The following is a 55,253-nucleotide window of genomic DNA, read 5'->3' as shown; positions in this document are numbered from 1 at the left end:
CAAAGGTGTACAGCGACAGCAGCAAGGCCAACAGCAAGGCGGTGATCGGGTGGCCGATCATGTCCATCCAGTTGCGTACCACGTTGCCTTCGGCAAACGCGATGTCGGCGAAGGTTTTCAGCAGCATCAGGAACACCGGCAACAGCACGGTGACCAGGGTGATGCCGAAGCTTGGCAGGTCTTTGTTCTCAGGCTCGCGGGCCAGTTGATCGACCAGTTCCTGGGACGGGTTGCCCGGGATGTACTTGGCGATGAACGTACCGAAGATCGGGCCGGCGATAATGGCCGTTGGCAGTGCGACGATCAGGCCGTAGAGGATGGTCTTGCCGATGTCCGCGCCAAACACACCGATGGCCAGTAGCGGGCCCGGGTGCGGTGGCACCAGGCCGTGTACCGCCGACAGACCGGCCAGCAACGGGATGCCGATCTTGATCAGCGACACGCCGGTACGGCGCGCGACGATGAACACCAGCGGGATCAACAGCACAAAGCCGATCTCGAAGAACAGCGGGATGCCCACCAGAAATGCGGCGAACATCATGGCCCACTGGACCTTCTCTTTGCCGAAGGCGCGGATGAGGGTCTGGGCGATCTGATCGGCACCACCGGATTCGGCCATCATCTTGCCGAGCATCGTACCCAGCGCGAGGATGATGCCGACAAAGCCGAGCACCCCGCCAAAGCCGTCCTGGAACGCCTTGATGATCTTGTCCACGGGCATGCCCGAGGTCAGGCCGAGGAAACCGGCCGCGATGATCAGGGCAATGAACGGGTGCACCTTGAACTTGGTGATCAGAACGATCAACCCGATGATGGTAACCACTGCATCGAGCAGCAGGTAGGACTCGTGGGACATGCCAAACATGGGGGGTCTCTCCTGTTTGTTGTTGTTATTAAAGCGGGTGTTGAATTTCCTGCCGGGGACAGCGCTATCTTTTCCGGCAAAAAATCAGTTGGATGGTTCAAAACCGTGTTGCAGCCACCAGGCATTGGTCTGCTCGGCCAGCTCCTCGACGCTGTCTTCGCTGGCGTTGAGGGCCAGGGTCAGCGGCTCGCCCTTGGGCGATTCAAGGGTGGCGAACTGGCTGTCTATGAGGCTGGCGGGCATGAAATGACCTGGGCGATGGGACACGCGGTCAGCCGCCACTTCACGGGTCAACTCCAGGAACACAAAACCCAGGCCTGGCGCGGCTTCGCGCAGATGGTCGCGATATTTCTTTTTAAGGGCGGAGCAGGTGAGCACGGGATGCTCGCCCGCCTTGAGCGAACGGCGCAGCTCATCGCACAGGATGTCGAGCCAGCCGGCGCGGTCGTCGTCGTTGAGGGGGTGGCCGGCGCTCATCTTTTCGATGTTGGCGGCGGGGTGAAAGCTGTCGCCTTCAATCGCGGTGGCGCCGTTCAGGCGGCACAGGGCCTCGCTGACACTGGTCTTGCCACAGCCGGCGACACCCATGATGACCAGGGCGGTAACAGGTTGACTCATGAAACACCTCAGGACGCAGATAGCGCTACCTTTGCACGCTGTAAGGCTAGTGCAAAAACAGGCTTTCCCGCGCCGTCTTGTCATTTTTATGGAGTGACGCGTGCATCCTCTCCAATCATTTGAACCGGATCAGGCAACCCTGCGTTCAAGCATTTGCAGCTACTTGGAGACAGCGCTACCTTAGTGCCTCGATTTTTGTTTGGCAAGCCGCCTGATGACCTCCAAGAACGATAAAAAAATGCGCACCACGGGTCGCCCGACCCTTAATGAAGTCGCCCGCCTGGCCGGCGTCAGCCCGATTACCGCCTCCCGCGCCCTGCGCGGCATCAGCACCGTCGCCACCGAACTGGTGGAGAAGGTGCAACAGGCCGCCGCCGAACTGAACTACGTGGTCAACCCCGCCGCCCGCGCCCTGGCCTCGGCCCAGAGCCATTCGGTGGTGGTGTTGGTGCCGTCGTTGTCCAACCTGCTGTTTATCGAAACCCTCGAAGCCATCCACCAGGTGCTGCGTCCCAAGGGCTTCGAAGTGCTGATCGGCAACTCTCATTACTCCCGCGATGAAGAAGAAAACCTGTTGCGCAACTACATGGCCTACCAGCCACGGGGTTTGTTGCTGACGGGGTTTGATCGCACCGAAAGCGCCCGACGAATGGTCGAGGCCAGCAATGTGCCTTGCGTGTACATGATGGACCTGGACCCGAACGCCGGCGTGAACTGCGTGGGTTTCTCGCAACTGGCGGCGGGTGAGACGGCGGCGGCGCACCTGCTGTCCCGTGGGCGCAAGCGCCTGGCGTACATCGGCGCGCAACTGGACCAGCGCACGCTGCTGCGCGGTGAAGGTTTCCGCCGCGCGCTGCAGCAGGCGGGCTTGTATGACCCGGCGCTGGAACTGCTGACACCGCGCCCGTCTTCCGTGGGCCTGGGAGGTGAATTGTTCCTGCAGTTGCTGGCGGCCCATCCGGACGTGGACGCGATCTTCTTCGGCAACGACGACCTGGCCCAGGGCGCACTGCTGGAGGCCATGCGTCATGGCATCAAGGTGCCGGAGCGTGTGGCTGTGCTGGGCTTCAACGACTTGCCGGCGTCGTCGTTCATGGTGCCGCGCCTGAGCAGCATCAGCACGCCGCGTGAGGCGATTGGGCGGAGGGCGGCGGAGCATTTGCTGACGATCATGGCGGGTAACAAGATCGCCAAGCCAGTGGTGGATATGGGCTTTGAATTGCAGATACGAGAAAGCACTTGACCCATGTGGGAGGGGGCTTGCCCCCGATTGCAGTGTGTCAGGCCGGTTAGCTGCAACTGCCCCACCGATATCGGGGGCAAGCCCCCTCCCACATTGCTATCACCCCTGCTAGATTGGTCCTTCTCCAAATGCCAGGGAAGCACCATGGGACACTCACTGAAAATCTTGGGCCGCGCGTCCTCCATCAACGTGCGCAAAGTGCTTTGGACCTGCCAGGAACTGGGCATCGACTACCAGCGTGAAGACTGGGGCACCGGCTACTCCCCCACCCAATCCGCCGAATTCCTCGCCCTGAACCCCAACGCCCAGGTGCCGGTGCTGATCGACGATCACGGCGTGCTGTGGGAATCCAACACCATCTGCCGCTACCTCGTCGGCCTTTACCAACGCCACGACCTGCTCCCCGCCGAACCCGCACCACGGGCCCGCGTGGAGCAATGGATGGACTGGCAAGCTACCGAACTCAACCCGTCGTGGGGTTATGCGTTCCATGCGCTGGTACGCCAGAACCCCGACTACCAGGACCCACAGCGCATCCATGCCGGCGTGCAAGCCTGGAATGACAAGATGGGCCTGCTCGAACAGCAGTTGATCAAGACCGGCGCCTACGTGGCGGGTGATGAGTTCACCCTGGCCGACATCCTCATCGGCCTCTCGGTGCATCGCTGGCGCAACGCCCCTCTGGCGCATCCGCCCTACCCTGCGGTGCAGGCGTATTACCAGCGCCTCAGCCAGCGCCCCGGTTTCAAAACCTTTGCCCTCGACGGCCATAACTGAGCACGCTGCGAGAGAAAGCATCCCCAGGATGACGCGTTTCAAACAGTCGAGATTCCAATCACTTATTGAGTTTCCCCATGCCCGCACTCTCCAGTACCGACGGCATCGACCCGATCCGTGCCGCCCACATCAGCGCACGCATCGATCGCTTGCCCGCCGTTGCGACCGTCTGGCGCCTTGTCGCGCTGCTGTCGATAGGCGGTTTTTTCGAGCTGTATGACCTGTTCCAGACCGCCTACATCAGCCCCGGCCTGATCAGCGACGGGATTTTCCACACCGGCAGCGAGGGCGTATTCGGCTTCTCGGACCAGGCAGCCTTCGCCTCGGCGACCTTTCTCGGTCTGTTCCTCGGTGCCAGCCTGCTCAGCCCCATCGCCGACCGTTTCGGGCGCCGGGCGATCTTCACTTTTGCGTTGATCTGGTACACCGTCGCTACCGTGTTGATGGGGATTCAAACGTCAGCGCTGGGCATCATCGGCATGCGTTTCCTGGTGGGTATCGGCCTGGGCATCGAACTGGTGACCATCGACGCCTACCTCTCGGAACTGGTGCCCAAGCGCATGCGCAGTTCGGCGTTTGCCTTTGCGTTTTTCATCCAGTTCCTGTCGGTACCGGCGGTGGCATTGATGTCATGGTGGCTGGTGCCCCAGGCGCCATTCGGCGTGTCGGGCTGGCGCTGGGTAGTGCTGAGCAGTGCGGTGTTTGCGCTGTTTATCTGGCAACTGCGCAAGCGCCTGCCGGAATCACCGCGCTGGCTCGCGCAAAAGGGCCGTTTTGAAGAGGCCGGGGCAATCATCGACATCCTGGAAGCACGCTGCCAGAAAGACCATGGCAAGCCGCTGGATGAGCCGGAACCGGAAGCCGTCAGCGTGCAAGGCAGTGGCCGCTTTGCCGATATCTGGCAACCGCCGTACCGCCGTCGCGCGCTGATGCTGATCGTGTTCCATGTGTTCCAGGCCATCGGCTTCTTTGGCTTCGGCAATTGGTTGCCGGCGTTGCTGTCGGGCCAGGGCGTCAGCGTGACCCACAGTTTGCTCTACGCCTTCATCATCACCCTCGCCTACCCGCTGGGGCCGTTGCTGTTCGTGAAGGTGGCGAACCGTTTTGAAAACAAATGGCAGATCGTCGGCTCGGCGATGGGCGCGATGATCTTCGGCAGCCTGTTTGCCCTGCAAACCACGGCGGTGGGTCTGGTGGTCTGCGGGGTGATGATCACCTTCTGCAACGCCTGGCTGAGCTTCAGCTACCACTCCTATCAGAGCGAGTTGTTCCCGACCAACATCCGCGCACGGGCGGTGGGCTTCTGCTATTCGTTCAGCCGCTTGTCCACGGTGTTCAGCAGCTTGTTGATCGGTTTTATCCTCGAACATCTGGGCACGCCTGGAGTGTTGGCGTTCATTGCCAGCAGCATGCTGATCGTGATGATCACCATCAGTTGGTTCGGACCGCGTACGCGGAACCTGGCGCTGGAAAACATCGCCCACTGAGCAAGGTAGCATTCGGCGGGGGGTCAATGTCGATGGCACGTCCCCCCCTTCGTTCGTAGGGCAGTTTTATATTGATCCCGCCTGACTGTAGCAAACCCCGACACTATCGAAACAACTGCCATGCCTCACCCAACCTTGGAACACGAGTAGCTATTAGAGCTCTTATATGAAACCCATATAAACCTAATTCAAAAATTGCCACACCTCTCCAGTATAAAAGTCAAACACCGAACTATGCATCGCTTACCGCAACGAATCTACTGTCAACCTTTACAGTAGACAAAATAACGCGCCCATTTACACTCACTCCATCTCTAAAAAGAGAGCCCCGCTCAAACTCACACAGAAAGGAACTCGCCATGACCGCAAATACGAAGCCAATCTCCGCAAGTTTCATATCCAATGAAACGCCAAAGGCCACTGGGCACTTCCAGGTCTCCAAGTCGCCTCAAGGCAGTTTCACAACAGACACGGTCTTTCTGTCACAGACAGAACAATACAATATCGTGGAATGCTTTATTAAATGGCCCAATGGAGAAGAAGTCATTATTAGTTTGATTGTCGAAAAAGTTCCAGGAGAGTCGAACGGAACATTCCTCGGGGCTGGCATACGCCCTTGGTCCACTTATAACGCTAAGGACGCCAACGGAAATGGTACTTTCTACTGGTCCGATCAAGGCTCCTACAGCATCGTTTATATCCCGAACACCAAACATGTCACTGGATCCGTAACATCCATCTCAATACGTGACGGAGAAGAAGTCGAAGTTAAATATGTTTTTAATGTTTCTGTCTAAAGTTAGACCTTAAAACGTTTTGCCTTCGATATCCATTTGAATAGGGATCAAACGCAGCCCGAAGCTGCCAGTATGCCGAACCGGCTTTGGAAAATATCGCCCATTGACGGCAATGGCTGGCCGCCGGCAGGACAACCCTTGCCGCGTCGGCCACGCCATCCCCAATAAAACCGGGCACTTCACACCCGGCACGCTATTTGCTCCACCTGTGGCACCGCACATTTCCACAGGTGACCGATCATGCTGGTTAACAACAACACCCAAGCCGTGTCGACCGTTCAACAGATCAAACGGCCCGACATGGACCCCGCCAACGCCGCCGCCAGCGCGCTGTACAGCGGTGCCCTGCAGGCCGCGCAGCAAAGCGTGACCGTGCCGGCCGCGCAGAAGGAACTGGACAAGGCCGCCGACCGCATCGACGAAGCCTTCGCCAAGACCCGTGTGCAGTTGCAGACCAGCGCGGCGACCTCGGATGTGCCGGCTACCAGCGCCACCTCCGGCGCACGTGCCGAGTTCACAGACTACATGAGCAAATCTCCGGCCGAGCGTATCCGCGAGCAATTGCTCAAGGAGCAGGGTTTGACCGAGGCGGATGTGCAGAACATGTCCCAGGAAAAGCAGGACGCTATTTCCAAGCAGGTGGCTGAACGCCTGAAGCAGCAGCAAGAACAGCAAGTAGCGGCGAAAACCGCTGAGCCGCAGGCGCAGACAGTCAAAGAAACCCTGGCCGCGATCTGACGCCGCACAACCCTGTAGGAGCCCCCACTCCTACAGGTTATTGCAGTTGCAACGTCGAGTTGAACTGCCCGATCGCATCCACCACATGCCGTGACCCTTCCTGGATTTCCAGGATCACCTGCCCCGCTTCATTCGCCAGTTCCACCCCCAGCCCCGTGCGGCTCAAGCTCGACTGCATGCTCGACACCGCACTCAGCGACAGGTCGTGGTTCTTGCGCACCACATCGACAATCTCCACCGTCGCCTGGCTGGTACGTGCCGCGAGGCTGCGCACTTCATCGGCCACCACCGCAAAGCCACGCCCATGCTCGCCCGCCCGTGCCGCTTCAATCGCGGCGTTGAGCGCCAACATATTGGTTTGCTCGGCAATGCTGCGGATGGTTTGCACGATGCTGCCGATGATGTCCGATTGCTTGCTCACCGCATCAATGCTTTGCGCCGCCTGGTTCAGATCGTGGGAAATTTCTTCAATGATCTGCACCGTCTGCTGCACCACCTCCGAGCCCTTGCGCGCACAGGCGTCGTTTTGCACCGAGGTGGCGTGGGCCGAATCGGCTGCGGTTCTCAGGGTCGCGACCTGGTCGGTGATGTCGCTGGCGAACTTGACTACTTTGTACAGGCGCCCACTGGTGTCGAAGATCGGGTTGTAGGACGCCTCCAGGAACAATGTCTTGCCGTATTTGTTTTTGCGTTCAAAGCGGTGCGAGTGGTATTCGCCGCGATTGAGCGATGCCCAGAACGCCTTGTAGGCCGGCGACTCCACTTCGCTGCGATGGCAGAACATGCTGTGGTGCTGACCGACGATTTCATCCAGGGAATACTGCACGGTTTTCAGGAAGTTTTCGTTGGCGTTGAGGATCTGGCCCTGGGGAGTGAACTCGATCACCGCCATGGAACGGCTAATGGCATCGATCAGGCTCTGGTTTTCATGTTCATGGTGAACCCGTGCGGAAATATCCGACGCGACCTTGATCACGCTCTGCACGTGATTGTCCTTGTCCAGCACCGGCATATAGCTGGCTTCGAGCCAAACTTCCTGGCCGTGCTTGTTCACACGCATGAAGGTGCCGCTGAGCGCCTCGCCCCGTGCCAGGTCGCGCCATAGCTTGGCGTAGGCATCGGTGTGGGTGTAAGCCTCGTCGCAGAAGATACGGTGGTGTTTGCCGCGAATCTCCTCGGCGCTGTAGCCCATGGTTTGGCAGAAGTTGTCGTTGGCATCGAGGATCACGCCAGTAGGGTCGAACTCGATCATGGCCATGGAACGGCTGATGGCGGCGAGTTTGGCGTTGGATTCGGTCAGGGCGCAGGAGAAACGTTCGATTTGTTGCAGGTCGGATTTGTGATGGCGGTTGAACATATTCGGATCACCCTTTCAAATACCAGCGCCTGGCAAGGCGCATTCCATTCACGGATTGAATAGTGCTGGCAGATCTTTATGGGAACAACCATCCGAATCGCTTTATATGCCAAGCGTCATCAACGGTTCTGGATGAGCATAGACAGGGCTTGCCGCTATGCAAGGTCACTAGTCAACCAGCATTTCCAACAGTGCGCTGACGGCGGCTGACGGTGGACGACTCGGCGTACCGACCAAGGCAAATTCACGGTGCAGCGGCACCTTCAGCGCCATCACCCGCAGGCCCTTGCGCTGGATAGGCAGGGCCATTTCCGGCACCAGCGTGACGCCAACCCCCTCGCGCACCAGGCTGAAGGCACTGTTCCATTCGCGCACTTCCACGCGAATATCCCGCAGGGTCAGCCCCGCTGCGGCCCCCAGGCTGCGTGCATTGGCGGTACAACCACCGGTAGCCAGTACGAAAGGCTGCTCAAGTAACTCCTCAAGCGACACACATGCATCAGCCGGGCGTTGCGCCAGCGCATGGTCCACCGGCAACACCGCCATCCATAAGTCACGGCCCAACACGGTCGCATTGCGCTCGGGCGTGGGGTTGAGCACCACGCCCAGGTCGACGAGGCCGCTATCGAGCAAGGTGAGCACTTCGTTGTCGGTGACATCCAGAGTGGTAACCTCGATACCGGGATAGAGCTGCGCAAAACGCTGCAATGCGGGGGTCAGAAACGTCGCCAGCACCATCGGGAAACTGGCGATGCGGATCGTCCCACGCAACATGGGCCTGGCTTCGTCCACAGTGCTGCGAATCGCCTGCAAGGCGCCGAGCATCACCCGCGCCTGTTCGATCACACTCAAGCCCAGGGCCGTGGGCAAGGTCTTGCGCGGTTCACGGGTGAACAGTTGCGCGCCCAACGTCGCCTCCATGCCGGCCATGGCCTGGCTTGCAGCGGACTGGGTCATGCCCACCCGCTCGGCGGCGGCGGTGATGCTACCGTGATCGGCCACGGCCACCAGCAGGCGCCAGTGCATCAGGTTCATCATGGCAGTAGCTGTCCTTATGGCGGGGGTCTGAAGGTTTAATTTTACGCACGGTGCCACGCCCGCGAGACTGGCGCAAATTCAACGGAGCTGCCCCAGATGAAACTGTATTTCTTCCCTCACGCCTGTTCCCTCGCACCGCATATCGTGCTGCGCGAATTGGCTTTGCCGTTCGACCTGGTACGGGTCGATAACCAGGCCAAGACCACCGCCGAGGGCGAAGACTTCCTGCAGATCAACCCCAAGGGCTACGTCGCCGCGCTGAAACTGGACAACGGCCAGGTGCTGACCGAAGCCAGCGCGATCCTGCAATACCTCGCCGACCTGAAACCCGCCGCCGGCCTGGCTCCGGTCAATGGCAGCTGGGAGCGGGTGCGTTTGCAGGAATGGCTGAATTTTATCGCCACCGAGATTCATGGCGGCTTGGCGGTGTTCTTCAACGACGCGATCCAGGGCGACGTGCGCGCGCTGTTCGAGGCCACGCTGTTCAAACGTTTCGCGGTGCTGGTGCAAACGCTGGAGCGCCAGGATTACCTGTTGGGGTCGCACTACTCGGTGGCGGATGCCTACCTGTTCGTGGTGCTGCGCTGGGCAGCATTCCACGCGATTGACCTGGGCCAGTGGCCGGCGCTGGCGGCGTTTCAGCAACGCGTGGGTGAGCGACCTGCGGTGATTGCCGCACTGGCCGCTGAAAACCCATGAGTTGAGATGAAGCTGCTCAGCCCCAGCACATCCAGCGAGCCCGAGCGATCCTGATCCGGGTGCGCCACCTCGGCATGGATCTGCCGGGCGCCCTGCCCCAATCGCAGCGCAGTACGTTGAAGTGGCCGTTGAGAAAATCGATATAGATCGGTTGCTTGGTCTGCTCACTGATTAAGGGCTTTTGGTTGTGGCGAGCGGACTCACCACACATTCATGGCGCCTTGAAGACAGCTTGCTGTACGTCGACCTTTTTCGGGATCAGGCCATTGGCGAAGAACAGGTCCGCCGTGCGTTGCTGGGTAGCCACGTCCGAGGCTTGCAGCGGCCGGATCGGCGCGGGCGAGCGGTGTTCGAAGTAGCTTTTCACCACCGCCGGTTGCAGGCCCAGGGTCTTGGCCATCAGTGCGATGCTTTCTTCGGGCTTGTCGAGGGACAGGCGCTGCGCCTTGCCCAGGGTCTGGATGATCGTGCCGATGGACTGCGGGTACTGCTTGGCAAACGGGCTGCTGACCACAAAGAAACTGCCGGCCGGGTTGAGGCCCTGACCGTCACCCAGCACACGGGCGGAGCCGTCGACCACGGCGGCGGAGTAGTACGGGTCCCACACCACCCAGGCATCGACTTTGCCTTGCTCGAACGCAGCACGACCATCGGACGGCGACAGGTACACCACGTTCACGTCCTTCCATTGCAGGCCGGCGCGCAGCAGGCTTTTGAGGAACAGGTTGTGCGCGCTGGAGCCCTTGAGCAGCGCCACGCGCTTGCCCTTCAGTTCAGCCACGCTCTGCACCGGACTGGCCTTGGGCACCAGCACCGCTTCGGTCTTGCCCTCGTTGGGCTCGACGGCAAAGTATTGCAAGTCGATGCCGGCGGCCTGGGCAAAGATCGGCGGGATGTCGCCGATATTGCCGATGTCCAGGCTGCCGCCATTCAGCGCTTCGATCAGCGGCGGGCCGCCGAGGAACTCGATCCACTGCACCTGCGTGCCGGGCAGCGCCGCTTCGAAGAGTTTGTGCTCACGGGCCAGCACCATGCTCACCGAGCTTTTCTGGTAGCCGATACGCAAGGTAGAGGGCTCGGCCGCCAGCACCTGACCGGCGATCAATGACAATACCGCCGCAGCGAAGATTTTAAGCATCAGAGCGCCCCCTTGACCTTGGCCGCGACATCCGCCGGCACCCATTGCTGCCAGACATCTGGATGGTCCTTGAGGAAGGCTTCAGCCACCTGGCGTGGCGGTGTGCGTTTCTCGCTCATGTCACCGAGGATGCCGTTGAGCAAATCAATCGGCAGGTCGACCTTTTCAAACACGCTCACCAGTTGCGGGTACTGCGCCTTGAACGGCGCCGACACACCAATCGCCAGGCGTGCCGGCATCGAGCGGGTGCCCATGGGGTTGGGGTTTTTCGCGTCGGACAGGGTCTTCCAGGCGTCGGCGTTGAACGGCGGCTCTTCCAGCCTGACCAGCTTGAAGCGGCCCAGCAGCGGCGTCGGCGACCAGTAGTAAAACAACACCGGCTTGCCGCGACGGATCGACGACGCCACTTCGGCATCCAGCGCCGCACCGGAGCCGGTGCGGAAGTTGACGAAGCTGTCGGTGAGCTTGTAGGCCTTGAGTTTCTGGCTGTTGACGATCTCCGAGGTCCAGCCGGTGGGGCTGTTGAGGAAGCGCCCACGGCTCGGGTCTTCGGGGTCGCGGAACACGTCCTTGTAGCGCGGCAGGTCGGCCACCGACTTCAGGTCCGGCGCCAGGGGCTTGATACCCCGCGCGGCATCGCCCTTGATCACGAACTCCGGCACCCACCAGCCTTCGGTGGCGGCCTTGACCGTGTCGCCCAGGCCGAACACCTTGCCCTCGTTTTCCGCCTTGACCCACGCCGGACTGCGCCCGGCCCATTCTTCGCCGATCACCTGGATATCGTCCTTGGCCAGGGCGGCTTCCAGGCTCACGGTGCTACCGGGCAGGGTGTCGGTGGGCAGGCCGTAGCCCTTCTCGACGATCAGGCGCAGCACCTCGGTGATCAGGCTGCCGCTTTCCCAGGTGATGTCACCGAAGTGGATGGGTTTGACCGCTTCCGCGGCATGGACGGTTGGGGACAGCAGGCTCAGGGCCAGCAGGCCGCCGCCCAGGAGTTTCTTCAGATGCTTCATCGGCAACCTCATAGTTGTGCGGTGATGTTCGTTAAAAGTCATAACTGGGCCGCGTGTAATTCGCCGCTCAGGTCGTCGTTCATTCCAGGCACAGCCGCAGGCGACGGTTGAAGGCGCGGGTCATGTAGTCGCTGACCGAACGCTGGGAAATCCCCAGCTCGGCGGCGATTTCCGGGTAGGTCAGGCCATTGAGTTGCGAAAGCAAAAAGGTCGCCTTGACCTTGGCGGGCAAGCCGTCGAGCAACTGGTCGATGGCGTGCAAGGCCTCAAGCATTTGCGCCAGCTCTTCCGGGGATGGCGCGGTGGACGTCGCCTCGTTATCGAGAGCGTCGAGGTAGGCACGCTCCAGGTCACGGCGACGCCACAGCTGGTACATCAGGCGCTGGGCGATGGTGGTGAGCAAGGCGCGGGGCTGGCGGATCGGCACCACGCCCGGCGCACTCAGGAGCTGGACGAAGGTGTCGGCGGCAATGTCTTCGGCGTGGGCGCGGGAATCGGGGTGGCGGTGCAAACGGCTGCACAGCCAGTCGTAATGACTGCGGAACAATCCGCCCACGTAATCGCTGTGAGAAGTGTCGGCGCCGGACATAGTGGCTCCATCTGAGAAGGTTGCACGTTATGTCCGGTGTTCCGGTGGAGCGATCCTAGCAAGGCTGCTTATTCTTTAATAATATTTAAAAGGTATTTTTATATAACCTTATTGAAGTATCGGATAACCCGCGTTGACGGCCTGATCCTGATAACTCAAGAGCACCGCATAGTCGTCTTCGCTGGCGGGGAGCACTTCGTGCAAGCCCAGTGTCTCGGCCACCTCGGGCAAGTCCTGCAACGCCTGGTTCATCACCCTGCGGATCTGGACCACCTGTTCATCACTCAAGCCCAACGGGCCGATATAGGGCAAGGTCGGGCTCGGCGCGCTGCGGGTGACGATGCGCAGGCCCGCCACCTCCTGTGGCGCGAAACGGGCGAGGTAGTCGTAGGTCACGCTGTCGATGGCGGCGAGGTCGGCACGGTCTTCGCGCAGCCAGCGCAGGCTCTCGCGGTGGGCGCCGCTGATACCGACACTGGCGAAGAAACGCCCATCGCGTTGCAGGGGGGCAAGGCGTTCGCGCAACAGGTTCATACCGCTGTTGGAGTCGTGGCCGTTGATCACGCCACGGCTGTTGTAGAAGTCCGTCAGGCGGTGGCGTGGGTTGTCGTGGCGTGTCAACAGCAGGCTGCAATGTTCGCCGCGACTGCTGTGGGGCTGCTCATAGCACGGGCGGCCGATCACCCGGACCCTGCCTCGCAACTGGGTCATCAGTGGATAACCGCAGGTTTGGGTCACCAGCAATTCGGGGGCCAGCCACAGGCCGGGCAAGTCCAGATGATCGGCGTTGAGACGACGCCGGCCCAGGCGTTCCAGGATGCGCGACAACCACTGTTGGTTGGCCTGCCGGATCGGCTCGGGCGCGACATACATCAGCAGTTCGGCGTAGTGCTCACTCATGCTCGTCTCTCACGCAAAGGGGTGCCGGGGGCTGTCGATGGCCTTGAGCCCGTGGCGGCCGATCAACTGGCCGTAGCCTTGCACCAGGAAGCCACCACTGCGCGCGATCCATTGTTCACGCCGGGCGCGATAGACCGTGGGCAGCAAGTACCAGGGCAGTTTCGGCAAATCGTGGTGCACCAGGTGCAGGTTGTTATTGAGGAACAGCCAGGTCCACGGCCAGGACGCTTCGTTGAGAACGCTGCGTTGCTCGGGCCGGGGGTGCGGGCGGTGTTCATAGTAGGAACGGATCGAGGCCAGGGACAAGGCCGGCACGCTGACCAGCAGCAGGTAATGCCCCACCGACAGCGCGCTGTAGTGGGCGATGAAACCCAGCATCAGCACGGTGACAGCACCGTGGGCCAGCCACATCGGCCACACCTGGGGCAGGCGCTGGCATTCGTGGCGGATCAGGCGGCCAATCGCCAAAGGGGCAGAAAGCAGGAAGCGGCCGAGCACGGACTTGGTCACCCCATGCACGCCGCGTTCGAACAGCGAGCTGTGCTCCCATTGCTGCTGGGTGAGGTAGCGGCTTTCCGGGTCGACGCCCGGCAGGGTCAGGTCGGCGTCGTTGTGGTGCAGCAGGTGGCTGTCGCGGTACAGCGTGTAGGGGTACCACACGGCAAAGGGCGCATAGCCGAGGAGTTTATTGAGCAGCAGCGAACGGGTGGGATGGCCGTGGAGCAGTTCGTGTTGGACCGACAGCCACAGCGTCACGATCGGGATCAGCAGCAGCGTGCTCAACCACAGGCCCAGCCAATGGCTGCCGAGGATCACGGCTAACCAACCGGCGTAGATGCCGATCAACAGCAGCCAGGTCGGCCATTCGGTTCTGGCGGTAAAGCGTTGGGCCAGGGTTTCGATTTCCCGGCGTTGGGCAGGATCAAGGTAGTGGGCCATCGGCAGCTCAGAGCAGGTGTTTCCTGCTCTGTGCAATGGCGCGGGAAAATCTTGCAGATCGTTTGGTTCTAAGCTTGTAACTCAGTGACCGAACAGGCCTGTCTCGGTTTTCTTGGCTTTCTTGTCGGCGCGTTTTTCATCCGCGGTCTTTGCCGGTTTTTTCTTCGCGGCTTTCTTTGAATCCATACCTTTGGCCATGATGCGTACTCCACTTTAAGGGGTTGCAGTGATGGGTATACCACCTATTGCCGCGCACAAGGCGTTTATAATCCCCGGCCCTTGATAACGCTGCCTGAAGACCATGCCTCCATTGCACATCGAACCGCTGGCCGAGCCGCTGTGGCCGCTGCTGAACAAGTTTTACCGCAACCACAATTCGTCGATGAAGGCACTCAAGGGCGGGCGTTTGTGGGTGGCGCGCGATGGCGAGATTGTTGCCGGCCTGTGCCTCACGCCCGTGGTCGGCGGGCAGTGGCTGACCGGGGTGTTCGTTGACCCGGCCTATCGCGGCCAAGGGCTGGCGGCGCGACTGATCACGGCGGCGGCGGCCGATGTGGACGGTACGCTGTGGTTGCTGTGCCATCCGGAATTGGAAGAGATGTACCGGCGCATGGGCTTCACCCAGGACACGCTGTTGCCGCAGTCGCTCAATGAACGGCTGGTGCGCTACAAGCGCAACAAACCGATGATCGCGATGGGCTTAGATCGTTTGGTGAGGTCGACCTCGGATAATGTGTGATCCGCGCGTACAGGGCCCATGCTAGCCTCGGCGGCACAGTGGCCCTTTACAGGATGATCATGAAAACGACGCTCGCAGCTCTCTCCCTCACTGCCCTGCTCGCCCCAGCCTTGAGCCAGGCCACCGACGCCGCGATCAGCGCCCGACAGTACCAAAGCGTACTGGCCGGCAGTTGGCGCGACCCGGCCAACAGTGCCCGCGACGGCTATCGCCACCCGCAGCAGACCCTGGAATTCTTTGGCCTGGGCGCCAAGCAAACCGTACTAGAGATCACCCCCGGTAGCGGTTGGTACAGCGAAGTGCTGGCACCGCTGCTCAAGGATCACGGGCAGTACATCGCCGCCGTGCAGGCCGCGAGCAGCAGCGCCTATGCGCGCACGTCGGAAGAGAACCTGAAGAAGAAATTCGCGGCTGACCCCACGCGCTACGGCAAGACCTCGGTGTTGGAGTTCGATCCCACGGCGCCGGTATTCGGCAAACCTGCATCGGCGGATGCGGTGCTGACGTTTCGCAATGTGCATAACTGGGTAGCGGCAGGCACCGCGTCGGCCACGTTCAGTGCGTTCTACCAGGTACTGAAACCGGGCGGCGTGCTGGGTGTGGAAGATCACCGGGCCAAGGACGGGGCGGATCTGCAGGCGATCAAGGACAGCGGCTACCTGACCACCGCCCAGGTAGTGAAGCTGGCAACCGATGCCGGGTTCAAGCTGGCGGGGCAGAGCGAAGTGAATGCCAACCCGAAGGACACCAAGGATTACCCGGGTGGTGTGTGGACGTTGCCGCCGACGTTGAAGTTGGGGGAGCAGGATAAGTCGAAGTATGTGGCGATTGGTGAGTCGGATCGGATGACGTTGCGGTTCGTAAAGCCGGCCAAATAATGCTCAACCTGTAGGGGCCGGCTTGCTGTGGTGAGTGGGGTTCGTCCGCCAACCCGAGGGGCTGCTTCGCAGCCCAGCGCAGGGCAAGCCTGCTCACCACAACAAACCTGCTCACCACAATCAGCGCGTTTGAAAGTCAGTCGTCGGCAGTGGGGTCCATGTCCGGGAACATCACCTCGATAAACCCGAACTTGCTGAAGTCGGTGATCCGCGACGGGTACAACCGGCCAATCAGGTGGTCGCACTCATGCTGCACCACCCGCGCATGAAAACCGTCGGCAAACCTTACAATCGGCTCGCCCTTGGGATCAAACCCTTCGTAGCGAATCTGTTGATAACGGTTTACCGCGCCCCGTAGGCCGGGTACGGACAGGCAGCCTTCATAGCCCTCTTCCAGCACCGGGCTGAGGGGGGTGATCAGCGGGTTGATCAGGATCGTCTGCGGCACCGGCGGTGCGTCCGGGTAGCGTTCGCTGGCCTCGAAACCGAAGATCACCAATTGCAGGTCGACGCCGATCTGCGGTGCGGCCAGGCCGACGCCGCCCACATGTTCCATGGTCTGGAACATGTCATCGATCAATTGCCACAACTCGGGGCTGTCGAACAATTCCGGCGGAACCGGAGGCGCGATACGCAGCAAGCGCTCGTCGCCCATTTTCAGGATTTCACGGATCATCGATCAGACTTCGTCAGGGGTGGGCTTGGAGTGGTCCCGGCCGAGGCCTGAGACGTGCTGTTTTTCATCAGTATGGCCGGGTTCGTCGAACTCTTTTTCACCGGGGTCCTTGCCCTCGGCGGACATGTGCTCGATCACTGCATTCATCTCCGCACCTAGCAACAGCACGGCGGCGGAAATGTAGAAGTACAGGAGCAACACGATGATCGCACCGATACTGCCATACATGGCGTTGTAGTCGGCAAAGGTTTTGACGTAGTAGCCAAAGCCCAGGGACGCGACGATCCACACCACCACCGCCAGCACGGAGCCTGGGGTGATGAAGCGGAATTTCTGCTCGACGTCCGGCATCACGTAGTACATGAGGGCCACGGCGAACATCAGCAAAATCACGATCAACGGCCAGCGCAGGATGGTCCACAGGGTGACCACGAACTCCTGCATGCCGATCTGCCCGGCCAGCCATTCCATCACTTGCGGGCCCAGCACCATCAGCGCAGCAGCGGCCAGCAACATGCCGGCGATGCCGACGGTGTAGAAAATCGACAGCGGGAAGCGCTTCCAGATCGGCCGGCCTTCCACCACGTCGTAGGCGGCGTTCATCGCGCTCATCATCAGGCGCACACCGGCCGAGGCGGTCCACAGCGCAATCACGATACCCACCGACAGCAGGCCACCCTTGGATTGCTGCAACTGGTCGATCACCGGGTTCACCTGCTCCAGGGCCTGGGGCGGCAACACCAGTTCCGACTGCAGGCGCAGCCAGGTGAAGAAGTCCGGCAGGTGCAGGAAACCGATCAGGGCAATCAGGAACAACAGGAAGGGAAACAGCGAGAACAGCATCTGGTAGGCCAGTGCAGAAGCATAGGTAGGCATTTCGTCATCGACGAATTCCTTGACGGTACGCAACAGCACTTTGTGCAGCTTGAGACCATCGAGAACCGGAAAAATCATAGCGTCTCCTTTCGCCGCAAAAAGTTGAGTTTGTGGGCGACTCAGGGGCCGTTTTCTACATCAAGGTAGCCTATTTGGCGACCTTGAAACAATTTCGAAACTTTAATCACGCCGTGTGACATAAAAACGGCCATCCGTGGATGGCCGTTTGGACTGCTTGAAAGCGCGTTTACTTGGTCGCTTTTTTCACTGCGTCCTTGGTGTCGCCTACCGCTTTCTGCACTTCGCCTTTCTTTTCCTGAATGACGCCTTCAGCGCGCAGTTTGTCGTTGCCGGTGACTTTACCGACACCTTGCTTGATATTGCCGACCGCCTCGTTTGCCACGCCTTTAATCTTGTCAGATGTGCTGCTCATGGTATTTCTCCGAAAGAACAATCAAGGTTTTTGGGTCATTACCTAAAGATTGACCCGAGGCCGTTGCGCAGAGTTTCAAATATTTTTACCCAGGCATTTCATCGCCGACCGCAGGTTTGGCTTTATGTTTTGCGGCCAACCCACGAGAATGCCCGGCACATTCAGGCTATAACGCTGAATAACAGATCCCGTAGGAAGGTTATGAAACTCAATAAAGCACAGGCCATCGCCCGCAGAAACACCGAACTGGGCGGAGCCGTACTCGGCGTCAACAACTGCCACTTCACCGACCTGGACCGCAGGCGCAACATCTGGTGGTTCGACCTGCCGGTGGGCCGGATTGCCGTGGGCCAGTACGAGTGGATCCACCTGTTGATGCACAACGCCGAGACCGACCAGTTGTTGCACCTGAAGGTGCCAACGCTGTTCTTGCGTGAAAAGCTCGAAGGCCTGGTGGTACGCAATGCGGGCAAGCGCAAACCGGAGATCACTCTGGAGCTGAGCGCGGACAAGGATTCGTTCTTGAAGGATGTGCGTCCGGCAGGGACTGGCGTGAGCTTCGCGCAGTTCGCCCTGTAAAAAACGCTGTTCAAAATGTGGGAGGGGGCTTGCCCCCGATAGCGGTGTATCAGTCAGCACATCGGTAGCTGACACACTGCCATCGGGGGCAAGCCCCTCCCACATTGGTAGAGCGTTACTTTTTAAGACCGAGCTTCTTCAACTCTTCATCGCGCAGCTCACGGCGCAGGATCTTGCCTACGTTGGTGGTCGGCAACGCATCGCGGAATTCCACGGCCTTGGGCACTTTGTACGCAGTGACGTTGGCGCGCATATGCTCCATCACCTGCTCCTTGGTCAGGGTGGCACCCGGCTTGACCACGATGAACAGCTTGATGTGCTCCCCGGACTTTTCGTCCGGCACGCCGATGGCCGCGCACTGCAGCACGCCCGGCAGGCCTGCCAGTACGTCTTCCAGCTCATTGGGGTACACGTTGAAGCCCGAGACCAGGATCATGTCCTTCTTGCGATCGACGATGCGCATGTAGCCGTCAGGCTGGATGATCGCGATATCACCGGTCTTGAGCCAGCCTTCGCTGTCGAGCATCTCGTCGGTGGCGTCCTGGCGCTGCCAGTAGCCCTTCATCACCTGCGGGCCTTTGACGCACAGCTCGCCGGTTTCACCCAGTGCGAGTTCAGTGCCGTCATCGGCGATGACTTTACACACGGTGGACGGCACCGGGATGCCGATGGTGCCGATCTGGATATGCTGGATCGGGTTCACGGTGGCCACCGGGCTGGTCTCGGTCATGCCGTAGCCTTCGCAAATGCCACAACCGGTCACCGCCTTCCAGCGCTCGGCCGCTGCCAATTGCAGGGCCATGCCGCCGGACAGGGTGACTTTCAGCGCAGAGAAATCCAGCTTGCGGAACGCTTCGTTGTTGCACAGCGCCACAAACAGCGTGTTCAAGCCGACAAAGCCGCTGAACTTCCACTTCGACAGTTCCTTGACCATCGCCGGCAGGTCGCGCGGGTTGCTGATCAGGATGTTGTGGTTGCCGATCAGCATCATCGCCATGCAATGAAAGGTGAACGCATAGATGTGGTAAAGCGGCAGCGGCGTGATCAGGATCTCGCAGCCTTCATTGAGGTTGGAGCCCATCAGCGCCTTGCATTGCAACATGTTGGCGACCAGGTTGCGGTGGGTGAGCATCGCGCCCTTGGCCACGCCGGTGGTGCCGCCGGTGTATTGCAGCACGGCCACATCGCCGCTGGCCGGGCTGGCATCGCTGACCGGTTGGCCGTGCCCCTTGGCCAGCACGTCGTTGAACTTGATCGCCTTGGGCAGGTGATACGCCGGGACCATTTTCTTCACGTACTTGATGACGCTGTTGATCAGCAGGCGCTTGAGCGGCGGCAACAGGTCGGCGACTTCGGTGACGATCACATGCTTGACGGCGGTCTTGGGCACGACCTTTTCCGCCAGGTGCGCCATGTTGGCCAGGCACACCAGGGCCTTGGCGCCGGAGTCGTTGAATTGGTGTTCCATTTCCCGCGCGGTGTACAGCGGGTTGGTGTTGACCACGATCAGGCCGGCGCGGATCGCACCGAACACGGCGACCGGGTATTGCAGGACGTTGGGCAGTTGCACGGCGATTCGATCACCGGGCTTCAGGTCGGTGTGCTGTTGCAGGTACGCGGCGAAGGCGCCGGACAGTTCGTACAATTCACCGTAGGTGATTGTCTTGCCCAGGTTGCTGAAAGCCGGTTTGTTGGCGAAGCGCTGGCAGGACTGCTTCAGTACCGCCTGAATATTCGGATACTCGTCTGGATTGATTTCTGCGGCAATCCCGGCGGGGTACTTATCCTTCCAAAAGTCTTCGTTCATGGAAGCCCACTCCTCAGCGACGTCAGCGACGCGAATTCATCATCGCATTTGATGCGATTATTATTGGTGTATGTTTTTTTAGGTGAATCTGGCGCTTTCAAGCAGGCCGAGACGTCACAAAGCGCGCCGAGAGTAGCAGCTTTGCCAAAGGCCGCCTAGAGCCAAAAGAGGGGGCCACGGTCATAAACACGACTGTCCTACAATATTTGGTCACACTTTAAACCAAGCTGAAATAGCTCGATAAATGGCTCTGGAACGGGGCTTTCAGAACAGCACAGTACAAATATGGGAGGGGGCTTGCCCCCGATGGCAGTGGTTCAGTCTACACATCTGGTGACTGACCCACCGCCATCGGGGGCAAGCCCCCTCCCGCATTTTTCAGCACATTTCAGATCAAGCGATATCGCGCAGCTCCCTGCGCAAGATCTTGCCCACCGGCGTCATCGGCAACGAGTCGCGCAACACGATGTGCTTAGGCACCTTGTACCCCGTGAAGTTGGTCTTGCAGTACGCCTTCAACTCCTCAAGGCTCACCCCTTCGGCACGCGCCACCACGAACAGCTTCACCGCCTCCCCGGTGCGTTCATCCGGCACGCCGATCACCGCGCAGTTGGCCACTGCCGGGTGGGCCATCACCACGTCTTCGATCTCGTTGGGGTACACGTTGAAACCCGAGACGATGATCAAGTCTTTCTTGCGGTCGACGATGCTGACGAAACCATCGGCATCGATCACCGCGATATCGCCAGTCTTCAGCCAGCCTTCGGCGTCCAACGCCTCGGCAGTGGCGGCCGGTTGCTGCCAGTAGCCCTTCATCACCTGCGGGCCCTTGATGCACAACTCACCGCGCTCGCCCAACGGCAACTCGTGACCTTGATCGTCGATGACTTTCATCGCAGTGCCCGGCACCGGCAGGCCCACGGTGCCCAGGCGCGACTGGCTGCCGTAGGGGTTGGTACTGGCCACCGGCGAGGTCTCGGTCAGGCCGTAGCCTTCGCCGATGGAACAGCCGGTGATGGCCTTCCAGCGCTCGGCCGTGGCCTTCACCAGTGCGGTGCCGCCGGAATTGGTGATCTTGAGGTGGGAGAAGTCCAGGGTCTTGAAGTCCGGATGGTCCATCAACGCCACAAACAGCGTGTTCAGCCCCAACAGGCAGGAGAACCGCCACTTTTTCAGTTCCTTGATAAACCCGCCGATATCCCGCGGATTGGTGATCAACACGTTATGGTTGCCGGTCACCATCATGCACATGCAGTTCGCCGTGAACGCATAGATGTGGTACAGCGGCAGCGGCGCGATCATCACCTCCTGCCCTTCCCTCACCAACGGCTGGCCATCATCGGTGACCTGGGACATGCACGCCCGCGCCTGTTGCATGTTCGCCACCAGGTTGCCGTGGGTGAGCATCGCGCCCTTGGCCAGGCCGGTGGTGCCGCCGGTGTATTGCAGCACCGCGATATCGTCCAGTGTGACTGGGTGGCGGGTCACGCCCAGGCCCGCGCCCATGCGCAGGGCGCGCTTGAATGACACTGCGCGCGGCAGGTTGTAGGCCGGGACCATTTTCTTGACCTTGTCGACCACCGTGTTGATCAGCCAGCCTTTGGCAGCGGGCATGAAATCGCCCATCTTGGCTTCGATCAGGTAGTCGATCTCGGTGTCGCTGCACACCTCCTGCACCCGCGAACCGAACAGGTTGAGGTAGACCAGCGCACGCACGCCGGCGTCCTTGAACTGGTGACGCATCTCGCGCGGGGTGTACAGCGGGTTGGTGTTGACCACGATCAGCCCGGCGCGCAAGGCGCCGAACACGGCAATCGGGTAATGCAGCACGTTGGGCATCTGCACCGCGATGCGCTCGCCCGGCTTGAGGTCGGTGTGCTGTTGCAGGTAGCCGGCGAAGGCGGCGCTCTGGCGCTCCAGCTCGGCGTAGGTCAGGGTGATGCCCATGTTGCTGAATGCCGGACGGTCGGCGAAGGCCTTGCAGGAGCGCTCGAAGACTTCGATCACCGACTTGTAGGCAGAGAGGTCGATGTCGTTGGGAACGCCCGCTGCGCGTTTGTCATTCCAGAAATCAGGTTGCATTATTCTTGTCCTCTTACCTGAGTGTGTCCGGCCGCTTTCTGACTGCTATGAAAAGCGGAGCTTTGGGGACGTTAGCAGCAATAGCCAAACAGGCAAATACAGCAAACCGTGTCATTGATTGTATGAATCTTGCCGCTGACGTGTAGGCAGATGCGCCGATCCTCGGCAGATGAGCTATACACTGCAACAACCCCGAGCTGACCTTGAGCAGCCCCTGAGCAAAGGAACCGCCATGAACCACAGCAGCTTCTGGCTGACCGCGAATGACCGCAGCCGCCTGTACGTCAATCAATGGATGCCCGAAGGCCCGACCAGGGCCCTGGTGATGCTGTCCCATGGAATGGCCGAGCACAGCGGGCGCTATGCGCGCCTGGCGCAAACCCTGTGCGACGCCGGCTACGGCGTGTATGCGCCGGACCAAAGAGGCCACGGCCGCACAGCCGACGAAGGCACCCTGGGCCTGTATGCAGAGCATGACGGCTGGAACAAGGTAGTGGGCGATCTCGCCAGCCTCAACCAGCATATCGGCCAGCAACAGCCGGGGTTGCCGATCATTCTGTTGGGACACAGCATGGGCAGTTACATCGCCCAGGCCTATCTGTTGCACCACAGCGCGAGCCTGGATGGCGCGATTCTCAGCGGTTCGAATTTCCAGCCGGTGGCGCTGTACCGCGCCGCGCGGGTGATCGCCCGGGCCGAACGGCTGCGCCAGGGGTTGCGCGGGCGCAGTGCGCTGATCGATTTCCTGTCGTTTGGATCGTTCAACAAGGCGTTCAAACCCAATCGCACCGCTTTCGATTGGCTCAGTCGCGACCCGGCCGAGGTGGACAAGTACATCAATGACCCGCTGTGTGGGTTCCGCTGCACCAACCAACTGTGGATCGACCTGCTCGGCGGCTTGCAGCAAATCAGCAAAGCGTCCAATCTCGCGCAGATCGACCCTGGCCTGCCGATCCTGGTAATGGGCGGTGAATGTGATCCGGTGAGCGAAGGCAAGCGTCTCAACAGCCTGGCCAACGCCCTGCGTGAAGCGGGCTGCCAGCACCTGCAACTGAATATCTACCCGCAGGCGCGCCATGAAGTGTTCAACGAAACCAACCGTGATGAAGTCACGGCGGATGTACTGAGCTGGCTCGACCAGGCCCTGACGTTGCGCAGGCCCACCCGCTGCGAATAAATTTTCGATTAAAATCAGTCAGTTAAATTACCGATTAGCCACAGGATGCACGTTTAGATGACCCAGGTAACCAACACCCCGTACGAAGCCCTCGAAGTCGGCCAGACCGCCAGCTACAGCAAGCTGGTGGAAGAGCGTGATATCCAGCTGTTCGCCGCCATGTCCGGTGACCACAACCCGGTGCACCTGGATGCCGAGTACGCCAAGGCGACCATGTTCAAGGAGCGTATTGCCCACGGCATGTTCAGCGGCGCCCTGATCAGCGCAGCCGTTGCCTGCGAGCTGCCTGGGCCGGGCACGATCTACATCGGCCAGCAGATGAGCTTCCAGAAGCCAGTGAAAATCGGCGACACCCTGACTGTGCGCCTGGAAATCCTCGAGAAACTGCCGAAGTTCCGCGTGCGCATCGCCACCCGTGTGTTCAACCAGCGCGATGAGTTGGTGGTGGATGGCGAGGCGGAAATCCTGGCGCCGCGCAAGCAGCAGGTGGTGACGCTGACCGAGTTGCCGCCGATCAGCATTGGCTGATAGCAATTTCAGGCTCAACACAACACCAATGTGGGAGGGGACAAGCCCCCTCCCACATTGGTTACAGCATTTACAACCCTGGGCTTACGACTGAGCGCGAGCCTGGTTACGCAGGGCTTTCACCTGGTCGTGGTTGCGTTGCACGCCGTGGTACTGACGTTCAACCAGGTCACGAATGCCCAGCAGGTTGTGCTTGTTGATCTTCTCGATCGCTTCCTTGTAAGCCTTCAGTGCGTGGTCTTCACCGCGCTCGGCTTCGTTCAATACAGCCTCTTCATCTTTACCGGTGAGCATCGACTTCACGTCGACCCAGCCACGGTGCAGGGCACCGGCAACGCTGCCGGAATCTTCCGGATCACCACCCAGGGCACGCACGGCGGTCTTCAGCTCGGCAGCAGCGGTGGCGCAGTCGGCGGAACGCTTGGCGAACAGGGCTTTGAGTTCTGGGTGCTTGATGTCTTCAGCGCACTCCTTGAAACCCTTTTGGCCGTCGATGCTGGTTTCGATCAGGTCGTTCAGTACGGAGATCGATTCTTTATTGATGTCAGTCATTTTTCAATTCCTTGTACGGGTTAGAAGGTTGTCTTAGTGGTTGCAGCGCCCGTGCCAGGTTTTCAAAAAACAAATTCTCCATATATTTCAGTTATTTACGATTAATTGAACCATCTGTATGTACGTTATTTGCATGATCTGTCATTTGGCCTTCATGCAGAATGCCTGTATTTTCCAAGGTCACGACTCAAACACCCGAGCCTGCATGAATCCCGAAAAACTCGAACTGCTGATCACCCGCGAAATGCCCTTCGGCAAATACAAAGGACGGATCATCGCTGACCTGCCCGGCCCCTACCTGAACTGGTTCGCCCGTGAAGGTTTCCCCCACGGCGAGCTGGGCGGCTTGCTGGCGTTGATGCAGGAAATCGACAGCAACGGGTTATCTGAATTACTCGAACCGCTACGCGCCAAACACGGCAAACCCGCACCGCGCCATTAAGAGCCCCCTATGCCAAGGAATGCAGACAACGAACGTCATTGGCAGGCTGTTTCCGAGCGCTATGCTCTGGAACCCGGCCCGATCAATCTCGAAAACGGTTACTTCGGTCGCATGAGCCGAACGGTGCAATCGCATTACCTGGAACAGGTCGCGTTTATCAACCGAAGTAATTCGCTGCATGTACGCCAGCGCTTCGAGCAAGGTGAAAACGTCGAGATTCGTCGGCAACTGGCCGAGCTGATTGATGTGGACCCGGAGTCGGTGGCATTTACCCGTAACGCCACCGAAGCTTTGCAATCACTGATCCGCAACTACAACCGCCTGCAACCGGGCGACCAGGTGCTGATCAGTGACCTGGAGTACGACACCGTCAAGGGTGCGATGCGTTGGCTGGCCGGCGTTCGTGGCGTGGAGGTGATCGAACTGTCCCACGCACACCCGGCCAGTTTCGACAGCCTGGTGCAGACCTATCTTGATGCGTTCGTTGAGTACCCTCGTTTAAAGCTGATGGCGCTGACCCACGTCACCCACCGCACCGGCCTGGTGATGCCCGTCGAAGCCGTCGCCCATGCAGCGCGTGAGCACGGCGTGGACGTGATCCTCGACGGCGCCCATGCCCTGGGCCAGATCGAGTTCAACCTGGCCGAGCTGGGCATTCAGTTTGCCGGCTTCAACCTGCACAAATGGATCGGCGCGCCACTGACCCTGGGCTTTTTGTACATCGCCCCGGAGCGCCTGGCGGATATCGACCCGGACATGGGTGAGTTTCACTACCCCACCACCGATGTGCGTGCGCGTACGTCCTACAGCACGCCGAACTTTCCGGCCTTGATGACCTTGCCGCTGGTGTTTGAAGAACATCGCCAATTAGGCGGCGCGGCGGCAAAAGGCGCACGGGTGAATGACCTGCGGGACCTGTGGGTCAGCCAGGTGCGGGCATTGCCGGGGATCGAGGTGCTGACGCCGGATGATCCAAGGGTGTATTGCGGGATTACGGCGTTCAAGTTCAGCGGGCGGGACCAGCAGGTGATGGTCGATAGACTGCTCAAGGACTACAACCTGTTTGTCACTACCCGAGTCGGTGCGTCGTTCGGCACCTGTATCCGGGTGACGCCGGGGTTGGTGACTTCGGCAACCGAGATAGCCGTGCTGGTTAAAGCCATCACCGAGTTGAGCGTCGGTTAGGCGCCCTTTCTACAGGCAAAAAAAATGCGGTACACCGACCAAGTGCACCGCAAAAATGCCGTCAAGCACAGCAACAACGATTCAGTAAAAGCAGATCAATCCAGCAGGGCCAATGCCTGCGCGGTGACTTCCTGGATGCGGGCCCAGTCGCCGTTCTTGACCCACTCCGGGTCGAGCATCCAGCTACCGCCCACGCACATCACGTTTTTCAACGCCATGTAGTTTTTGATGTTGGCCGGGCCAACGCCGCCGGTCGGGCAGAATTTCACTTCGCCGAACGGACCGCCCAGGGCCTTGATCGCCGCCACACCGCCGCTGACTTCCGCCGGGAACAGCTTGAAGCGGCGATAACCCAGGCCGTAGCCTTCCATGATGCCGGAAGCATTGCTGATGCCCGGCAGCAGCGGGATCGGGCTGTGTACCGAGGCTTCCAGCAGGTCACGGGTAATGCCTGGAGTGACGATGAATTGCGAGCCCGCCACTTCGGCTGCTTCGAGCATGTGACGGTCCAGCACGGTGCCGGCACCGGTGCACAGTTCAGGGCGTTGTTCGCGCAGTACCTGAATGGCCTTGAGGCCGAACTCCGAACGCAGGGTCACTTCCAGTGCGGTCAAACCGCCGGCTGCCAGGGCATCGGCCAGCGGCAGAATGTCCTGTTCGCGGGCGATGGTGATCACCGGCAGGATCCGCGCCTTGGCGCAGAGGCTGTCGATCAAGGCAACTTTGTCCGCCATGGACACGGTCGGTTGAGGGCTTTTCATAGCGGCTGATCCTTGGCTCATGGGCACCAGTAAATCTCTAATGTAGGTTGCAGAAACGCGCGAATCGGCATGGCAGCGACGTCATCACTGGCCAGCGCGGCGCTCAAGGTGGTCAATTTCGAGCTGCCGGAAATCGACAGCATCGTGTAGTTCGCCGTGGCCAACAGCGCGCGACTCATGGTCAGGCGCTGGTGCGGCACGGTCGGCGCCAGCATCGGCCAGCAACGACGGGTACCGTCGGGCTGCAAGGCCTGGCTCAGGTTCGGGCTGTCGGGAAACAGCGATGCGGTGTGGCCGTCATCGCCCATGCCCAGCACCAGCACATCGATGGCTGGCAATTCGGCCAGCAGGCGATCGGCCTGCTCGGCAGCGTCTTCGAGGTTGGCGGCAGCGCTGTACAGGCTCAAGAACCTGGCCTTGGCCGCCGGGCCTTGCAGCAGGTGCTGCTTCAACAGGCCGGCATTGCTGTCGGCATGTTCGACCGGCACCCAGCGCTCGTCGGCCAGGGTGATGGTGACCTTGGACCAGTCCAGGCCCTGCTTGGCCAGGTGCTGGAAAAACGCCACGGGGCTGCGGCCACCGGACACCACCAGGGTCGCTTCGCCACGGGCACTGATGGCCGTGCGCAGTTGCTCGGCCACGTCATTGGCCAGGCCTTCCGCCAACAGCACCGGGGTACGGTACTCATGAGGGGTTACACCCTGGGGCAGTTTCAAATCAGATATCGCCATACCACGACCTCCCGTCCCGCGTGATCAGTGCAATCGAGCTCATCGGCCCCCAGGACCCGGCCGCGTACGGCTTGGGCGCATCACCGGATTTCTTCCACCCGGCGATCAACTGGTCACACCACTTCCACGCGGCTTCGATTTCATCTTTGCGAACAAACAGGTTCTGATTGCCGCGCATCACTTCCAGCAACAACCGCTCGTAGGCATCCGGAATCCGGGCGCTGCGGTAGGTGTCGGAAAAATTCAGTTGCAGCGGGCCGCTGCGCAGTTGCATGCCCTTGTCCAGGCCCTGCTCCTTGGTCATCACGCGCAAGGAAATACCTTCGTCCGGTTGCAGGCGGATGATCAGCTTGTTGCTGATCTGCAGGCGCTGCTCAGGGGCGAAGATGTAGTGGGACGGTTCCTTGAAGTGGATGACGATCTGCGACAGCTTCTGCGGCATGCGCTTGCCGGTGCGCAGGTAGAACGGCACGCCGGCCCAACGCCAGTTGCGGATATCGGCACGCAGGGCGACGAAGGTCTCGGTGTCGCTCTGGGTGTTGGAGTTTTCTTCTTCCAGGTAACCCGGCACCGGCTTGCCGGCGCTGTAGCCGGCGATGTACTGGCCGCGCACCACCTGGGTGGTCAGGCCATCCGGGCTGATCGGCGCCAGGGCCTTGAGCACCTTGACCTTCTCGTCACGGATGCTGTCGGCGGACAGGTCGGCCGGCGGGTCCATGGCGATCAGGCACAGCAGCTGCAACAGGTGGTTCTGGATCATGTCCCGCAGCTGGCCGGCCTTGTCGAAGTAACCCCAACGGCCTTCGATACCGACCTGCTCCGCCACGGTGATTTCCACGTGGGAAATGTAGTTCTGGTTCCACTGGGTTTCGAACAGGCTGTTGGCGAAACGCAGCGCGATCAGGTTCTGGACGGTCTCTTTGCCCAGGTAGTGGTCGATGCGGTACGTGCGGTTCTCCGGGAAGAACTGCGCCACGGCGTCATTGACCTTGCGCGAGGATTCCAGGTCCGAACCAATCGGTTTCTCCAGCACCACGCGGGTGTTGTCCGCCAGGCCGACCTTGGACAGGTTCTCGCAGATGGCGCCGTACACCGCCGCCGGGGTGGCGAAGTAGGCGATCAGGCGCTGCTCGGTGCCGGCGATGTCCGCCAGGGCCACGTAGTCATCAGCCTTCAGGAAGTCGACGTGCACATAGGTCAGGCGCGCCAGGAAGCGCTGGGCGATGGTTTCGTCCAGTTCCTTGCCGACGAACTCTCGCAATGCGTGCTCGATGTGCGCCAAGTGCTGTTGTTCGGTGCCGGCTTCGCGGGCCAGGGCCAGAATGCGCGTGTCGTCGTGCAGCAGGCCGGCGCCATCGAGTTGATAGAGGGCAGGAAATAACTTGCGCAGCGCCAGATCACCCAAGGCGCCAAACAGGGCAAAGGTGCAGGGTTCTACGGTTATCGAAGGCATGATGTTTGTTCTTTTATCAAGTTAAGCTACAAATACCTTTTTTCAAGGCATCACTCAAGGAAAAATGTAGTAATAACCACAACATTTTCCCGAAATACGCATTCCGAGTGGTGGTGTTCAGCTACCCTCAGTAGGATAGGCCACCGCAAAAGGCCACTCGTCGATTGGTTGCCACCCTAATTTGCATCGTCGCCCGAAGGAAAGACTGAATGGACCGCGTGCGAAATCTTCTGGAACAGATCCGGAACCGCCTCGAAGAATTGAACAAGGCCGAGAAAAAAGTCGCCGAGGTCATCCTGCTCAACCCGCAGCAGGCGACCCGCTTTTCCATCGCCGCCCTTGCCCAGGCCGCCTCGGTCAGTGAACCGACGGTCAACCGTTTCTGCCGTTCGTTCGGCGTGAGCGGTTACCCTGAACTGAAATTGCAGCTGGCGCAAAGCCTGGCCAGCGGCGCAGCGTATGTCAGCCGCGCGGTGGAGGCCGATGATAACCCCGAGGCCTACACCCAGAAGATTTTTGGCAGCGCCATCGCGTCGCTCGACAGCGCCTGCCAGGCCCTGGACCCGGCCCTGATCAGCAAGGCCGTGGACCTGTTGATCCAGGCGCGGCAGATCCACTTCTTCGGCCTGGGTGCTTCGGCCCCGGTGGCGATGGATGCGCTGCACAAGTTCTTCCGCTTCAACCTGGCCGTTACCGCCCATGCCGACGTGCTGATGCAGCGCATGATCGCCTCGGTGGCGCACACTGGCGAGTTGTTCGTGATCATTTCCTACACCGGGCGTACCCGTGAGTTGGTGGAAGTGGCGCGCATCGCCCGTGGAAACGGCGCTTCAGTGCTGGGCGTGACCGCCGAGAACTCGCCGCTGGCCAAGGCCAGCACGGTGAGCCTGAACATTCCACTGCCCGAAGACACCGACATCTATATGCCGATGACCTCGCGGATCATCCAACTGACGGTGCTGGATGTACTGGCCACCGGCATGACCTTGCGTCGCGGGGTGGATTTCCAGCCGCATTTGCGCAAGATCAAAGAGAGCTTGAATGACAGCCGGTACCCGGTGGGGGATGAGTTCAACTAAGCCGGCCTTTGTGTTGGCTGTACTGGCCTCATCGGGGGCAAGCCCCCTCCCACACTTTGATCTGTGAATACATTCAAAATGTGGGAGGGGGCTTGCCCCCGATAAGGCCAGCAGCCACACTGCTATACCCCTGCTCGAGCCTGCAAACTCAAATGCGCCCTCTCCCCCGGCGCCAGGCTCGCCCCGGCCATCGCCGACTCCACGCACACAAACCCCGACGCCTCGTTGAAGCTCACGCCCAACAGCGGCCGGCTGCCCGGGTGCCACACCACCGTGTCGGCGCTGTCGCCGGTGTCGATGCACAGTTCGCGCTGCCAGGCGTGGTCCTTGAGCTGCAATTCGCCCTCGTGCTGGAACACCCGCTGGCAACCGCCCTCCACCCGCAATTCACCTTCCTGCTGGCAGACCTGACGATTGAGCTGGTCGTAACCTTGCGCACCGTCAAGCCCAGACAGCGCTATCTCATCAACATGACCAATACGCCAGTAAGCGTGCAATGCATGGCTCAGCTGGCACGGCAACTCATCCTGATGCTCGGTGCTCAGGCGCAGCTCCAGGGTTTCGCCCAGGTGCGCATGCAGGTCGACCTGCCAGTCGCACAGCTGCAATTGCCAGTGCAGGCGCACACCGTCGTCGTCGGTGCTGCTGTCGAGCAATTTCCAGTCGATCAAGCGCGCCCAGCCATGGGACGGCCAGGCATTTTCACTCGGGTGGCGGCCATACCACGGCCAGCACACCGGCACGCCTCCACGGATGGCACCGACTTGCGGCCACTTGGCGGCACACCACAACCAGGGTTTCTGGCCGGTCGGCTGAAAGTGCAGCAATTGCGCGCCTTGGCGACTGAACACCGCCTGGCACAGCGGATGATCGATCACCAACACGTCACGCATCTGGAAACGCTCCCAGGCGAACACCGGGCGCTCGCGCAAGGATTTGAAAAAGCGTTGCAGCGGTTGCTCATGCATGTGCCACAGTCCTGAAAATCATCACAATGCAGCCCAAAAAAAAGCGGATAGCCATGGCTACCCGCAAAATGCGCACAGAGAGAAGGAGCTTATCGCAACAGCGTTAGAACGTAGACTGAATTTTCAGGCCAGCCACCAACGCGTTGTCGACTTTGTCCACGCCGCCAGGCTGGACGACGTATTGCAGGTTAGGACGCACGGTCAGCCAGTTGGTGACGTGGAAGCCGTAATTGATTTCGAAGTTGTACTCGGTTTCGCGGATTGGCGTGTAAAGCGCATTGTCGTAGTCGTTCACGCCATTGGCGACGTTGAGCAGTTCGGCGTTTTTCTTCACGTCGTTGTTGACGTGCAGACGCGCGGCACCAATACCCACGTCGTCTTTTGGACGCGCATCGAATGGGCCTTTGTACACCAGCATCAACGACTGATAGTTGTCGACCAGGTTGGTTTCTTTGTCGTGGAAGGTGGCGTTGGCCGCGATGTTCAGACCGCGGGAAGCGTCGCCGTTGTGCGTGGTGAGCTGCTGTTGGGCAACGAACCAGTAGCCTTTCTTGCTGCTATGGGTACGGTAGGCGGCGCCAGTGGTCGCTGCATCGTTGCCGTTGATGTCTTCACGGACGTCAGAGGCATCAGCCGCGCTCTTGTAGTAACCCACACGGTATTCGCCCGGCAGGTTGTTGACCTTAGGCGACCAGACCAATTCCACCGGGATCACGGTGCCCTTGGTGCCACTGCCGCTGAGCTTGAAGCCGTTGCCGTGCTCCAGCTGCGATGGGTTCTGGTTGTATGCACCGATTTGCGCATACAGCTCAGGCGTGATGTTGTACTTCACGCGGATCGCGGCCTGGCTGACAGGCCAGTTGTACCAGGTGTTGACATAGTTACCCACTTGCGAACCGCAGAACGACAGGTTCTGGAAGTCGCACGGGAAGGTGTTGAAGTCTTCGCCTTCGCCGAAGTAACCGAGTTTCACGTCCAACTTGTTGTCGAACATCTGGTGCTGGATCCAGAACTGGGTCAGACGCACCATGTGGCCACGGCCGTAGACTTCCATCGAAGAACTCAGCGTGCCGGCACGCGGGTCGCCAATGCGGTCGTTGGAGATGTTCTGGCCATTACGGTTGGTCAACTGGATCTTGGCCTGGGTATTGTCCCAGCCCCACAGTTTTTGCAGGTCAAGTGCCACGCCGAGACCGAACTGGTCAGAGTAACGACCGGTCTTGTCGTGGTTGTAGCCGCCCTTGGCGTTGTAGCCCATCTCCCCAACGTAGTCAGCCTTGATGTCGATACCTTGCTCGATCAGCTTGGTACGCTCACCGCCCCAATCGCCGGTCATCCACTTGGAATCAGCGCTGAATGCATCGGCCGCCATCGCATTGGCGGACAGTACCAGGGCTGCTGCAGCTGACATTTGGCAGATCAGCCGAGTGTTGTTGTGTTGCTTTTTCATCCCTACATCCTCGTCTTTATTGTTATTAAACTGTTTTTATCTAACGCGGTTTACTTTTTTTATCTAAAACAACAACTTATCTGCTTCAGCGGCCTTTGAATTGGGCCACGTTGTCGGCATGCCCCTGTGTGGGCGATGAAGAAACAGTGCCCAGTCGCTCGCCCGTGTTGGCGTCGAACAGCAGTACCTTGGAAGGATCGAATTGCAGGGTCAGGGTCTCGCCCACCTGCGGTGCCACGTCGGGTGCCAGGCGGCAGCAGACCTTGGTGTCATTGAGTTGCACGAACACCAGGGTGTCCGGGCCGGTTGGCTCGGTCACCTGGACTTCGGCACGAATGCTCGACGCACTGTTGCCCTCGCCCGCCGCCAACATGATCTGCTCCGGACGCAGGCCCAGGATCACGTCGCGATCTTCCAGGCCGGCATCCGTGGTGTTCAGGGCCAGCTCACAACGCGCCTGGCCGCTGTCGAGCAATGCCACCAGGCGGCCGTCCTTGCGCTGCAGACGCAGCGGCACGAAGTTCATCGGCGGCGAACCGATAAAGCTCGCCACGAACTGGTTGGCCGGATTGTTGTAGATCTCTTTCGGCGTGCCGAACTGCTGGATGATGCCGTCCTTCATCACCGCGACCTTGTCGCCCAGGGTCATCGCTTCGATCTGGTCGTGGGTCACGTAGACCGTGGTGGTCTTGAGACGCTGGTGCATCAGTTTCATTTCGGTACGCATTTCGACACGCAGCTTGGCGTCGAGGTTGGACAGCGGTTCGTCGAACAGGTAGATCTTCGGCCGACGCGCCAGGGCACGGCCCATGGCCACGCGCTGTTGCTGGCCGCCGGAGAGCTGGCCAGGCTTGCGATTGAGCAGGTGTTCGATCTGCAGCAGCTTGGCCACCCGCGCCACTTCGGCGTCGATATCGGCCTGGGGCATCTTGCGGATCTTGAGGCCGAACTCGATGTTCTCGCGCACGCTCATGGTCGGGTACAGCGCGTAGGACTGGAACACCATGGCGATGTCACGGTCCTTGGGGCTCATGCCGCTCACGTCCTGGTCGCCGATCATGATCGCGCCGCCGGTGATGGTCTCAAGGCCGGCGATGCAGTTCATCAGCGTGGATTTGCCGCACCCCGAAGGACCGACCAGGATCAGGAATTCGCCTTCCTTGATCGACAGTTCGATGTTCTTCAAGGTGTCGGGCAGGCCGGCGCCATAGGTCTTGTTTACATTGCGAAGTTCAAGCGTAGCCATGATTACCCCTTGACCGCGCCGGCCGTGAGGCCGCGCACGAAATACTTGCCTGCGATCACATAGACCAGCAGGGTCGGCAGCCCGGCGATCATCGCCGCCGCCATATCCACGTTATATTCCTTGGCCCCGGTGCTGGTGTTGACCAGGTTGTTCAGCGCCACCGTGATGGGCTGGGAGTCGCCGCTGGAGAACACTACGCCGAACAGGAAGTCGTTCCATATCTGGGTGAACTGCCAGATCAGGCAGACCATGATGATCGGGGTCGACATCGGCAGAATGATCTGACGGAAGATGGTGAAGAAGCCCGCACCGTCCAGACGCGCGGCCTTGATCAGCGCATCCGGGATGCTCACGTAGTAGTTACGGAAGAACAACGTGGTGAACGCCAGCCCGTAGACCACATGCACAAACACCAGGCCGGTGGTGGTGCTGGCCAGGCCCATCTTGCCGAGGGTGAACGACGCCGGCAGCAGCACGGTCTGGAACGGCAGGAAGCAGCCGAACAACAACAGGCCGAAGAACAGCTGCGACCCCTTGAAGCGCCAGAACGACAGCACATAGCCGTTCAATGCACCGATGGCGGTAGAGATCAGTACGGCCGGAACGGTGATCTTGATCGAGTTCCAGAAGTAGCCGTCCACAGTCGCCCAGGCCTTGACCCAGCCGATACCGGTGACCACGGTCGGCCAGCTCAGCAGGTTGCCGGAGCTGATGTCTTCCGGGGTCTTGAAGCTGGTCAGCAGCATCACCACCAGCGGCACCAGGTACAGCAGCACGGCGAGGATCAGCACCGCGTAGATCGCGATGCGACTCAGGCTGATGGCAGGTTTGGAGGCGAGACTAGTCATGACGTTTGGTCCTCAGCTCGGAGTAGAGGTAAGGCACGATGATCGCGAGGATCGCACCGAGCATCAGGATGGCACTGGCCGAACCCATGCCCATCTGGCCACGGCTGAAGGTGAACGAGTACATGAACATCGCCGGCAGGTCGGACGAGTAGCCGGGGCCGCCAGCAGTCATCGCGGCTACCAGGTCGAAGCTCTTGATCGCAATGTGCGCCAGGATCATCACCGCACTGAAGAACACCGGACGCAGGCTGGGCAGCACCACGCTCCAGTAGATGCGCGGCAGGCTCGCGCCGTCGATCTGTGCGGCGCGCACGATCGATTGATCGACGCCACGCAGGCCGGCGAGAAACATCGCCATGATAAAGCCCGAGGCTTGCCACACAGCGGCGATCACCAGGCAGTAGACCACGCGGTCCGGGTCGATCAGCCAGTCGAGACGGAAGCCTTCCCAGCCCCAGTCACGCAGGAGTTTGTCCAGGCCCATGCCCGGGTTGAGCAGCCATTTCCAGGCGGTACCGGTGACGATCATCGAGAGCGCCATCGGGTACAGGTAAATGGTGCGGATAAAGCCTTCGCGACGGATTTTCTGGTCGAGGAAGATCGCCAGGGTCACGCCGATGACCAGGGTGATGCCGATGAACATCCCGCCAAACACCGCCAGGTTCTTGCTCGCTACCCACCAGCGGTCGTTGTCGAACAACCGCGCGTATTGCGCAAGGCCCGCCCATTTGTAGCTTGGCAGGAACGTGGAATTGGTGAACGAGAGTACAAACGTCCACAGGATGTAGCCGTAGAAGCCCACCAACACGATGAACATGCTGGGCGCCAGCACCAGTTTGGGTAGCCAGCGCTGCAGTGCATCGAACGGCGAGGCTTTGCTGAACACAGCAACAGAACTCATGGGGAAATCCAGTACAGGGAAAAAGGACTACAGGAACAAGCCTTGCGGGGGGCCAGGGAGTCCCCCCACAAGGTCAACCGTTACTTGGCGGACTTGATCGCAGCGCCAAGTTTCTTGGCGGTGTCGGCCGGGTCGGCTTTCGGGTCGTTGATGTAGTTGGTCACGACGTCAAAGAACGCACCTTGCACCGCCAGGGTCGTGGCCATGTTGTGCGCCATGCTTGGCTGCAGGCCGCCGGTCTTGGCGTCTGCCAGGAAGTCCTTGGCAGCGGTCTGGGCGCAGGAGTCGAAGCCGTACGAGTCCATTTTGTTCAGCATGTCGTTACGCACAGGGATCGAACCCTTGTTGATGCTGAACACTTTCTGGAAGTTTTCACCCAGCACGACTCTGGCAATGTCCTGCTGACCGGCAGCAGTGCCTTTGTCTTTCTGCTTGAACACCGCCAGGGAGTCGATGTTGTAGGTGAAGGCTTTGTCGGTGCCCGGGAAGGCTACGCACTCGTAGTCCTTGCCGGCGACTTTCTTGGCGGCGGTCCATTCGGACTTGGCCCAGTCACCCATGATCTGCATGCCGGCCTTGCCGTTGATGACCTTGCCTGCTTCGAGGTTCCAGTCCTGGCCTTTGCCGTCGACGTCCATGTAGGTCGCGACTTTCTTCAGCTCGGTCAAGGCCTTGACCATTTCCGGACCGGTCAGTGCGGCGTTATCCAGGTCGACCAGGGCTTTCTTGTAGCCATCGGCACCCATCACCGAGAGCACCACCGCTTCGAACACGGTGCTGTCCTGCCAAGGCTGGCCACCATGGGCGAGCGGAATAAAGCCGGCTTTCTTCAGCTTGTCGCCAGCGGCGTAGAATTCTTCGAGGGTGGTCGGGTTCTTGGTGATACCGGCTTTCTTGAAGACTTCCGGGTTGATCCACAGCCAGTTCACGCGGTGGATGTTGACCGGTACGGCGACGTAGTCACCTTCGTACTTCACGGTATCGGAGACTTTCTTGTCGAGCAGGGAGTCCCACTTTTCTTCTTTGGCGACGTCCTTGAGCACGTCGGTGTCGAGCAGGCCGGTGGACGCCCATTCCTGGATGTCAGGGCCTTTGATCTGGGCAACGCCTGGCGGGTTGCCGGCGACTGCACGGCTTTTCAGCACGGTCATGGCCGTGGCGCCACCGCCACCTGCAACGGCACCGTCTTTCCAGATGAAGCCGTCTTTCTCAACTTGGGCTTTCAGGACATCTACAGCCGCCTTCTCACCACCCGAGGTCCACCAATGCACAACTTCAACCGTACCTTTGGAGTCGGCGGCAAATGCACTGAGGGGAAACAACGAGGCAATGGAAATAGCGACGGCGAGGCGATTAATCGCGTTCATCTGAGTACCTTTTCTTGTTGTTATGCATGCAAGTCTTAGGCTTGCGCTGCACGGAGTTTAAACAGGGTTTTTTGAGGCGCAGGTAACAAAGGGATGCACAAATGTCACCAGTTAGTGACATAGCGCCCAGCCCCGATGGCACTGGCCATGCTGGGTGCCAAGGGCAGTGCAGGCAGCACGACCGCTTGCCACGCATGGTACAGGTCCGGCTTGCCGCCCCATATTTTGCTGCTGGGTTGGTTGTGCGGGCTGAGTTCGTGGTGCCAGCTGCCGTGGATGCGGTCGATAAAGTGGGTTTCGCAGAACTCCCAGAAACGCCGGTACCAGGTTTCGTAATGCAATTCGCCGGTGCGTTTGAGCAAGGCCTGGGCAGCGGCGCTGGCTTCGGCGTGGGTCCAGTGCAGGCGTTCACGCACCACCGGGCGGTGGTTCCAGTCCAGGGTGTAGACGATGCCGGGGGCGCCGTCCACCGCCCAGGCGTACTCGCAGGCACTGGCGAATAGGCCTTTGGCGTCGGTCATCAGCCATTCGGGTGTGGCGAGCCCGGCTTGCAGGCGCGCGGCCTCAAGATGCAGCACCAGCCGCGCCCACTCGAAGCCATGGCCGGGGGTGATGCCGTAGGGGCGGAAGCCATCGGCGGGGTTGTCTTCGTTGTAGCCGAGCAAGGGTTGCCAGGTGGTGTCGAAATGCTCGATGACCATGAACTGGTTGCCGGCAGCGTGGGTGTGGATCACACGTTCGACGATCCGCAGGGCGCGGTCCAGCCAGCGTGTATCGCCGGTCACATCGGCCAGGGCGAGGAACGCCTCGGTAGCATGCATGTTGCTGTTGGCGCCGCGGTAGGCTTCGACGCCGCTCCAGTCCTGGGCAAAGGACTCAAGCATCACGCCCTCCTCTTCACTCCAGAAGAACTGGTCGATGATATGGATTGCGTCATTCAGCAGGTTTTGCGCGCCGCAAGCGCCCGCCACCACCGCCGAGCTGGCGGCCAGGGCGACAAAGGCGTGCAGGTAGGCGGCCTTACCACGGTTGTCGTCGACGGCGTGGGCCGTGGCGAACCAGCCACCGTGCTCACTGTCGCGCAACGGACCGCTGAGGGAGGCAACCCCGTGTTCAATCAGTTCGGCGTAACCGGGCAACCCCATGGCGTGGGCCATGGCGAAGCTGTGGGTCATGCGGGCGGTGTTCATGGTTTCGGCGCGGGCATCGGCCGGCAACCGGCCTTGGTCGTCCAGGTTGCCAAAGCCGTCGGGCAGTCGAGACGCCTTGGCAAACGCCAGCAGGCGCTGGCCTTCGGCAGCGAGCCAGACGTGATGGGCAGGCGCGTTCAGCCAACTGCTGGCAGGCAGTGGTTGGGTGGTCATGGGTGGCCCTTATTATTGTTTGTGGGATGACCGGAGTCTAAACAAGGGCGCGGTGGGGGCAAGTAACGAAGGGGATGGGAAATGTCACCGAGTGGTGACATTTCCATCAGAGACTTTATTGCCCGAGCGGGGTGACTCTCGCCGGCGCGTTGAGCTGCTGGTTGAGGGTCTGCACCTGGCTCTGCAAGGTGGTGATGTTGCGCGTGGTCTGGATACGGAACACATCGAACTCCTTGTTGGTGGGCGCATCGCTGTTGGCCGACGCTGCGTCCTGGGCGCTCTTGAGCACCACGAGGTCCTGTTCGATACGGGCGATGGCGGCGCTGGGGTTGCCCTGTTTCTTCAATGCGGCCACGTCGGCGGTCAGTTCCTTGATCTCGTTATCGCGCTTGGCCGCATCACCTTGTGCCGCCTTGAGCGTTGCCACGGCGTCGGTCAACGCCTGGACCTGGCCTTGCAGCTTGCTGTTGGCGTTGGACAGGTCAGTGGTGCTGGCGGTCATTTGCGCCAGGCGCTTGTCCAGCTCGGTGGCCTGGCCGGCCACACCGACTTGCTGCTTGCCCTGCTCCAGCAGCTGGCTTTCAAGCTGCTTGATCTGCAGTTTCAGCGCTTCGCTGCCGTTGTTGACGCTGGCCTCGCTGGCCACCACCTTGCCGGAAATATCCTGCAGGCGCCCCGCCGCTTCTTCGCTGATGCGCGCAAAGCTCTCCTGGGTGGCCACCAACTGCTGGCCCATCAGGGAGATCTGCTGGAAGCTCCACCAGGCCAGGCCCGCAAAGGCGATCAGCAGCGCACCGATCAAGGCCCACAACGGGCCGGTGCTGGCGCTCTTGACCTTGACCACCTTGGGGTTGCGCGAACGCACCGAGGTGGCCGGGGTAGGCTCGAAATCATCGTCATCCCCGACATCGGCCCGCAGGCTGGGAACGTTGTCGAAGTCGTCTTTAGCATCGTTACGCATGAATCAACCCTGAATCGGTGAGGTGGCGAGCGACGGGAGTATAAACCGCGTTCCCGGCGCTCTGATCGACCCGGAACGCCGAATTCGGTTCCCGAAGTGTTGCCTGTTGTGTGCTTACTTCAACCCAGGGTCCTGGGCCTTCCACCAACTGCAGAACTCGTCGAGGGCGGTCCACAGGCTGACCTTTGGCTCGTAATCCAGATAATGCCTGGCGCGGCTGATGTCGAGGGTGAAATCTTTGTTCATCACTTGCATGCCCAGGCGCGACAACGCCGGCTCCGGACGGCCCGGCCACATCGCACAAAACGCTTCGTTGAGCGCCGCCACGCTGTAGGACAAACCGTAGGACCGATACCGCGTCACCTGCGGTAGCTCCATCTGGCGCATCACGTAGTTCACCACATCCCACACCGGCACTGGGGTACCGTTGCTGATGTTGTAGGCCTTGCCCAGCGCCGAGCCCGTGGCGAGCAGGCTGCTGAGCAGCGCTTCGTTGAGGTTGTGCACACTGGTGAAATCGACCTTGTTGAGGCCGTCGCCGACGATGGCCAGACGATTCTTGCGCTGCATTTTCAGCAAGCGCGGGAAGATACTCATGTCACCGGCGCCCGTGACGAAGCGCGGGCGCAGGGCCAGGACTTCGAGGCCGAACTCCTGGGCACCGAACACCTTCTGCTCGGCTAGGTACTTGGTAGCGGCATAGGGGTGTTTGAAGCGTTTGGGCACTTGCTCTTCGGTCAGGCCCAGATGATCGCGCCCATCAAAATAAATCGACGGCGACGACAGGTGCACCAGCCGGCCGACACGCTCCTTGAGGCAGGCTTCGACGACATTTTCGGTGACCAGCACATTGCCCTGATGAAAGTCCTGATACTTGCCCCACAACCCGACAGCGCCGGCGCAATGCACCACGGCTTCGACATCGCGGCAGAGGTCGCGCACCAGGTCGGCGTCATTCAAATCACCCTGGATAAACTCGGCGCCGCGCCTGACCAGGTGCTCCACACCTTCGGCACGTCGCCCGTTGACCCGCACGTCCAGGCCCTGCTCCAGGGCGAAACGCGCAAAGCGCCCGCCGATGAAGCCGCTTGCGCCGGTGACCAGAATCTTCATGTATTACCCCATGTTCTTTCGTTTTTCATCGCTGTTGCCTTGACGCGCGTCATCACTCCAACGGCACCAACCATTGGCCACACGCCTGGGCCAGATGATCGGTCAACAAGCCCAGCAGTTGCCCGCCACTGCGCCAATGATGCCAGTACAACGGCACATCGATGGGCTTATCTGGCAATAACTCGACCAAGAGGCCCTTTTCCAGTTGGTCGCGTACCTGCAATTCCGGCACCAACCCCCAGCCCAGGCCCGCTTCCGTGAGGCGGATAAAGCCTTCGGACGATGGGCATAAATGGTGTTCGAAACCGCCATCCACACCGAGGGATGCCAGGTAGCGGTGTTGCAGGAAATCATCCGGACCGAACACCAAGGCCGGTGTGCGTGCCAGTTGGTCGGCGCGCACGCCGTCGGGAAAATGCCGGGCAATAAAGGCTGGGCTCGCCAATGCCCGATAACGCATGGCCCCCAGCAACAGGCTACGCGCCCCGGCCACCGGGCGCTCGCTGGCGCAGATGCAGGCCGCCACCTCACCGGCACGCATGCGCTTGAGACCTACAGTCTGGTCCTCCACCACCAGATCCAGCAGCAGATGCTGCTCGGCGCAAAAACCACTGACGGCCTCGGCCCACCAGGTGGCTAGGCTGTCGGCGTTCAACGCGATGCGCAGGCGTTCGGGCATGCCTTCCTCATCCAGGGCCGGCACGTGGCTTTGCAGGTCGCGCTCCAGCAAGCGCACCTGTTGCACATGGTTGAGCAGGCGACGGCCAATATCGGTGGGCGTCGGCGGCGTGGCCCGCACCAGTACCGGCTGGCCGATGCGCGCCTCCAGCAGCTTGATGCGCTGGGAGATCGCCGACTGCGACAGCCCCAGCACCTGGGCGGCGCGCTCGAAGCCCGCCTGTTCCACCACCGCCGCCAGGGCGGAAAGCAATTTATAGTCGAACATCAGTTTCTCTAATGAGCGATCAGCAATATTGGTTTTTCTTATACAGCCTGCGCCCTGAGAATAGCCAGCATCGCTTCTCTCTTTACAAGGAACCTCCCATGGCTGGCGAAACCGCCCTGGCAACCCTGCTGCGCAGCATGAGCCCCCATCTGAATGACGGCGACTATGTGTTCTGCACCCTGCCCGATCAGCGTATCCCCGCCGGTTGCGAGGTAATCGGCAGCTTCCGCGAACAGGAGGGCCTGACCCTGATCGTCGAATGCCAACAGGCGGAACGGGCTGGCCTGGCCTTTGATTACGTCGCCGCGTGGATCACCTTGAACGTGCATTCAGCCCTGGAAGCCGTGGGCCTGACCGCCGCCTTCGCCAGCGCGCTGGGCCAGGCCGGCATCAGTTGCAACGTGATTGCCGGCTATTACCACGACCACCTGTTCGTCGGCCGTGCCGATGCCCAGCGTGCCATGCACGTGTTGCAGCAACTGGCGGCAAACGCGGAGTAGACCCTATGTGGCAGAGCTATCTGAATGGTTTGCTGGTCGCCCTCGGCCTGATCATGGCCATCGGCACCCAAAATGCATTTGTGTTGGCGCAAAGCCTGCGCCGCGAACATCACTTGCCAGTAGCCGCGCTATGCGTGGTGTGTGATGCCCTGCTGGTGGCCGCCGGGGTGTTCGGCCTGGCGACGGTACTGGCACAGAGCCCGATACTGCTGGCGGTCGCACGCTGGGGCGGCGCGGCTTTCCTGATCTGGTACGGCGCCTGCGCACTGCGCCGGGCCTGTTCGAAACAGAGTCTGGATCAGGGCGGCAACCTGCAGGTCCGCTCGCTGCGCGCGGTGATGCTGAGCGCACTGGCCGTGACCCTGCTCAACCCGCACGTGTACCTGGACACTGTGTTGCTGATCGGCTCACTCGGCGCCCAACAGACCGAGCCCGGCGCCTACGTGGCCGGTGCCGCCAGCGCATCGTTCCTGTGGTTCGCCACCCTGGCGCTCGGCGCGGCGTGGCTGGCGCCCTGGCTGGCACGCCCGGCCACCTGGCGCCTGCTGGACCTGTTGGTGGCGGTGATGATGTTCAGCGTGGCCTATCAATTGATCAGTGCCTGAGGAATATTCCAAAACGCTCTGGAACCTCTATCCCACACAGTTGTTGCGTGGTTTTGCCGCACCCCCGGTGCTATGATCCGGACCCTGCGCCGCAAAGAGTACAAACTCCCCGGCGCTTGTTTGGCCGCCCGTGATCGGCCTTGCGCTCACCGCAACTGACCTGATTAGGAGATTTATCATGGCTTTCGAATTGCCGCCGCTGCCCTACGCACACGATGCCCTGCAGCCGCACATCTCCAAGGAAACCTTGGAATACCACCACGACAAGCACCACAACACCTATGTCGTGAACCTGAACAACCTGGTGCCAGGCACCGAGTTCGAAGGCAAGACCCTGGAAGAGATCGTCAAGTCCTCTTCGGGCGGCATCTTCAACAACGCTGCCCAGGTCTGGAACCACACCTTCTACTGGAACTGCCTGGCGCCAAACGCCGGCGGCCAACCTACCGGCGCGCTGGCTGAAGCCATCAACGCTGCGTTCGGTTCGTTCGACAAGTTCAAGGAAGAGTTCACCAAGACGTCCGTCGGCACCTTCGGTTCCGGTTGGGGCTGGCTGGTTAAAAAGGCTGACGGTTCCCTGGCCCTGGCCAGCACCATCGGCGCCGGCAACCCGCTGACCAGCGGCGATACCCCGCTGCTGACCTGCGACGTGTGGGAACACGCCTACTACATCGACTACCGCAACGTGCGTCCAAAGTATGTGGAAGCGTTCTGGAACCTGGTCAACTGGAAGTTCGTGGCTGAGCAGTTCGAAGGCAAGACCTTCACTGCCTAAGCACTGCTTGCAGTAAAAAAAGCCCGGCAAATGCCGGGCTTTTTTGTGGTTGAAATCAATGCTGGATAGTTGGAACTCACTGACATGAATCGGCCACCCAGCAAGTGAGAGAAATAACTCTCTCAGTTCATGCAGGAGAGTACGCAATGGATCCGTTATCGATAGCGTCAGCTATTACAGGGATTGTGCCGCTGACAACTAAAATCGCCGATGTAGTAGGTAAAGGTCTGGACTTGGCGGGAAAAGGCGTTGACTTATTTAGCAAGGTGCTGGATTTGAATAGCAAAGACGGGAATGAGCCAGCGAGCAAAATCTGCAACGACGTTCATCAGAAGAATACGGCTCAGATTACTTTTAATTCCTAAAACATCCTTCAACCCCGCGCGGGATCCGAAAATGCGTTCGCTTTCGCTTTCGCTCCCGCCCCCTTCACTCGACAGTGTCCAGATTCCTTCAAGCCCCAATGTTCCTTTGACTGCCATGCCCAGATTGCCAATACTCATGGCATATTGAAGGCCACCCGCATGAGACAAGGAATGCCCCTTTGAAGCTGGAACTCAAAAACAGCTTGTCGGTGAAGTTGCTACGGGTTGTGCTGCTGTCGGCATTGATCGTGGGCGTCGCGCTAAGCGTGGCGCAGATCGTTTTTGATGCCTACAAGACGCGCCAGGCCGTAGCCGGCGATGCCCAGCGCATCCTCGACATGTTTCGCGACCCCTCCACCCAGGCCGTCTACAGCCTGGACCGCGAGATGGGCATGCAAGTCATTGAGGGCCTGTTTCAGGATGACGCCGTGCGCATGGCGTCCATCGGCCACCCCAACGAAACCATGCTGGCGGAAAAAAGCCGTGCCTTGCAGCAAGCGCCCAGCCGCTGGTTGACCGATCTGATCCTTGGCCAGGAACGCACCTTCACCACGGCGCTGGTGGGCAAAGGCCCCTACAGCGAATATTACGGCGACCTGAGCATCACCCTCGACACCGCGACTTATGGCCAGGGCTTTATCGTCAACTCGGTGATCATCTTTATTTCCGGGGTGCTACGTGCCCTGGCCATGGGCCTGGTGCTTTACCTGGTCTATCACTGGCTGCTGACCAAGCCGCTGTCACGGATTATCGAGCACCTGACGTCGATCAACCCTGACCGCCCCAGCGAGCACAAGATCCCGCAGCTCAAGGGCCACGAGCGCAACGAGTTGGGTCTGTGGATCAACACCGCCAACCAGTTGCTCGAATCCATCGAACGTAACACCCACCTGCGCCACGAAGCGGAAAGCAGCCTGCTGCGCATGGCCCAGTACGACTTCCTCACCGGCCTGCCGAACCGCCAGAAACTGCAGGAACAACTGGACAAGATCCTCATCGACGCCGGCCGTCGGCAACGGCGCGTAGCGGTGTTGTGCGTGGGGCTGGATGACTTCAAGAGCGTCAACGAGCAGTTTACCTACCAGGCCGGCGACAAACTGCTGCTGGCCCTGGCCGACCGCCTGCGCGCCCACAGCGGTCGCCTCGGCGCACTCGCCCGACTGGGCGGCGACCAGTTCGCCCTGGTGCAGGCCGATATCGACCAGCCTTACGAGGCCGCCGAGCTGGCACAAAGCATCCTGGACGACCTGGAGGCAGAGTTCGCCCTCGACCACGAAGGCATCCGCCTGCGCGCCACCATCGGCATCACCCTGTTCCCGGAAGACGGCGACAGCACCGAAAAGCTGCTGCAAAAAGCCGAACAGACCATGACCCTGGCCAAGACCCGTTCGCGCAACCGCTATCAGTTCTACATCGCCAGCGTCGACAGCGAAATGCGCCGGCGCCGCGAGCTGGAAAAAGACCTGCGCGACGCCCTCAGCCGCGACCAGTTCCACCTGGTGTACCAACCGCAGATCAGCTATCGCGATCACCGCGTGGTCGGTGTGGAAGCGCTGATCCGCTGGCAGCATCCCGAGCATGGCCTGGTACCGCCGGACCTGTTTATCCCGCTGGCCGAGCAGAACGGCACGATTATTCCGATTGGCGAGTGGGTGCTGGACCAGGCCTGCCGGCAATTGCGCGAATGGCACGACCTGGGCTTCACCGACCTGCGCATGGCGGTCAACTTGTCCACCGTGCAACTGCACCACACCGAGTTGCCACGGGTGGTCAATAACCTGATGCAGATCTACCGCCTGCCACCGCGCAGCCTGGAACTGGAAGTCACCGAAACCGGCCTGATGGAAGACATCAGCACCGCAGCCCAGCATCTGCTGAGCCTGCGCCGTTCCGGGGCGTTGATTGCCATCGATGACTTTGGCACCGGTTACTCATCCCTCAGTTACCTGAAAAGCCTGCCCCTGGACAAGATCAAGATCGACAAGAGCTTTGTCCAGGACCTGCTGGATGACGACGACGATGCCACCATCGTGCGGGCCATCATCCAGTTGGGCAAAAGCCTGGGCATGCAGGTGATCGCCGAAGGCGTGGAAACCGCTGAGCAAGAGGCCTACATCATCTCCGAGGGCTGCCATGAGGGTCAGGGTTACCACTACAGCAAACCCTTGCAGGCCCGGGAGTTGGCGGCATTTCTGAAGCAGTCGGAGCGTAACAACGCGGTAATTCTTTGACCGGCCAAAACGATACTGAATATTTCCCGCGTATAACCCTTTACACAAAATGCAAATCTTTCGCATTATGTCGCAGTTTTTTGCGCTCCCCCCGCGCGCCCCATCAACAACCGAAGCAGGATGTTCGCCATGATTCGTATGCCCCTGGCCACCGCCAGTCTGCTGGCCATTGCCATTTCTCTCGCCGGCTGTGGCGAAGGTAAAGACAAGGCCGCAGCGCCACAGGCGCCGACCCCGGCTGCCAGCACTACCGCTCCAGCGGCTGCCACCCCTGCCGGCCAGGTCGACGAAGCGGCTGCCAAGGCCGTGGTCGCGCACTACGCAGACATGGTGTTCGCGGTCTACAGCGATGCCGAGTCCACTGCAAAAACCCTGCAGACCGCGATCGACGCGTTCCTCGCCAAGCCGAACGACGAAACCCTGAAAGCCGCACGTACCGCCTGGATCGCCGCCCGCGTCCCGTACCTGCAAAGCGAAGTGTTCCGCTTCGGCAACACCATCATCGACGACTGGGAAGGCCAGGTGAACGCATGGCCGCTGGACGAAGGCCTGATCGACTACGTCGACAAGTCCTACGAGCATGCCCTGGGTAACCCGGGCGCCACCGCCAACATCATCGCCAACACCCAGATCCAGGTCGGCGAAGACAAGGTCGATGTGAAGGACATCACTCCGGAAAAACTCGCCAGCCTCAATGAGCTGGGCGGTTCCGAAGCCAACGTCGCCACCGGCTACCACGCCATCGAATTCCTGCTGTGGGGCCAGGACCTGAACGGCACCGGCCCAGGCGCCGGCAACCGTCCTGCGTCGGACTACCTGACGGGCGACGGTGCCACCGGTGGCCACAACGAGCGCCGCCGTACTTACCTGCGTGCCGTGACCCAACTGCTGGTCAGCGACCTGGAAGAAATGGTCGGCAACTGGAAACCCAACGTCGAAGACAACTACCGCGCCACCCTGGAGGCAGAACCTGCCACCGATGGCCTGCGCAAAATGCTGTTCGGCATGGGCAGCCTGTCCCTGGGCGAGCTGGCCGGTGAGCGCATGAAGGTTTCCCTGGAAGCCAACTCGCCGGAAGACGAACAGGACTGCTTCAGCGACAACACCCACAACTCGCACTTCTACGACGCCAAGGGCATCCGCAACGTCTACCTGGGCGAGTACACCCGCGTCGACGGCACCAAAATGACCGGCGCCAGCCTGTCGTCCCTGGTGGCCAAGGCCGACCCGGCTGCCGACACCGCCTTGAAAGCGGACCTGGCGGCGACCGAAGCGAAGATCCAGGTCATGGTCGACCACGCCAACAAGGGTGAGCACTACGACCAGTTGATCGCGGCCGGCAACGATGCGGGCAACCAGATCGTGCGCGACGCTATCGCCGCACTGGTCAAGCAGACCGGTTCGATCGAAGCGGCAGCGGGCAAGCTGGGCATCAGCGACCTGAACCCGGATAACGCTGATCACGAGTTCTGATCCAGGTGGGAGGGGGCTTGCTCCCGATAGCAGTGTGTCAGTGAAGCACGTGTTTACTGACACATCGCCATCGGGGGCAAGCCCCTCCCACATTTGACTGCATTGCCTCAACCCCGGTTTACATGCCCCGCACCCCAGGTAGAATGGCGCCTCTGCCCTATCTCGAGTGAATTTCATGGCGTTGCCGACCCTGCGCATCATCGGTTTCATCATCGGCATCTTCCTGATCACTCTCGCGATCGCCATGGTCGTGCCCATGGCCACCCTGGTGATCTTCGAACGCACCAGCGACCTGCCCTCGTTCCTGTGGGCCAGCATGATCACCTTTCTCGCCGGCCTGGCCCTGGTGATCCCCGGTCGCCCGGAGCATGTGCACCTGCGTCCACGGGACATGTACCTGCTGACCGTCACCAGTTGGGTGGTGGTGTGTGTCTTCGCCGCGCTGCCCTTTCTGCTGACCCAGCACATCAGCTACACCGACTCCTTCTTCGAAAGCATGTCCGGCATCACCGCCACCGGTTCCACGGTGTTGAGCGGCCTGGACACCCTGTCGCCGGGCATCCTGATGTGGCGCTCGCTGCTGCACTGGCTCGGGGGTATTGGTTTTATCGGCATGGCGGTAGCGATCCTGCCGCTGCTGCGCATCGGTGGTATGCGCCTGTTCCAGACCGAATCTTCGGACCGCTCGGAAAAAGTCATGCCCCGCTCGCACATGGTGGCGCGGCTGATCGTGGCCGCCTACGTGGGCATCACCATCCTTGGCAGCCTGGCGTTCTGGTGGGCCGGCATGGGCCTGTTCGACGCGATCAACCACGCGATGTCGGCGATTTCCACCGGCGGGTTCTCCACCTCGGATGAATCCCTGGCGCACTGGAAACAACCGGCGGTGCACTGGGTAGCGGTGGTGGTGATGATTCTCGGCAGCCTGCCGTTCACCCTCTACGTGGCCACGTTGCGCGGCAACCGCAAGGCACTGATCAAGGATCAGCAGGTACAAGGTTTGCTCGGTTTGCTGATCGTGACCTGGCTGGTGCTCGGCACCTGGTACTGGTGGACCACCAACCTGCATTGGCTCGATGCCCTGCGCCATGTGGCGCTGAACGTGACCTCGGTGGTCACCACCACCGGTTTCGCGTTGGGGGACTACAGCCTGTGGGGCAACTTCTCACTGATGCTGTTCTTCTACCTGGGGTTTATTGGTGGTTGCTCGGGCTCGACAGCCGGCGGGATCAAGATCTTCCGTTTCCAGGTCGCCTACATCCTGCTCAAGGCCAACTTGAACCAGCTGATTCACCCGCGCGCGGTGATCAAGCAGAAGTACAACGGCCACCGCCTGGATGAAGAGATCGTGCGTTCGATCCTGACGTTTTCGTTCTTCTTCGCCATCACCATCTGCGCCATCGCCCTGGCCTTGTCGCTGCTGGGCCTGGACTGGATGACCGCCTTGACCGGCGCCGCCAGTACCGTATCCGGTGTCGGCCCGGGGCTGGGGGAAACCATCGGCCCGGCGGGTAACTTCGCCAGCCTGCCGGATGCGGCCAAATGGATCCTGTCATTGGGCATGCTGCTCGGCCGACTGGAGATCATTACGGTCTTTGTTCTGTGTATTCCGGCCTTTTGGCGTCACTGACAGCCGAGGTTTCCAACAACCGCGCCCGGTATTCGCCGGGCGTGGCATCGAACCAGCGACGAAACGCACGGAAGAAGTTACTCGGGTCGGCGAACCCCAGCAGGTAGGCGATTTCCAGCAAGGTCATGCTCGGCTGCGCCAGGTATTGCTCGGCGAGTTCGCGACGGGTGTCGTCGAGCAGGGTCTGGAAGCTGGTGCCCTCCTCCTGTAGCCGCCGCTGCAAGGTGCGTTGTGACAGGTGCAACGTCTGGGCCACCACTTCACGCTTGGGCTCGCCCTGGGGCAACAGCCGGCACAGCACTTGCCGCGCCTTATGGGTCACGCGGCTTTCCGAGAAACGCGCCAGGTATTCACCGGCAAATCGATCATGCAACAGCGCCATGGCCTCGTTGGCCGTGGGCAGCGGCGCTTCCATGTCGGCCCGCTCGAAAATCAACGCGTCGTAGGGTGCGTTGAACTCCAGGGGTGCGTGGAAGGCTTGTTTGTAGGGTGCCAGGTCCGCCGGCTGATCACCTTGCAGCACCACCTTGCGCGGCTGCAGGGTGCGGCCGGTGAGCCAGCCACACAGCGCCAGGGCACTGGCCAGCGAGGCTTCGGCGCTTTGCCGGGTTGGCGGCAGGTGATCGCCATGCACCGTCAGAATCAGCGCATACCCTTCGGGGATCAGTCGGAAACTCAGGTCGGCACTTTCAGCGATGATGCGCTGGTAACGCACCAGGCGCATAAAACCCTCGGCGAGGGTGTTGCTGGACATCAGCGCATAGCCCGCCACATGAAACGACGCCGGGCGCACCACCTTGCCCATGTTCAGGCCAATCGCCGGGTTGCCCGACAGCTCTACCGCGCGCTGCCATAGGCGGGTCATGCAATCCTGCGGGAACCGCGCATCGGGATCATTCAGGGCGGCGTAGTCCAGGCCCAGTTGCTTGAACAAGGCGCGGCAATCCAGGCCGTCCATTTCCAATGCCTTGACTATCCCCATCGCCCAGCTTGCAGAAGTTGTTCGTTCGCTCATGGCGTCTTCTTAATAAAGCAGGCTCAAACGACAGCCAGGAAGCCAAGGATACTAAAGTGGCATCTATTGTCACTGGCTGTTACTACTGATCACTCTAGACTCAAATAAGCTCCCCGCCGAACATCTGTTGGGCGGCATAACCACCAAAGGGCCGGCCACTGTGGAAAACGTCAAGCGATTCAATAGCTTTGCTGAGTTCTACCCCTATTACCTGGCCGAGCACGCCAACAGTACCTGCCGGCGCCTGCATTTCATCGGTACCACGCTGGTGATCGGCATTCTGGCGTATGCCATCGGCCGGGGTTCGTTGGGCTTGCTGATCGCCTTGCCGATTGCCGGCTACAGCTTTGCCTGGATCGGCCACTTCTTCTTCGAAAAGAACCGCCCGGCGACCTTTCAGCACCCGTTTTATAGCCTGCTGGGAGACTTTGTGATGTACCGCGACATGATTCTGGGCAAGGTGCCGTTCTAGCCGAACGACCGTTTAAACGATGAAAGTTCATCCATCCGGCGACATAAAAATCTTTTTGTCATTTGCGGTGCTGTATCCTGCCAAGGCTTTTTGAGAGCGCGGAATCACCTGCGATTGAAAAAACAGACCTTGCGAGGAGCGACGACGATGCACGAGATACCTAATCTCCCCTTCCCAAGCCTGCACCCTACAGAGCAGCCAACACCGCAGCAGGCCAGCGACAAACAGCCTGAGGCCAAAGAAGCCAAACCAGTCGACAGCAAAAGCCAGGACTGACGCCGTAACAGACCGTGTGGAAAGCGCAACGTTGAGCGCTTTCCACACTGCCTGAATCAATCGAGACGCCCATCATGACCGATACCCTCCCCGACACCCCGGATACCGCCGTACTCGACGCTGCCCTGCAGATGGTCGAGGTGTGGAACCGCCTCAGCGCGGAGAAACAGGCCGTACTGCTCAAGCGTTTCGGCACCCAGGAAAACGCGCTGGCCGCCCTGGTCACCACCCAACTGCTGGCCCCTGCGCGCGCCTGACGTCTTTTTGATCCGAGGTTTTTGTGTTTTAGCGCCCTGCGCGAAGCAAACCACCGGTATCATTAGCAGCCTATCTTTACCTGCTGCGACAGTGGACCTCTCCCATGCCCGATATCCAGCGCCCCATGGCGGTCACGCTGCAAGTTGTTTCCATCGTCTTGTTCACCTTCATCGGCTACCTGAATATCGGTATTCCCCTGGCCGTGTTGCCGGGCTATGTCCACAGTGAACTGGGCTACGGTGCAGTGATTGCCGGCCTGGTGATCAGCGTGCAATACCTGGCCACCCTGCTGAGCCGCCCGTACGCGGGCAAGATCATCGACAACCTGGGCAGCAAACGCGCCGTGCTGATCGGCCTGGTCGGCTGTGGCCTGAGCGGCGTGTTCATGCTGCTCGCTGCGTGGTTCTCCAGCCTGCCAGCCTTGAGCCTGGGCAGCCTGTTGATCGGCCGCCTGGTGCTGGGCAGCGCGGAAAGCCTGGTGGGCTCGGGTGCCATCGGCTGGGGCATCGGCCGGGTCGGCGCGCAGAACACCGCCAAGGTTATTTCCTGGAACGGCATCGCCAGCTACGGCGCGCTGGCGGTCGGTGCTCCATTGGGCGTCGTGTTGGTGAAGAGTTTCGGGCTGTGGAGCATGGGGGTCAGCATCATCCTGCTGGCCATCGTCGGCCTGCTGTTGGCCTGGAACAAGGTCGCCGCACCGATTGTGGCCGGTGTACGCCTGCCGTTCATGAATGTACTGGGCCGGGTCTTGCCCCACGGCTGCGCGCTGGCACTGGGCTCGATTGGATTTGGCACCATCGCGACCTTCATCACCCTGTACTACACCACCCAGCACTGGGATAACGCGGTGTGGGCCTTGAGCTTGTTCGGCGCCAGCTTTATCGGCGCACGGCTGTTGTTCGGCAACCTGATCAACCGGATCGGCGGGTTTCGCGTGGCGATTGCCTGCCTGTCAGTAGAAATCTTTGGCCTGCTGTTGTTGTGGCTCGCGCCGGATGCCAGTTTGGCCCTGGCCGGTGCGGCGTTGAGCGGGTTTGGCTTTTCCCTGGTGTTTCCGGCCTTGGGCGTGGAAGCGGTCAACCTGGTGCCGGCGTCCAGCCGAGGCTCGGCGGTGGGCGCTTACTCGCTGTTCATCGACCTGTCGCTGGGCATCACCGGCCCGCTCGCCGGGGCCGTGGCGGCGGGGTTTGGCTTTGCGTCGATCTTCCTGTTCGCCGCCCTCGCCGCCTTGGGTGGCTTGCTGCTCAGTGTTTACCTGTACCGACAAGCGCCGAAAGCCCGTGAGGCACGCGGCGACTAAAAGTCGACCTTGCCACGCCCGGCCTTGATGCTGCCGCGCTTGGTCTTGGATTCGAGGCGACGTTTTTTCGAGCCCAGGGTCGGCTTGGTCGGGCGGCGCTTCTTCTCCACCTTGGTAGCGCTGAGGATCAACTCCACCAGGCGCTCCAGCGCATCCGCGCGGTTCTGCTCCTGGGTCCGGTATTGTTGCGCCTTGAGCACCAGCACGCCTTCACTGGTGATGCGACTGTCGCGCAGCGCCAGCAACCGTTCCTTGTAGAAGTCCGGCAGCGACGATGCGGGAATATCAAAGCGCAGGTGCACCGCACTCGACACCTTGTTGACGTTCTGCCCACCAGCGCCTTGGGCGCGGATGGCGGTCAGCTCGATCTCGGCGTCGGGCAGGTGGACGTTGGTGGAAATCACCAGCATGAGCAGCAGGCACCTCTAAAGGGGGGAAGCCCAAGGATACGCGAATGCGCCCTCCGCCATCCCTCCAAGCAACAAACCCGGCACATGGCCGGGTTTGCTTGATCACACTTTACGCTTACTTGACCGCTGGCACTGCCGCATCCAAGGCTCGCTGCGCACTGCGTTTGTTCTTGATTGCGTAACACACCGCCATAAACGCCACCCACACCGGAATCGCATACACCGACACCTGGATCCCCGGAATCATCAGCATGATCACCAGGATGAACACCACGAACGCCAGGCACACGAAGTTGCCGTAGGGATACCACAACGCCTTGAACAGCGGCACCTGGCCAGTGCGGTTCATGTGCTGGCGGAACTTGAAGTGGGAGAAGCTGATCATCGCCCAGTTGATCACCAACGTGGCCACCACCAGGGACATCAGCAGTTCCAGCGCGTGCTGCGGAATCAGGTAGTTCATCAACACCGCCACCAGGGTGATCGCCGCCGAGGCGAGGATGGAACGCACCGGCACGCCGCGCTTGTCGATCTTGGCCAATGCCTTGGGCGCATCGCCCTGCTCGGCCATGCCCAGCAACATGCGGCTGTTGCAGTAAGTGCCGCTGTTGTACACCGACAGCGCCGCCGTCAGGACCACAAAGTTGAGGATATGCGCGGCGGTGTTGCTGCCCAGCATTGAGAACACCTGCACGAACGGGCTGCCACTGTAGGCGTCGCCAGAGGCGTTGAGGGTTTCAAGCAGGCTGTCCCATGGCGTCAGCGACAACAGCACCACCAGGGCACCGATGTAGAAAATCAGGATGCGGTAGATCACCTGGTTGATCGCCTTCGGGATCACGGTGCGCGGCTTGTCCGCCTCAGCAGCAGTGAAACCGAGCATTTCCAGGCCGCCGAAGGAGAACATGATGATCGCCATGGCCATCACCAATCCGCCGACGCCGTGGGGAAAGAAGCCACCGTGTTCCCACAGGTTGCTGACCGACGCCTGCGGCCCGCCGCTGCCGCTGACCAGCAAATAGCTGCCCAGGGCGATCATGCCGACGATGGCCACCACCTTGATGATCGCGAACCAGAACTCGGCCTCACCGAACACTTTGACGTTGGCCAGGTTGATCAGGTTGATCAGCACGAAGAACGCCGCGGCCGAAACCCAGGTCGGAATCTCCGGCCACCAGTAATGCACGTATTTGCCGACGGCCGTCAGCTCCGACATACCCACCAGGATGTACAAAATCCAGCAGTTCCAGCCCGACAGGAAGCCGGCGAAACCGCCCCAGTACTTGTGGGCAAAGTGGCTGAAGGAACCGGCAACCGGCTCTTCGACGATCATTTCGCCGAGCTGGCGCATGATCATGAAGGCAATGAAGCCGCAGATGGCATAACCCAGGATCATCGACGGCCCGGCTGATTTGAGCACCCCGGCCGAGCCGAGGAACAGGCCGGTGCCGATGGCGCCACCGAGGGCGATCAACTGGATATGTCGGTTTTTCAGGCCGCGTTTCAGCTCGCCTGAAGAGGAATGGGGTCCACTCATGAAAAGGGTCTCACGCAAGGTTTGAGAAGATTGATTGCAGGTTGCTGCCTTGAATTACCGACTCAAGCAGCGCCGCTCAAACCCCAGCGCAGGCACCAGGAGTACAGCGTCTTTCTAACGGTCATGCGTCACCTGTTTGTTTTTATCTGTGACGAAATCGAACCCGTCCGGCTCGTGGCCAGGCGGAGTGATCAGGGTGGGTACACCCTGAGGTCTTGGCCTTTAGCGTGGTTACGCAAGGGGGTCACAGTAAAACGCGGCGCATTGTACACCGCTCGACCGCTTGGGGCCGCCCGCCAAAAGCGTGTGCGACGATCTGTCAGGTAATCCTTACAGCGCAAGATCAACCAATAATGTCGCCATTTACGCGTAAATTAATCGTTACAGCATGGAAAATTCACGTTACAGCCGTGATCTGAATAAAAAATGACGGTCAGAAATTTCCTGCAATTCAGCGCTGCCAGTTGTCTGTTTTTCCTCAAGAAACAATCAAACACCAAAAACAGAACAAAAAATCCAAATGAAACCGTGTCAATAAAAATTTTGCATTTTGAAACACTCTCTCCTAGGTTCTTTGCACTTGCCCGCGAAGCCCGTTGGCAAGCCGTTCTCAAACACCGTCCTCTAGGAGATACACCATGCAAGCACTGGAAAACGACCTGGAAACCGAACTGCAACTCGACGACTGGTTTGAAGCGCCGACCCATGAGGCCGCCGTAGAAATGATGCAAGCCGACGCTGTTGTGCCATTTGGCACAGCGATGTGGCCCTTCTAAAAACCGGCACGCTCCCGGCAGGTGCCGTGCACGGCACCTGCTCCCTTACCCAAGGCACAGAAGGACGCACGTCATGGACAAGGCCCGCGCCGTCGAACATTTTCTCTACTACCTCGCGCACCACCCGGCCCTCAATGGCCTGAGCCGCCCCACCGTGCTGCTGGGCCATACCGAGCGCTACGACGCCATCGCCCAGACGATCACCCAGGGCAGCGCCGCCCCTTTCAACTTCCAGGTGCAGCGCCTGGACCTGGCCGCCAGCGACACCCTGGCCCAGGCCATCGAAGCCT

At 60.4% G+C, this 55,253-nt stretch carries 57 protein-coding genes and 2 pseudogenes (2 of these 59 cut by a window edge); 26 read left to right on the top strand and 33 right to left on the bottom strand.

Going from position 1 to position 55,253, the window contains the following annotated elements; genetic code table 11:
* Both NL123_RS06795 and NL123_RS06790 read right to left on the bottom strand, forming a co-directional pair.
* Nucleotides 1-865 carry the 5' portion of a GntP family permease gene (locus NL123_RS06795; RefSeq protein WP_058423189.1) on the bottom strand. It extends 488 nt beyond the left edge of the window, so 865 of the gene's 1,353 nt are visible here — the first part of the coding sequence; it begins with the start codon at nt 863-865; the stop codon falls past the left edge of the window.
* 84 nt (nt 866-949) lie between these two features.
* Nucleotides 950-1,483, bottom strand: coding sequence for a gluconokinase (locus NL123_RS06790; RefSeq protein ID WP_058423190.1), 534 nt, complete (start codon nt 1,481-1,483; stop codon nt 950-952).
* A gap of 211 nt (nt 1,484-1,694) precedes the next feature.
* Between NL123_RS06790 and gntR the strand changes: the two genes are divergently transcribed.
* The 5 genes from gntR (at nt 1,695) to NL123_RS06765 (ending at nt 6,525) form a co-directional block, all read left to right on the top strand.
* Nucleotides 1,695-2,726 carry an HTH-type transcriptional regulator GntR gene (gntR, locus tag NL123_RS06785; protein ID WP_179029310.1) on the top strand — a complete coding sequence of 344 codons (1,032 nt, stop codon included), beginning with the start codon at nt 1,695-1,697 and terminating at the stop codon, nt 2,724-2,726.
* Between the two features lie 144 nt (nt 2,727-2,870).
* A complete protein-coding gene (locus NL123_RS06780) occupies nt 2,871-3,503 on the top strand; it encodes a glutathione S-transferase family protein (RefSeq protein ID WP_494357456.1) in 633 nt (210 codons plus the stop codon).
* Nucleotides 3,504-3,580: 77 nt separating this feature from the next.
* On the top strand, nt 3,581-4,990 hold the full coding sequence (locus tag NL123_RS06775; RefSeq protein WP_494357455.1) for an MFS transporter: 1,410 nt from the start codon (nt 3,581-3,583) through the stop codon (nt 4,988-4,990).
* A gap of 359 nt (nt 4,991-5,349) precedes the next feature.
* The gene (locus NL123_RS06770) at nt 5,350-5,787 is read left to right on the top strand and encodes a hypothetical protein (protein ID WP_494357454.1); all 438 of its coding nucleotides are present in this window, start codon (nt 5,350-5,352) and stop codon (nt 5,785-5,787) included.
* A 240-nt stretch (nt 5,788-6,027) separates the two neighbouring features.
* Nucleotides 6,028-6,525: a hypothetical protein gene (locus NL123_RS06765; RefSeq protein ID WP_071489477.1), complete on the top strand. Its 498-nt coding sequence runs from the start codon at nt 6,028-6,030 to the stop codon at nt 6,523-6,525.
* A 37-nt stretch (nt 6,526-6,562) separates the two neighbouring features.
* Here NL123_RS06765 and NL123_RS06760 read toward each other — a convergent pair.
* The 3 genes and pseudogenes from NL123_RS06760 to NL123_RS06750 all read right to left on the bottom strand — a co-directional run.
* Nucleotides 6,563-6,979: pseudogene (locus NL123_RS06760) on the bottom strand (methyl-accepting chemotaxis protein); the annotation flags it as partial.
* A gap of 132 nt (nt 6,980-7,111) precedes the next feature.
* Nucleotides 7,112-7,882 (bottom strand): annotated as a pseudogene (locus NL123_RS06755) (PAS domain-containing protein); the annotation flags it as partial.
* A 168-nt stretch (nt 7,883-8,050) separates the two neighbouring features.
* On the bottom strand, nt 8,051-8,920 hold the full coding sequence (locus NL123_RS06750; protein ID WP_494357453.1) for a LysR family transcriptional regulator: 870 nt from the start codon (nt 8,918-8,920) through the stop codon (nt 8,051-8,053).
* A 96-nt stretch (nt 8,921-9,016) separates the two neighbouring features.
* Here NL123_RS06750 and gstA point away from each other — a divergent pair, with 96 nt between their 5' ends.
* Nucleotides 9,017-9,619: a glutathione transferase GstA gene (gene gstA, locus NL123_RS06745; protein ID WP_494357452.1), complete on the top strand. Its 603-nt coding sequence runs from the start codon at nt 9,017-9,019 to the stop codon at nt 9,617-9,619.
* A gap of 211 nt (nt 9,620-9,830) precedes the next feature.
* Here the strand turns inward: gstA and NL123_RS06740 are convergent, their stop codons facing one another.
* From NL123_RS06740 to NL123_RS06720, 5 genes are all read right to left on the bottom strand, one after another.
* Nucleotides 9,831-10,757: an aliphatic sulfonate ABC transporter substrate-binding protein gene (locus tag NL123_RS06740; protein ID WP_494357451.1), complete on the bottom strand. Its 927-nt coding sequence runs from the start codon at nt 10,755-10,757 to the stop codon at nt 9,831-9,833.
* On the bottom strand, nt 10,757-11,770 hold the full coding sequence (locus NL123_RS06735) for an ABC transporter substrate-binding protein (protein WP_494357450.1): 1,014 nt from the start codon (nt 11,768-11,770) through the stop codon (nt 10,757-10,759). Before NL123_RS06735 ends, NL123_RS06740 begins: the two co-directional genes overlap by 1 nt.
* A 79-nt stretch (nt 11,771-11,849) precedes the next feature.
* Nucleotides 11,850-12,359, bottom strand: a complete 510-nt coding sequence (locus NL123_RS06730; protein ID WP_494357449.1) for a sigma-70 family RNA polymerase sigma factor — start codon at nt 12,357-12,359, stop codon at nt 11,850-11,852.
* Nucleotides 12,360-12,467: 108 nt separating this feature from the next.
* Nucleotides 12,468-13,259, bottom strand: coding sequence for a phosphate/phosphite/phosphonate ABC transporter substrate-binding protein (locus NL123_RS06725; RefSeq protein WP_494357448.1), 792 nt, complete (start codon nt 13,257-13,259; stop codon nt 12,468-12,470).
* 9 nt (nt 13,260-13,268) lie between these two features.
* Nucleotides 13,269-14,198: a fatty acid desaturase gene (locus tag NL123_RS06720; protein WP_494357447.1), complete on the bottom strand. Its 930-nt coding sequence runs from the start codon at nt 14,196-14,198 to the stop codon at nt 13,269-13,271.
* A gap of 301 nt (nt 14,199-14,499) precedes the next feature.
* Here NL123_RS06720 and NL123_RS06715 point away from each other — a divergent pair, with 301 nt between their 5' ends.
* Nucleotides 14,500-14,937: a GNAT family N-acetyltransferase gene (locus NL123_RS06715; protein ID WP_494357446.1), complete on the top strand. Its 438-nt coding sequence runs from the start codon at nt 14,500-14,502 to the stop codon at nt 14,935-14,937.
* Nucleotides 14,938-14,996: 59 nt separating this feature from the next.
* Nucleotides 14,997-15,815, top strand: a complete 819-nt coding sequence (locus tag NL123_RS06710; RefSeq protein WP_494357445.1) for a class I SAM-dependent methyltransferase — start codon at nt 14,997-14,999, stop codon at nt 15,813-15,815.
* Nucleotides 15,816-15,951: 136 nt separating this feature from the next.
* On the opposite strand, the gene def is transcribed toward NL123_RS06710, so the two are convergent.
* The 3 genes from def to NL123_RS06695 form a co-directional block, all read right to left on the bottom strand.
* Complete coding sequence (def, locus tag NL123_RS06705; protein ID WP_248483936.1) at nt 15,952-16,491, bottom strand: peptide deformylase; 540 nt, start codon at nt 16,489-16,491, stop codon at nt 15,952-15,954.
* Between the two features lie 3 nt (nt 16,492-16,494).
* Nucleotides 16,495-17,445, bottom strand: coding sequence for a YihY/virulence factor BrkB family protein (locus NL123_RS06700; RefSeq protein ID WP_071496589.1), 951 nt, complete (start codon nt 17,443-17,445; stop codon nt 16,495-16,497).
* A 169-nt stretch (nt 17,446-17,614) separates the two neighbouring features.
* Nucleotides 17,615-17,800, bottom strand: a complete 186-nt coding sequence (locus NL123_RS06695; RefSeq protein ID WP_248483939.1) for a CsbD family protein — start codon at nt 17,798-17,800, stop codon at nt 17,615-17,617.
* Nucleotides 17,801-18,001: 201 nt separating this feature from the next.
* Here NL123_RS06695 and NL123_RS06690 point away from each other — a divergent pair, with 201 nt between their 5' ends.
* Entirely contained in the window at nt 18,002-18,379 is a 378-nt protein-coding gene (locus NL123_RS06690; protein ID WP_494357444.1) for a hypothetical protein, read from the top strand.
* 115 nt (nt 18,380-18,494) lie between these two features.
* Here the strand turns inward: NL123_RS06690 and fadD1 are convergent, their stop codons facing one another.
* The gene (gene fadD1 / locus NL123_RS06685; RefSeq protein WP_058423209.1) at nt 18,495-20,186 is read right to left on the bottom strand and encodes a long-chain-fatty-acid--CoA ligase FadD1; all 1,692 of its coding nucleotides are present in this window, start codon (nt 20,184-20,186) and stop codon (nt 18,495-18,497) included.
* A gap of 393 nt (nt 20,187-20,579) precedes the next feature.
* Nucleotides 20,580-22,268, bottom strand: coding sequence for a long-chain-fatty-acid--CoA ligase FadD2 (gene fadD2 / locus NL123_RS06680; RefSeq protein ID WP_494357443.1), 1,689 nt, complete (start codon nt 22,266-22,268; stop codon nt 20,580-20,582).
* A gap of 232 nt (nt 22,269-22,500) precedes the next feature.
* Between fadD2 and NL123_RS06675 the strand changes: the two genes are divergently transcribed.
* Together NL123_RS06675 and NL123_RS06670 are read left to right on the top strand one after the other, a co-directional pair.
* A complete protein-coding gene (locus tag NL123_RS06675) occupies nt 22,501-23,445 on the top strand; it encodes an alpha/beta hydrolase (RefSeq protein ID WP_494357442.1) in 945 nt (314 codons plus the stop codon).
* 57 nt (nt 23,446-23,502) lie between these two features.
* On the top strand, nt 23,503-23,973 hold the full coding sequence (locus NL123_RS06670) for a MaoC family dehydratase (RefSeq protein WP_010208208.1): 471 nt from the start codon (nt 23,503-23,505) through the stop codon (nt 23,971-23,973).
* Nucleotides 23,974-24,057: 84 nt separating this feature from the next.
* Here NL123_RS06670 and NL123_RS06665 read toward each other — a convergent pair whose 3' ends face one another.
* The gene (locus NL123_RS06665; protein ID WP_010208206.1) at nt 24,058-24,525 is read right to left on the bottom strand and encodes a ferritin-like domain-containing protein; all 468 of its coding nucleotides are present in this window, start codon (nt 24,523-24,525) and stop codon (nt 24,058-24,060) included.
* Nucleotides 24,526-24,730: 205 nt separating this feature from the next.
* On the opposite strand from NL123_RS06665, the gene NL123_RS06660 reads away from it, so the two are divergent.
* Nucleotides 24,731-24,967 (top strand): DUF3820 family protein, encoded by a 237-nt coding sequence (locus NL123_RS06660; protein ID WP_010208204.1) that lies wholly within the window; start codon nt 24,731-24,733, stop codon nt 24,965-24,967.
* A 9-nt stretch (nt 24,968-24,976) separates the two neighbouring features.
* Nucleotides 24,977-26,152, top strand: a complete 1,176-nt coding sequence (locus NL123_RS06655; RefSeq protein WP_248483949.1) for an aminotransferase class V-fold PLP-dependent enzyme — start codon at nt 24,977-24,979, stop codon at nt 26,150-26,152.
* A gap of 95 nt (nt 26,153-26,247) precedes the next feature.
* On the opposite strand, the gene NL123_RS06650 is transcribed toward NL123_RS06655, so the two are convergent.
* Genes NL123_RS06650 through zwf form a run of 3 tightly spaced genes read right to left on the bottom strand, consistent with a single transcriptional unit; the run spans nt 26,248 to nt 29,097 of the window.
* Nucleotides 26,248-26,913 carry a bifunctional 4-hydroxy-2-oxoglutarate aldolase/2-dehydro-3-deoxy-phosphogluconate aldolase gene (locus tag NL123_RS06650; protein ID WP_026013852.1) on the bottom strand — a complete coding sequence of 222 codons (666 nt, stop codon included), beginning with the start codon at nt 26,911-26,913 and terminating at the stop codon, nt 26,248-26,250.
* A 17-nt stretch (nt 26,914-26,930) separates the two neighbouring features.
* Nucleotides 26,931-27,644: a 6-phosphogluconolactonase gene (pgl, locus tag NL123_RS06645; RefSeq protein WP_494357441.1), complete on the bottom strand. Its 714-nt coding sequence runs from the start codon at nt 27,642-27,644 to the stop codon at nt 26,931-26,933.
* Complete coding sequence (gene zwf, locus NL123_RS06640) at nt 27,631-29,097, bottom strand: glucose-6-phosphate dehydrogenase (protein ID WP_248483953.1); 1,467 nt, start codon at nt 29,095-29,097, stop codon at nt 27,631-27,633. The genes pgl and zwf overlap by 14 nt, the downstream gene beginning before the upstream one ends.
* Before the next feature lie 218 nt (nt 29,098-29,315).
* Between zwf and NL123_RS06635 the strand changes: the two genes are divergently transcribed.
* Nucleotides 29,316-30,176, top strand: coding sequence for a MurR/RpiR family transcriptional regulator (locus tag NL123_RS06635; RefSeq protein ID WP_172832156.1), 861 nt, complete (start codon nt 29,316-29,318; stop codon nt 30,174-30,176).
* 122 nt (nt 30,177-30,298) lie between these two features.
* Here NL123_RS06635 and NL123_RS06630 read toward each other — a convergent pair whose 3' ends face one another.
* The 10 genes from NL123_RS06630 to NL123_RS06585 all read right to left on the bottom strand — a co-directional run bounded on the left by NL123_RS06630 (nt 30,299) and on the right by NL123_RS06585 (nt 41,340).
* The gene (locus tag NL123_RS06630; RefSeq protein ID WP_071489446.1) at nt 30,299-31,144 is read right to left on the bottom strand and encodes a D-hexose-6-phosphate mutarotase; all 846 of its coding nucleotides are present in this window, start codon (nt 31,142-31,144) and stop codon (nt 30,299-30,301) included.
* Between the two features lie 103 nt (nt 31,145-31,247).
* Nucleotides 31,248-32,594 (bottom strand): carbohydrate porin, encoded by a 1,347-nt coding sequence (locus NL123_RS06625; protein WP_248483955.1) that lies wholly within the window; start codon nt 32,592-32,594, stop codon nt 31,248-31,250.
* An 85-nt stretch (nt 32,595-32,679) separates the two neighbouring features.
* Nucleotides 32,680-33,840 (bottom strand): ABC transporter ATP-binding protein, encoded by a 1,161-nt coding sequence (locus tag NL123_RS06620; RefSeq protein WP_494357440.1) that lies wholly within the window; start codon nt 33,838-33,840, stop codon nt 32,680-32,682.
* A 2-nt stretch (nt 33,841-33,842) separates the two neighbouring features.
* Complete coding sequence (locus tag NL123_RS06615) at nt 33,843-34,688, bottom strand: carbohydrate ABC transporter permease (protein WP_010208187.1); 846 nt, start codon at nt 34,686-34,688, stop codon at nt 33,843-33,845.
* Nucleotides 34,681-35,589, bottom strand: a complete 909-nt coding sequence (locus NL123_RS06610; protein WP_058423219.1) for a carbohydrate ABC transporter permease — start codon at nt 35,587-35,589, stop codon at nt 34,681-34,683. Before NL123_RS06610 ends, NL123_RS06615 begins: the two co-directional genes overlap by 8 nt.
* Before the next feature lie 80 nt (nt 35,590-35,669).
* Entirely contained in the window at nt 35,670-36,956 is a 1,287-nt protein-coding gene (locus tag NL123_RS06605; protein WP_494357439.1) for an ABC transporter substrate-binding protein, read from the bottom strand.
* 104 nt (nt 36,957-37,060) lie between these two features.
* Nucleotides 37,061-38,320 carry a D-mannose isomerase gene (locus NL123_RS06600; protein ID WP_494357438.1) on the bottom strand — a complete coding sequence of 420 codons (1,260 nt, stop codon included), beginning with the start codon at nt 38,318-38,320 and terminating at the stop codon, nt 37,061-37,063.
* Nucleotides 38,321-38,435: 115 nt separating this feature from the next.
* Nucleotides 38,436-39,281, bottom strand: a complete 846-nt coding sequence (locus NL123_RS06595; RefSeq protein ID WP_494357437.1) for an ATPase — start codon at nt 39,279-39,281, stop codon at nt 38,436-38,438.
* A gap of 114 nt (nt 39,282-39,395) precedes the next feature.
* Nucleotides 39,396-40,394 carry an NAD-dependent epimerase/dehydratase family protein gene (locus NL123_RS06590; RefSeq protein ID WP_248483964.1) on the bottom strand — a complete coding sequence of 333 codons (999 nt, stop codon included), beginning with the start codon at nt 40,392-40,394 and terminating at the stop codon, nt 39,396-39,398.
* Between the two features lie 52 nt (nt 40,395-40,446).
* Nucleotides 40,447-41,340 (bottom strand): LysR family transcriptional regulator ArgP, encoded by an 894-nt coding sequence (locus NL123_RS06585; protein ID WP_248483966.1) that lies wholly within the window; start codon nt 41,338-41,340, stop codon nt 40,447-40,449.
* A 98-nt stretch (nt 41,341-41,438) separates the two neighbouring features.
* Here NL123_RS06585 and NL123_RS06580 point away from each other — a divergent pair, with 98 nt between their 5' ends.
* The 3 genes from NL123_RS06580 to NL123_RS06570 all read left to right on the top strand — a co-directional run bounded on the left by NL123_RS06580 (nt 41,439) and on the right by NL123_RS06570 (nt 43,220).
* A complete protein-coding gene (locus NL123_RS06580) occupies nt 41,439-41,840 on the top strand; it encodes an ACT domain-containing protein (RefSeq protein ID WP_494357436.1) in 402 nt (133 codons plus the stop codon).
* A 5-nt stretch (nt 41,841-41,845) separates the two neighbouring features.
* The gene (locus NL123_RS06575) at nt 41,846-42,445 is read left to right on the top strand and encodes a LysE/ArgO family amino acid transporter (RefSeq protein WP_494357435.1); all 600 of its coding nucleotides are present in this window, start codon (nt 41,846-41,848) and stop codon (nt 42,443-42,445) included.
* A 178-nt stretch (nt 42,446-42,623) separates the two neighbouring features.
* The gene (locus tag NL123_RS06570) at nt 42,624-43,220 is read left to right on the top strand and encodes a superoxide dismutase (RefSeq protein WP_003212997.1); all 597 of its coding nucleotides are present in this window, start codon (nt 42,624-42,626) and stop codon (nt 43,218-43,220) included.
* 254 nt (nt 43,221-43,474) lie between these two features.
* Here NL123_RS06570 and NL123_RS06565 read toward each other — a convergent pair whose 3' ends face one another.
* Nucleotides 43,475-43,753, bottom strand: a complete 279-nt coding sequence (locus NL123_RS06565; protein ID WP_248483972.1) for a hypothetical protein — start codon at nt 43,751-43,753, stop codon at nt 43,475-43,477.
* An 11-nt stretch (nt 43,754-43,764) separates the two neighbouring features.
* On the opposite strand from NL123_RS06565, the gene NL123_RS06560 reads away from it, so the two are divergent.
* The 3 genes from NL123_RS06560 to NL123_RS06550 all read left to right on the top strand — a co-directional run bounded on the left by NL123_RS06560 (nt 43,765) and on the right by NL123_RS06550 (nt 48,919).
* Entirely contained in the window at nt 43,765-45,816 is a 2,052-nt protein-coding gene (locus NL123_RS06560; protein ID WP_248483974.1) for a putative bifunctional diguanylate cyclase/phosphodiesterase, read from the top strand.
* A 129-nt stretch (nt 45,817-45,945) separates the two neighbouring features.
* The gene (locus tag NL123_RS06555) at nt 45,946-47,289 is read left to right on the top strand and encodes an imelysin family protein (RefSeq protein WP_071489432.1); all 1,344 of its coding nucleotides are present in this window, start codon (nt 45,946-45,948) and stop codon (nt 47,287-47,289) included.
* A gap of 175 nt (nt 47,290-47,464) precedes the next feature.
* On the top strand, nt 47,465-48,919 hold the full coding sequence (locus tag NL123_RS06550; protein WP_248483976.1) for a TrkH family potassium uptake protein: 1,455 nt from the start codon (nt 47,465-47,467) through the stop codon (nt 48,917-48,919).
* Here the strand turns inward: NL123_RS06550 and NL123_RS06545 are convergent.
* Nucleotides 48,876-49,934 (bottom strand): AraC family transcriptional regulator, encoded by a 1,059-nt coding sequence (locus tag NL123_RS06545; protein WP_248483978.1) that lies wholly within the window; start codon nt 49,932-49,934, stop codon nt 48,876-48,878. The genes NL123_RS06550 and NL123_RS06545 overlap by 44 nt on opposite strands.
* A gap of 160 nt (nt 49,935-50,094) precedes the next feature.
* Between NL123_RS06545 and NL123_RS06540 the strand changes: the two genes are divergently transcribed.
* The 4 genes from NL123_RS06540 (at nt 50,095) to NL123_RS06525 (ending at nt 52,240) form a co-directional block, all read left to right on the top strand.
* Nucleotides 50,095-50,406 (top strand): Mpo1-like protein, encoded by a 312-nt coding sequence (locus NL123_RS06540; protein ID WP_248483980.1) that lies wholly within the window; start codon nt 50,095-50,097, stop codon nt 50,404-50,406.
* Nucleotides 50,407-50,553: 147 nt separating this feature from the next.
* Nucleotides 50,554-50,682, top strand: coding sequence for a hypothetical protein (locus tag NL123_RS06535; protein ID WP_268801941.1), 129 nt, complete (start codon nt 50,554-50,556; stop codon nt 50,680-50,682).
* 74 nt (nt 50,683-50,756) lie between these two features.
* The gene (locus NL123_RS06530; protein ID WP_248483982.1) at nt 50,757-50,939 is read left to right on the top strand and encodes a hypothetical protein; all 183 of its coding nucleotides are present in this window, start codon (nt 50,757-50,759) and stop codon (nt 50,937-50,939) included.
* Nucleotides 50,940-51,043: 104 nt separating this feature from the next.
* Nucleotides 51,044-52,240 carry an MFS transporter gene (locus NL123_RS06525; RefSeq protein WP_248483984.1) on the top strand — a complete coding sequence of 399 codons (1,197 nt, stop codon included), beginning with the start codon at nt 51,044-51,046 and terminating at the stop codon, nt 52,238-52,240.
* Here the strand turns inward: NL123_RS06525 and arfB are convergent.
* The gene (gene arfB, locus NL123_RS06520; protein WP_494357434.1) at nt 52,237-52,650 is read right to left on the bottom strand and encodes an alternative ribosome rescue aminoacyl-tRNA hydrolase ArfB; all 414 of its coding nucleotides are present in this window, start codon (nt 52,648-52,650) and stop codon (nt 52,237-52,239) included. The two genes, NL123_RS06525 and arfB, sit on opposite strands and share 4 nt — an antisense overlap.
* Nucleotides 52,651-52,765: 115 nt before the next feature.
* Nucleotides 52,766-54,187, bottom strand: a complete 1,422-nt coding sequence (locus NL123_RS06515) for an amino acid permease (RefSeq protein ID WP_494357433.1) — start codon at nt 54,185-54,187, stop codon at nt 52,766-52,768.
* 638 nt (nt 54,188-54,825) lie between these two features.
* On the opposite strand from NL123_RS06515, the gene NL123_RS06510 reads away from it, so the two are divergent.
* The gene (locus NL123_RS06510) at nt 54,826-54,963 is read left to right on the top strand and encodes a hypothetical protein (RefSeq protein WP_003175756.1); all 138 of its coding nucleotides are present in this window, start codon (nt 54,826-54,828) and stop codon (nt 54,961-54,963) included.
* Nucleotides 54,964-55,036: 73 nt separating this feature from the next.
* Nucleotides 55,037-55,253 carry the beginning of a CgnE/CgnB domain-containing protein gene (locus tag NL123_RS06505; protein ID WP_494357432.1) on the top strand. Its footprint extends 743 nt past the window's final position, so the window shows 217 of its 960 coding nt (coding positions 1-217); it begins with the start codon at nt 55,037-55,039; the stop codon falls past the right edge of the window.

It is taken from the genome of Pseudomonas sp. FBCC-B1565, from assembly GCF_059133265.1.
The sequence above is the reverse complement of the archived record's forward strand: the minus strand, read 5'-3'. Positions and strand labels throughout refer to the sequence as shown.

What these genes read in the sequence shown, in the direction of transcription:
- NL123_RS06790 (WP_058423190.1), bottom strand. Translation starts at nt 1,483, where the DNA reads ATGAGTCAACCTGTTACCGCCCTGGTCATCATGGGTGTCGCCGGCTGT.
- NL123_RS06780 (WP_494357456.1), top strand. Translation starts at nt 2,871, where the DNA reads ATGGGACACTCACTGAAAATCTTGGGCCGCGCGTCCTCCATCAACGTG.
- NL123_RS06775 (WP_494357455.1), top strand. Translation starts at nt 3,581, where the DNA reads ATGCCCGCACTCTCCAGTACCGACGGCATCGACCCGATCCGTGCCGCC.
- NL123_RS06770 (WP_494357454.1), top strand. Translation starts at nt 5,350, where the DNA reads ATGACCGCAAATACGAAGCCAATCTCCGCAAGTTTCATATCCAATGAA.
- NL123_RS06765 (WP_071489477.1), top strand. Translation starts at nt 6,028, where the DNA reads ATGCTGGTTAACAACAACACCCAAGCCGTGTCGACCGTTCAACAGATC.
- NL123_RS06750 (WP_494357453.1), bottom strand. Translation starts at nt 8,920, where the DNA reads ATGATGAACCTGATGCACTGGCGCCTGCTGGTGGCCGTGGCCGATCAC.
- gstA (WP_494357452.1), top strand. Translation starts at nt 9,017, where the DNA reads ATGAAACTGTATTTCTTCCCTCACGCCTGTTCCCTCGCACCGCATATC.
- NL123_RS06740 (WP_494357451.1), bottom strand. Translation starts at nt 10,757, where the DNA reads ATGCTTAAAATCTTCGCTGCGGCGGTATTGTCATTGATCGCCGGTCAG.
- NL123_RS06735 (WP_494357450.1), bottom strand. Translation starts at nt 11,770, where the DNA reads ATGAAGCATCTGAAGAAACTCCTGGGCGGCGGCCTGCTGGCCCTGAGC.
- NL123_RS06730 (WP_494357449.1), bottom strand. Translation starts at nt 12,359, where the DNA reads ATGTCCGGCGCCGACACTTCTCACAGCGATTACGTGGGCGGATTGTTC.
- NL123_RS06725 (WP_494357448.1), bottom strand. Translation starts at nt 13,259, where the DNA reads ATGAGTGAGCACTACGCCGAACTGCTGATGTATGTCGCGCCCGAGCCG.
- NL123_RS06720 (WP_494357447.1), bottom strand. Translation starts at nt 14,198, where the DNA reads ATGGCCCACTACCTTGATCCTGCCCAACGCCGGGAAATCGAAACCCTG.
- NL123_RS06715 (WP_494357446.1), top strand. Translation starts at nt 14,500, where the DNA reads ATGCCTCCATTGCACATCGAACCGCTGGCCGAGCCGCTGTGGCCGCTG.
- NL123_RS06710 (WP_494357445.1), top strand. Translation starts at nt 14,997, where the DNA reads ATGAAAACGACGCTCGCAGCTCTCTCCCTCACTGCCCTGCTCGCCCCA.
- def (WP_248483936.1), bottom strand. Translation starts at nt 16,491, where the DNA reads ATGATCCGTGAAATCCTGAAAATGGGCGACGAGCGCTTGCTGCGTATC.
- NL123_RS06700 (WP_071496589.1), bottom strand. Translation starts at nt 17,445, where the DNA reads ATGATTTTTCCGGTTCTCGATGGTCTCAAGCTGCACAAAGTGCTGTTG.
- NL123_RS06695 (WP_248483939.1), bottom strand. Translation starts at nt 17,800, where the DNA reads ATGAGCAGCACATCTGACAAGATTAAAGGCGTGGCAAACGAGGCGGTC.
- NL123_RS06690 (WP_494357444.1), top strand. Translation starts at nt 18,002, where the DNA reads ATGAAACTCAATAAAGCACAGGCCATCGCCCGCAGAAACACCGAACTG.
- fadD1 (WP_058423209.1), bottom strand. Translation starts at nt 20,186, where the DNA reads ATGAACGAAGACTTTTGGAAGGATAAGTACCCCGCCGGGATTGCCGCA.
- fadD2 (WP_494357443.1), bottom strand. Translation starts at nt 22,268, where the DNA reads ATGCAACCTGATTTCTGGAATGACAAACGCGCAGCGGGCGTTCCCAAC.
- NL123_RS06675 (WP_494357442.1), top strand. Translation starts at nt 22,501, where the DNA reads ATGAACCACAGCAGCTTCTGGCTGACCGCGAATGACCGCAGCCGCCTG.
- NL123_RS06670 (WP_010208208.1), top strand. Translation starts at nt 23,503, where the DNA reads ATGACCCAGGTAACCAACACCCCGTACGAAGCCCTCGAAGTCGGCCAG.
- NL123_RS06665 (WP_010208206.1), bottom strand. Translation starts at nt 24,525, where the DNA reads ATGACTGACATCAATAAAGAATCGATCTCCGTACTGAACGACCTGATC.
- NL123_RS06660 (WP_010208204.1), top strand. Translation starts at nt 24,731, where the DNA reads ATGAATCCCGAAAAACTCGAACTGCTGATCACCCGCGAAATGCCCTTC.
- NL123_RS06655 (WP_248483949.1), top strand. Translation starts at nt 24,977, where the DNA reads ATGCCAAGGAATGCAGACAACGAACGTCATTGGCAGGCTGTTTCCGAG.
- NL123_RS06650 (WP_026013852.1), bottom strand. Translation starts at nt 26,913, where the DNA reads ATGAAAAGCCCTCAACCGACCGTGTCCATGGCGGACAAAGTTGCCTTG.
- pgl (WP_494357441.1), bottom strand. Translation starts at nt 27,644, where the DNA reads ATGGCGATATCTGATTTGAAACTGCCCCAGGGTGTAACCCCTCATGAG.
- zwf (WP_248483953.1), bottom strand. Translation starts at nt 29,097, where the DNA reads ATGCCTTCGATAACCGTAGAACCCTGCACCTTTGCCCTGTTTGGCGCC.
- NL123_RS06630 (WP_071489446.1), bottom strand. Translation starts at nt 31,144, where the DNA reads ATGCATGAGCAACCGCTGCAACGCTTTTTCAAATCCTTGCGCGAGCGC.
- NL123_RS06625 (WP_248483955.1), bottom strand. Translation starts at nt 32,594, where the DNA reads ATGAAAAAGCAACACAACAACACTCGGCTGATCTGCCAAATGTCAGCT.
- NL123_RS06620 (WP_494357440.1), bottom strand. Translation starts at nt 33,840, where the DNA reads ATGGCTACGCTTGAACTTCGCAATGTAAACAAGACCTATGGCGCCGGC.
- NL123_RS06615 (WP_010208187.1), bottom strand. Translation starts at nt 34,688, where the DNA reads ATGACTAGTCTCGCCTCCAAACCTGCCATCAGCCTGAGTCGCATCGCG.
- NL123_RS06610 (WP_058423219.1), bottom strand. Translation starts at nt 35,589, where the DNA reads ATGAGTTCTGTTGCTGTGTTCAGCAAAGCCTCGCCGTTCGATGCACTG.
- NL123_RS06605 (WP_494357439.1), bottom strand. Translation starts at nt 36,956, where the DNA reads ATGAACGCGATTAATCGCCTCGCCGTCGCTATTTCCATTGCCTCGTTG.
- NL123_RS06600 (WP_494357438.1), bottom strand. Translation starts at nt 38,320, where the DNA reads ATGACCACCCAACCACTGCCTGCCAGCAGTTGGCTGAACGCGCCTGCC.
- NL123_RS06595 (WP_494357437.1), bottom strand. Translation starts at nt 39,281, where the DNA reads ATGCGTAACGATGCTAAAGACGACTTCGACAACGTTCCCAGCCTGCGG.
- NL123_RS06590 (WP_248483964.1), bottom strand. Translation starts at nt 40,394, where the DNA reads ATGAAGATTCTGGTCACCGGCGCAAGCGGCTTCATCGGCGGGCGCTTT.
- NL123_RS06585 (WP_248483966.1), bottom strand. Translation starts at nt 41,340, where the DNA reads ATGTTCGACTATAAATTGCTTTCCGCCCTGGCGGCGGTGGTGGAACAG.
- NL123_RS06580 (WP_494357436.1), top strand. Translation starts at nt 41,439, where the DNA reads ATGGCTGGCGAAACCGCCCTGGCAACCCTGCTGCGCAGCATGAGCCCC.
- NL123_RS06575 (WP_494357435.1), top strand. Translation starts at nt 41,846, where the DNA reads ATGTGGCAGAGCTATCTGAATGGTTTGCTGGTCGCCCTCGGCCTGATC.
- NL123_RS06570 (WP_003212997.1), top strand. Translation starts at nt 42,624, where the DNA reads ATGGCTTTCGAATTGCCGCCGCTGCCCTACGCACACGATGCCCTGCAG.
- NL123_RS06555 (WP_071489432.1), top strand. Translation starts at nt 45,946, where the DNA reads ATGATTCGTATGCCCCTGGCCACCGCCAGTCTGCTGGCCATTGCCATT.
- NL123_RS06550 (WP_248483976.1), top strand. Translation starts at nt 47,465, where the DNA reads ATGGCGTTGCCGACCCTGCGCATCATCGGTTTCATCATCGGCATCTTC.
- NL123_RS06545 (WP_248483978.1), bottom strand. Translation starts at nt 49,934, where the DNA reads ATGAGCGAACGAACAACTTCTGCAAGCTGGGCGATGGGGATAGTCAAG.
- NL123_RS06535 (WP_268801941.1), top strand. Translation starts at nt 50,554, where the DNA reads ATGCACGAGATACCTAATCTCCCCTTCCCAAGCCTGCACCCTACAGAG.
- NL123_RS06530 (WP_248483982.1), top strand. Translation starts at nt 50,757, where the DNA reads ATGACCGATACCCTCCCCGACACCCCGGATACCGCCGTACTCGACGCT.
- NL123_RS06525 (WP_248483984.1), top strand. Translation starts at nt 51,044, where the DNA reads ATGCCCGATATCCAGCGCCCCATGGCGGTCACGCTGCAAGTTGTTTCC.
- arfB (WP_494357434.1), bottom strand. Translation starts at nt 52,650, where the DNA reads ATGCTGGTGATTTCCACCAACGTCCACCTGCCCGACGCCGAGATCGAG.
- NL123_RS06515 (WP_494357433.1), bottom strand. Translation starts at nt 54,187, where the DNA reads ATGAGTGGACCCCATTCCTCTTCAGGCGAGCTGAAACGCGGCCTGAAA.
- NL123_RS06510 (WP_003175756.1), top strand. Translation starts at nt 54,826, where the DNA reads ATGCAAGCACTGGAAAACGACCTGGAAACCGAACTGCAACTCGACGAC.